The 57,671-nt window shown below is 58.6% G+C and carries 47 protein-coding genes (2 of these 47 running past the window's edge); 30 read left to right on the top strand and 17 right to left on the bottom strand.

Features of this window, described 5'->3' with window-relative positions:
- The 3 genes in view from ACZ5K9_RS15400 to ACZ5K9_RS15390 are tightly spaced (at most 13 nt apart) and all read right to left on the bottom strand, a layout consistent with a single transcriptional unit that may run on beyond the window.
- A protein-coding gene (locus ACZ5K9_RS15400; RefSeq protein WP_464272205.1) for an FAD-dependent oxidoreductase crosses the window boundary here: on the bottom strand, nt 1–747 show its 5' portion. It extends 564 nt beyond the left edge of the window; the window shows 747 of its 1,311 coding nt (coding positions 1–747); its start codon is at nt 745–747; the stop codon falls past the left edge of the window.
- A gap of 13 nt (nt 748–760) precedes the next feature.
- Nucleotides 761–1,219 carry a hydrogenase iron-sulfur subunit gene (locus tag ACZ5K9_RS15395; protein WP_464272204.1) on the bottom strand — a complete coding sequence of 153 codons (459 nt, stop codon included), beginning with the start codon at nt 1,217–1,219 and terminating at the stop codon, nt 761–763.
- 12 nt (nt 1,220–1,231) lie between these two features.
- Entirely contained in the window at nt 1,232–1,486 is a 255-nt protein-coding gene (locus tag ACZ5K9_RS15390) for a sulfurtransferase TusA family protein (protein ID WP_464272203.1), read from the bottom strand.
- 530 nt (nt 1,487–2,016) lie between these two features.
- Here ACZ5K9_RS15390 and ACZ5K9_RS15385 point away from each other — a divergent pair.
- The 8 genes from ACZ5K9_RS15385 to ACZ5K9_RS15350 all read left to right on the top strand — a co-directional run bounded on the left by ACZ5K9_RS15385 (nt 2,017) and on the right by ACZ5K9_RS15350 (nt 9,696).
- Nucleotides 2,017–2,376, top strand: a complete 360-nt coding sequence (locus ACZ5K9_RS15385; protein ID WP_464272202.1) for a DsrE family protein — start codon at nt 2,017–2,019, stop codon at nt 2,374–2,376.
- Between the two features lie 18 nt (nt 2,377–2,394).
- A complete protein-coding gene (locus tag ACZ5K9_RS15380) occupies nt 2,395–2,841 on the top strand; it encodes a universal stress protein (protein ID WP_464272201.1) in 447 nt (148 codons plus the stop codon).
- Nucleotides 2,838–3,764, top strand: coding sequence for a 4Fe-4S dicluster domain-containing protein (locus ACZ5K9_RS15375; RefSeq protein WP_464272200.1), 927 nt, complete (start codon nt 2,838–2,840; stop codon nt 3,762–3,764). The genes ACZ5K9_RS15380 and ACZ5K9_RS15375 overlap by 4 nt, the downstream gene beginning before the upstream one ends.
- Complete coding sequence (gene nrfD, locus ACZ5K9_RS15370; protein WP_464272199.1) at nt 3,761–4,999, top strand: NrfD/PsrC family molybdoenzyme membrane anchor subunit; 1,239 nt, start codon at nt 3,761–3,763, stop codon at nt 4,997–4,999. Before ACZ5K9_RS15375 ends, nrfD begins: the two co-directional genes overlap by 4 nt.
- Entirely contained in the window at nt 4,996–7,143 is a 2,148-nt protein-coding gene (locus ACZ5K9_RS15365) for a tetrathionate reductase family octaheme c-type cytochrome (protein ID WP_464272198.1), read from the top strand. The genes nrfD and ACZ5K9_RS15365 overlap by 4 nt, the downstream gene beginning before the upstream one ends.
- A gap of 232 nt (nt 7,144–7,375) precedes the next feature.
- Nucleotides 7,376–8,131, top strand: coding sequence for an MBL fold metallo-hydrolase (locus ACZ5K9_RS15360; RefSeq protein WP_464272197.1), 756 nt, complete (start codon nt 7,376–7,378; stop codon nt 8,129–8,131).
- Nucleotides 8,132–8,693: 562 nt separating this feature from the next.
- Complete coding sequence (locus tag ACZ5K9_RS15355; RefSeq protein WP_464272196.1) at nt 8,694–9,398, top strand: AzlC family ABC transporter permease; 705 nt, start codon at nt 8,694–8,696, stop codon at nt 9,396–9,398.
- Nucleotides 9,379–9,696 (top strand): AzlD family protein, encoded by a 318-nt coding sequence (locus tag ACZ5K9_RS15350; RefSeq protein WP_464272195.1) that lies wholly within the window; start codon nt 9,379–9,381, stop codon nt 9,694–9,696. The genes ACZ5K9_RS15355 and ACZ5K9_RS15350 overlap by 20 nt, the downstream gene beginning before the upstream one ends.
- A 121-nt stretch (nt 9,697–9,817) precedes the next feature.
- On the opposite strand, the gene ACZ5K9_RS15345 is transcribed toward ACZ5K9_RS15350, so the two are convergent.
- Entirely contained in the window at nt 9,818–10,453 is a 636-nt protein-coding gene (locus tag ACZ5K9_RS15345; protein ID WP_464272194.1) for a TetR/AcrR family transcriptional regulator, read from the bottom strand.
- A gap of 430 nt (nt 10,454–10,883) precedes the next feature.
- Here ACZ5K9_RS15345 and ACZ5K9_RS15340 point away from each other — a divergent pair, with 430 nt between their 5' ends.
- The 3 genes from ACZ5K9_RS15340 to ACZ5K9_RS15330 are packed head-to-tail and all read left to right on the top strand — an operon-like array spanning nt 10,884 to nt 16,524.
- Nucleotides 10,884–11,915 carry an efflux RND transporter periplasmic adaptor subunit gene (locus tag ACZ5K9_RS15340; protein ID WP_464272193.1) on the top strand — a complete coding sequence of 344 codons (1,032 nt, stop codon included), beginning with the start codon at nt 10,884–10,886 and terminating at the stop codon, nt 11,913–11,915.
- Nucleotides 11,916–11,920: 5 nt separating this feature from the next.
- The gene (locus ACZ5K9_RS15335; protein ID WP_464272192.1) at nt 11,921–15,049 is read left to right on the top strand and encodes an efflux RND transporter permease subunit; all 3,129 of its coding nucleotides are present in this window, start codon (nt 11,921–11,923) and stop codon (nt 15,047–15,049) included.
- On the top strand, nt 15,019–16,524 hold the full coding sequence (locus ACZ5K9_RS15330) for an efflux transporter outer membrane subunit (protein ID WP_464272191.1): 1,506 nt from the start codon (nt 15,019–15,021) through the stop codon (nt 16,522–16,524). Before ACZ5K9_RS15335 ends, ACZ5K9_RS15330 begins: the two co-directional genes overlap by 31 nt.
- Before the next feature lie 290 nt (nt 16,525–16,814).
- Here the strand turns inward: ACZ5K9_RS15330 and ACZ5K9_RS15325 are convergent, their stop codons facing one another.
- The 8 genes from ACZ5K9_RS15325 to ACZ5K9_RS15290 form a co-directional block, all read right to left on the bottom strand.
- Complete coding sequence (locus ACZ5K9_RS15325; protein ID WP_464272190.1) at nt 16,815–20,669, bottom strand: FAD-dependent oxidoreductase; 3,855 nt, start codon at nt 20,667–20,669, stop codon at nt 16,815–16,817.
- Nucleotides 20,670–20,819: 150 nt separating this feature from the next.
- The gene (locus tag ACZ5K9_RS15320) at nt 20,820–21,218 is read right to left on the bottom strand and encodes a response regulator (protein WP_464272189.1); all 399 of its coding nucleotides are present in this window, start codon (nt 21,216–21,218) and stop codon (nt 20,820–20,822) included.
- Nucleotides 21,219–23,315 carry a PAS domain-containing sensor histidine kinase gene (locus ACZ5K9_RS15315; RefSeq protein ID WP_464272188.1) on the bottom strand — a complete coding sequence of 699 codons (2,097 nt, stop codon included), beginning with the start codon at nt 23,313–23,315 and terminating at the stop codon, nt 21,219–21,221.
- 194 nt (nt 23,316–23,509) lie between these two features.
- Entirely contained in the window at nt 23,510–24,790 is a 1,281-nt protein-coding gene (locus ACZ5K9_RS15310; protein ID WP_464272187.1) for a TRAP transporter large permease, read from the bottom strand.
- 68 nt (nt 24,791–24,858) lie between these two features.
- Nucleotides 24,859–25,362 (bottom strand): TRAP transporter small permease, encoded by a 504-nt coding sequence (locus ACZ5K9_RS15305; RefSeq protein WP_464272186.1) that lies wholly within the window; start codon nt 25,360–25,362, stop codon nt 24,859–24,861.
- A gap of 15 nt (nt 25,363–25,377) precedes the next feature.
- Complete coding sequence (locus tag ACZ5K9_RS15300; protein ID WP_464272185.1) at nt 25,378–26,376, bottom strand: TRAP transporter substrate-binding protein; 999 nt, start codon at nt 26,374–26,376, stop codon at nt 25,378–25,380.
- A gap of 22 nt (nt 26,377–26,398) precedes the next feature.
- Nucleotides 26,399–27,247: a sugar phosphate isomerase/epimerase family protein gene (locus ACZ5K9_RS15295; RefSeq protein WP_464272184.1), complete on the bottom strand. Its 849-nt coding sequence runs from the start codon at nt 27,245–27,247 to the stop codon at nt 26,399–26,401.
- Nucleotides 27,248–27,471: 224 nt separating this feature from the next.
- Entirely contained in the window at nt 27,472–29,526 is a 2,055-nt protein-coding gene (locus ACZ5K9_RS15290; RefSeq protein WP_464272183.1) for an acetate--CoA ligase family protein, read from the bottom strand.
- 198 nt (nt 29,527–29,724) lie between these two features.
- On the opposite strand from ACZ5K9_RS15290, the gene ACZ5K9_RS15285 reads away from it, so the two are divergent.
- From ACZ5K9_RS15285 to ACZ5K9_RS15255, 7 genes are all read left to right on the top strand, one after another.
- Nucleotides 29,725–30,744, top strand: a complete 1,020-nt coding sequence (locus tag ACZ5K9_RS15285; RefSeq protein ID WP_464272182.1) for an ABC transporter ATP-binding protein — start codon at nt 29,725–29,727, stop codon at nt 30,742–30,744.
- The gene (locus ACZ5K9_RS15280) at nt 30,737–31,735 is read left to right on the top strand and encodes an ABC transporter ATP-binding protein (RefSeq protein WP_464272181.1); all 999 of its coding nucleotides are present in this window, start codon (nt 30,737–30,739) and stop codon (nt 31,733–31,735) included. The genes ACZ5K9_RS15285 and ACZ5K9_RS15280 overlap by 8 nt, the downstream gene beginning before the upstream one ends.
- A 45-nt stretch (nt 31,736–31,780) precedes the next feature.
- Entirely contained in the window at nt 31,781–33,277 is a 1,497-nt protein-coding gene (locus ACZ5K9_RS15275; protein ID WP_464272180.1) for an ABC transporter substrate-binding protein, read from the top strand.
- Nucleotides 33,278–33,357: 80 nt separating this feature from the next.
- On the top strand, nt 33,358–34,284 hold the full coding sequence (nikB, locus tag ACZ5K9_RS15270; protein ID WP_464272179.1) for a nickel ABC transporter permease: 927 nt from the start codon (nt 33,358–33,360) through the stop codon (nt 34,282–34,284).
- Nucleotides 34,285–34,286: 2 nt separating this feature from the next.
- Complete coding sequence (locus tag ACZ5K9_RS15265; protein ID WP_464272178.1) at nt 34,287–35,198, top strand: ABC transporter permease; 912 nt, start codon at nt 34,287–34,289, stop codon at nt 35,196–35,198.
- A 9-nt stretch (nt 35,199–35,207) separates the two neighbouring features.
- Nucleotides 35,208–36,401: a saccharopine dehydrogenase family protein gene (locus ACZ5K9_RS15260; protein WP_464272177.1), complete on the top strand. Its 1,194-nt coding sequence runs from the start codon at nt 35,208–35,210 to the stop codon at nt 36,399–36,401.
- Complete coding sequence (locus tag ACZ5K9_RS15255; RefSeq protein ID WP_464272176.1) at nt 36,394–37,737, top strand: MmgE/PrpD family protein; 1,344 nt, start codon at nt 36,394–36,396, stop codon at nt 37,735–37,737. Before ACZ5K9_RS15260 ends, ACZ5K9_RS15255 begins: the two co-directional genes overlap by 8 nt.
- 61 nt (nt 37,738–37,798) lie before the next feature.
- Here the strand turns inward: ACZ5K9_RS15255 and ACZ5K9_RS15250 are convergent, their stop codons facing one another.
- Nucleotides 37,799–39,124 carry a Rossmann-fold NAD(P)-binding domain-containing protein gene (locus tag ACZ5K9_RS15250; protein ID WP_464272175.1) on the bottom strand — a complete coding sequence of 442 codons (1,326 nt, stop codon included), beginning with the start codon at nt 39,122–39,124 and terminating at the stop codon, nt 37,799–37,801.
- 385 nt (nt 39,125–39,509) lie between these two features.
- Between ACZ5K9_RS15250 and ACZ5K9_RS15245 the strand changes: the two genes are divergently transcribed.
- Together ACZ5K9_RS15245 and fabD are read left to right on the top strand one after the other, a co-directional pair.
- Nucleotides 39,510–40,490: a hypothetical protein gene (locus tag ACZ5K9_RS15245; RefSeq protein ID WP_464272174.1), complete on the top strand. Its 981-nt coding sequence runs from the start codon at nt 39,510–39,512 to the stop codon at nt 40,488–40,490.
- A 120-nt stretch (nt 40,491–40,610) separates the two neighbouring features.
- Nucleotides 40,611–41,534: an ACP S-malonyltransferase gene (gene fabD / locus ACZ5K9_RS15240; RefSeq protein ID WP_464272173.1), complete on the top strand. Its 924-nt coding sequence runs from the start codon at nt 40,611–40,613 to the stop codon at nt 41,532–41,534.
- Here the strand turns inward: fabD and aroB are convergent.
- Nucleotides 41,531–43,708, bottom strand: a complete 2,178-nt coding sequence (gene aroB, locus ACZ5K9_RS15235) for a 3-dehydroquinate synthase (RefSeq protein ID WP_464272172.1) — start codon at nt 43,706–43,708, stop codon at nt 41,531–41,533. The genes fabD and aroB overlap by 4 nt on opposite strands.
- Nucleotides 43,709–43,804: 96 nt before the next feature.
- Nucleotides 43,805–44,878: a 3-deoxy-7-phosphoheptulonate synthase gene (gene aroF, locus ACZ5K9_RS15230; RefSeq protein ID WP_464272171.1), complete on the bottom strand. Its 1,074-nt coding sequence runs from the start codon at nt 44,876–44,878 to the stop codon at nt 43,805–43,807.
- 517 nt (nt 44,879–45,395) lie between these two features.
- On the opposite strand from aroF, the gene rplM reads away from it, so the two are divergent.
- From rplM to ACZ5K9_RS15205, 5 genes are all read left to right on the top strand, one after another.
- Nucleotides 45,396–45,836: a 50S ribosomal protein L13 gene (gene rplM, locus ACZ5K9_RS15225; RefSeq protein WP_464272170.1), complete on the top strand. Its 441-nt coding sequence runs from the start codon at nt 45,396–45,398 to the stop codon at nt 45,834–45,836.
- A gap of 15 nt (nt 45,837–45,851) precedes the next feature.
- Entirely contained in the window at nt 45,852–46,244 is a 393-nt protein-coding gene (gene rpsI, locus ACZ5K9_RS15220; RefSeq protein WP_464272169.1) for a 30S ribosomal protein S9, read from the top strand.
- A gap of 207 nt (nt 46,245–46,451) precedes the next feature.
- Complete coding sequence (gene argC, locus ACZ5K9_RS15215; protein ID WP_464272168.1) at nt 46,452–47,489, top strand: N-acetyl-gamma-glutamyl-phosphate reductase; 1,038 nt, start codon at nt 46,452–46,454, stop codon at nt 47,487–47,489.
- Nucleotides 47,477–48,349, top strand: a complete 873-nt coding sequence (gene truA / locus ACZ5K9_RS15210; RefSeq protein ID WP_464272167.1) for a tRNA pseudouridine(38-40) synthase TruA — start codon at nt 47,477–47,479, stop codon at nt 48,347–48,349. The genes argC and truA overlap by 13 nt, the downstream gene beginning before the upstream one ends.
- On the top strand, nt 48,346–49,542 hold the full coding sequence (locus ACZ5K9_RS15205; RefSeq protein ID WP_464272166.1) for a pyridoxal phosphate-dependent aminotransferase: 1,197 nt from the start codon (nt 48,346–48,348) through the stop codon (nt 49,540–49,542). The genes truA and ACZ5K9_RS15205 overlap by 4 nt, the downstream gene beginning before the upstream one ends.
- 117 nt (nt 49,543–49,659) lie before the next feature.
- On the opposite strand, the gene ACZ5K9_RS15200 is transcribed toward ACZ5K9_RS15205, so the two are convergent.
- On the bottom strand, nt 49,660–51,084 hold the full coding sequence (locus tag ACZ5K9_RS15200; RefSeq protein WP_464272165.1) for a CoA transferase: 1,425 nt from the start codon (nt 51,082–51,084) through the stop codon (nt 49,660–49,662).
- A 37-nt stretch (nt 51,085–51,121) separates the two neighbouring features.
- Nucleotides 51,122–52,456, bottom strand: coding sequence for a CoA transferase (locus tag ACZ5K9_RS15195; RefSeq protein ID WP_464272164.1), 1,335 nt, complete (start codon nt 52,454–52,456; stop codon nt 51,122–51,124).
- Nucleotides 52,457–52,910: 454 nt separating this feature from the next.
- On the opposite strand from ACZ5K9_RS15195, the gene ACZ5K9_RS15190 reads away from it, so the two are divergent.
- From ACZ5K9_RS15190 to ACZ5K9_RS15170, 5 genes are all read left to right on the top strand, one after another.
- Nucleotides 52,911–54,041, top strand: a complete 1,131-nt coding sequence (locus ACZ5K9_RS15190; protein ID WP_464272163.1) for an ABC transporter substrate-binding protein — start codon at nt 52,911–52,913, stop codon at nt 54,039–54,041.
- Between the two features lie 227 nt (nt 54,042–54,268).
- The gene (locus ACZ5K9_RS15185; protein WP_464272162.1) at nt 54,269–55,162 is read left to right on the top strand and encodes a branched-chain amino acid ABC transporter permease; all 894 of its coding nucleotides are present in this window, start codon (nt 54,269–54,271) and stop codon (nt 55,160–55,162) included.
- A 20-nt stretch (nt 55,163–55,182) separates the two neighbouring features.
- Nucleotides 55,183–56,226: a branched-chain amino acid ABC transporter permease gene (locus ACZ5K9_RS15180; RefSeq protein ID WP_464272161.1), complete on the top strand. Its 1,044-nt coding sequence runs from the start codon at nt 55,183–55,185 to the stop codon at nt 56,224–56,226.
- A 9-nt stretch (nt 56,227–56,235) separates the two neighbouring features.
- Entirely contained in the window at nt 56,236–57,009 is a 774-nt protein-coding gene (locus tag ACZ5K9_RS15175; protein WP_464272160.1) for an ABC transporter ATP-binding protein, read from the top strand.
- Nucleotides 57,002–57,671: the 5' portion of an ABC transporter ATP-binding protein gene (locus ACZ5K9_RS15170; protein WP_464272159.1), read on the top strand. It continues 35 nt past the right edge of the window; 670 of the gene's 705 nt are visible here — the first part of the coding sequence; it begins with the start codon at nt 57,002–57,004; its stop codon lies off the right edge, out of view. The genes ACZ5K9_RS15175 and ACZ5K9_RS15170 overlap by 8 nt, the downstream gene beginning before the upstream one ends.

Genomic DNA, 57,671 nt, shown 5'->3' with positions numbered 1-57,671 from the left:
GACGAAGGCGACGGAACCCGGTTCCATGCCGTCGGAAGGGCGAAGAACCCGATTGTATGGCCCATGGGGTGCCAGAAGCCGCTCCATCTGAAGTGCCGTGATCACGTTGGGAATCGTCCCTTTGCCGTACTGCGCCTTGTTTTCCAAAGGCGTCAGGGAAAACCCGGTAGCCACGATCACAGCCGAAGCCTCGATGACCATGGACCGAGGCTCCTGGTCATATCGCACGGCGTCTGTGGGACAAACTGTGGCGCACGTGCCGCACAACATACAGTTGTTTGGATCGAGAACGGCGATTTGCGGCACGGCGTTGGAAAAAGGCACGCAGATGGCTTTGCGCGCAGCAAAGCCACCTTGATCCGGGTCGGCGACGAAAACCGGGCAGTGGTATTCGCATTGCCGACAGCCAATGCAACGGGCTTCATCCACGTACCGAGGCTTCTTGAGGACCGTGGCACGGAGGGTCCCGTTTCCATCTCGCTCGAGAGCCTGCAGTTCACAAAAGGTAAACAGCGTGATTTTCTCATGGTGCGCCGCGGCAGCCATCTTGGGAGTGGTGATACAGCTGGCGCAATCCAGCGTGGGAAAAACTTTGGAAAGACGGATCATGACGCCGCCGATGGAGACATCCTTTTCCACTACGGCCACCGAGTACTGCTGATCCGCCAAATCCAAAGCGGCCTGAAGGCCCGCAATACCCCCTCCCACGACGAGCACGTCGAAACGTTGGGTCTCGCCCCGCGCCATGGTCTTCCTCCTGTTAGGCCGTCATCGCTTGGGCGGCTTCGTCAACGGTTCCCCGGGCTGCCGATTCTCGACCGGGCGGTCCCAGCTCCCGGACCACGGCGTTCATCTGGTTGACCTCATTGAGAAAGGCTCGGGTGCAGACGGTACAGATGGACGTGAGCCTCAGGCGCCGGATGTCCAAACCCCGTTCCTTCATCAACCGATAGACGCGGTCGATGCGTTCGGCTAAAGCCTCATAGGCTCCCTCGTACGGACACTCCACACCACAGCTCATGACGATGATCCCGGCGATGCCCTTTTCAAAACAATCCAGATAGAACTTTTCGGGGAACAACACCGGAGCCCTGACCTTCACCACATAGGTATTGGCAGGATAGGTCATGTGCGCCTGCCCCACCGCGTCAGCCCCGGGGTAGGCGCAGCTTTCCGTTGCCAAGATCAAGATTTTGCCCGTGGAAGAGGCTGGATCCATCACCTGTCCTCGTCACTTCTTTCGCATGACAAAGATGCGTTCATAGCCGTCTGCGGACAGATGCCCCAAATACTCGTGACCCACCTTTTTCGCCCACACGGGAATGTCATTCTTGGTCCCAGGGTCGTTGGAGAGGATTTCCAGGACATCTCCTACCTTGACCTTGCCGATGGCTTTTTTCGCTTCCAAAAGAGGGCCGGGGCAGGCACTGCCGCGGGCATCGACGACGGTCGCCGGCTGAAGGTTTTGCAGGTTCACCGCATCCATGGTAAATCTCCTTTCAAAAGGTTGGTGTGATGGCATTCGCTTCATGCCGTGCACCCCGACGGAGGGCAAAGGGTGTGCCAGGCACGTCCAGCCGACGCCGAGGTGTCGGAAATGGAGAAAAATCCGGCGCTTGACCGTCCCGTGCAGGAAAGGCGATCCCCAGAGGCCGGCTTGGGACAGAGGGTCCTGGATTGCCCGGCGCAAAGGGGAGCCATCGGCGTCGCCCACGCAGTTTTTCCACAGAGCACCGCTTCAACCGAGAGGTCTCATTATCGCGTTTCCCGGCCGTTTCACGTGTTAAAGATTTAGCAGCTGCTTCGTTCACTGTTTAACAGGCGTTAACAATTTGCTTAACAGGGCGAGGGCTGGGGTGGATTTTTTTGATTCCCACGAGGCGAGCGGACGGTCTGGGGGTGTCGGCAGGAAGATTGCTAAGAGAGTGAGTCTCGCCCGGAAGGGGCGAGGTCTCTGGAGCTGGTGGGCAACGGGTGCCGGAGAAGATTGGACCATTCGACACAAGGAGGGAAGAGATGAAGCTTTGTTTCGTGATTTCCATCGGATTTGAGCGCTCGGGGAGCGCCACACGGGCCATGCAGTTTGCGAGCCTGGCGGCGGAACAGGGTCATCAGGTGGAAGTGTTCCTCATCGACGATGCCATTCACTGGGCCCAGATGGGCATGGCGGAAGGCATTCGGTCGTCCACGGGGGAGCACATGAAAGATCTGTTGGACTCTCTCATCGCCCGGAAGACCCCGATCCACGTGTGTAAGGCGTGCGCAGACAAACGGCTCGTGTCTCCGGATGATCTCATTGAGGGGGCCGTCATTTCCCCCGCTCCGGTGCTGGTGAAAATGATGGCCGATCCTGAATTTAAGGTGCTCACCTTCTAAGGCGCAGGACCATCGAGGATGATTTTTCGAATTCTCGTCGCGTTCCGGTTTTCCCAGGGCGGTCTTGCGGCTCTGAAAATGGCGGCGTACCTCGCCAAAGTGCACCGCGCCCGCTTGCACGTTTTCCATGCTCTGGACTACCGGTTGATGCATCCCCAGACGCCCGATGAGGTCATCGAGGAGATGACGCGGGATGCAGAACAGCGCTTCGCGAGAGAATATCGAAGGATTCTCGAGGGTGTCCCACACTTCAGCTTCAATAGCTGGGAAGCAGACCCTGCGGTGGAACTCGTAAAGTTGGCCAAGGACACGGCGGCAGACCTTTTGGTCATCGGCTGCCACGAAGTCGGCAACCGGCCGGGGATCTCCCGTTTGGGCATGGTCGGCCTGACCATCGCCCAGACGGCCCCCTGCCCGGTGCTCGTTGTCCCCTGTCCCTGCGAGCGCAACAAGGAGGCGGCATGACCATGAATCGCCGGACGTTTCTAAAATGGGCCGTAACGGGGAGCGGCGCCGTGGCGGCCCCGCATTTCGCCCATGCGGGCACCGGGCGGAAGGTGCCTCAGGATCCTTACGGGGTTCTTGTAGATCTGACGCGATGCGTCGGGTGCCGCAAGTGCGAACAGGCCTGCAACTCGGTCAACCAGCTCCCGCCTCCCCCGACACCCTTTGACGATCCGCTGGTCTTCGATGTGAAACGCCGCCCGACACCGGAGGCGTTCACCGTGGTGAATCGGTACCATACCGGAAAGGTGGATGATCGAAATCGGCTGGTCCCCACCTATGTCAAAGTCCAGTGCATGCACTGCCAGGATCCGGCATGTGTTTCGGCATGCATCGTCGGGGCCCTCACGAAAAAAGACAACGGCGCCGTGCACTACGACGAATCCAAATGTATCGGCTGCCGCTATTGCATGGTGGCATGCCCGTTCCAAATCCCAAAATATGAATACTCCAATCCCCTGACCCCGCGTGTGCGCAAATGCACCTTTTGTTTCGAGCGCATTTCGCAGGCAGGCGGGACCCCGGGGTGCGCCGCCGTATGTCCCGTGGAAGCGCTCACCTTCGGGAAAAGAAACACTCTTTTGGAACTGGCCCAAAAAAGAATCGAAGAAAACCCTGCCCGCTACATCCCTTACATTTACGGGGCTTCCGAGGTGGGCGGGACGTCGTGGCTTTACATCAGCCAGGAACCTTTTGAAAAATTAGGTTTTCTCACGCTTCCCTCACGCCCCATCCCTCAGACTACCGAAGCCATCCAGCACGGCCTCTTTAAATACTTCTGGGCGCCTCTGACCCTATACGGGGTCCTGGGAGCCACCATGTACGGTGTCCACAGGAGGGCAAAGACCAAGAGCACCACCGACGTTAAGGGGGGTCAGCCATGAGTGCTCGTCATACGGCAGCCCCGCTGGCGGTTCCTTTGTGGACGCCCGGGGTCGGGGTAATGATCGCGCTGATGATTCCGGGCCTCATCTTCATTGTGGCTCGATTCATCGGGGGGCTGGCAGCGGTGACCAATCTCAGCCAATCCTCCCCATGGGGGATCTGGGTCGCCATCGATGTGGCTACGGGAGTCGCCCTGGCGGCCGGGGGATTCACGACGGCCGCTTTGGCCCATATTTTCGGCAGACGGGCCTACGAAACCGTCACACGCCCGGCTCTGCTGACGGCCTTGTTGGGATACACGTTCGTGCCCATCGCCCTCATGATTGACATCGGCCGTTCCTGGGCCATTTGGCATCCCATCATCTACTGGCAGGGCAATTCGGTCCTTTTCGAAGTGGCCATGTGCGTCATCATTTACACCACCGTCCTCTATATCGAATTCATCCCCATTGTCGCGGAACGCTTCCAAGACCGCGTGCATCTTCCCGGTCCTTTCGCGCTCCTGAACGCCTCCCTCGATAAACTTTTGCAATTCGCCGATCGGACACTGGATCGGGTGATGTGGGTCTTTCTCCTCGCCGGCATCGTCCTCTCCTGCATGCACCAATCGGGACTGGGTTCGCTCCTGCTCCTTGCTCCAACCAAGCTTCACGACCTCTGGGATACGCCTCTGCTCCCGCTGTTGTTCCTCCTTTCGGCCATCGCGGTGGGATTTCCCATGGTCATTTTTGAAAACACCCTCGCTGCCGCATCGCTTCCCATCGAGGACGAGACCCCGGTCTTGTCGGCTCTCAGCCGTTACACCACGGTTTTCCTCGGTCTCTACGGGGCCGTCAAAGTGGGAGACCTCATGTTCCGTGGGGCGCACCGCCTTCTCTTTCAGGCCGGTGCCGAGACCTTTTCCTTTCTCGTGGAAATGCTCGTGGGGGTCATTGTCCCCTTCATCCTCCTCATGAGCCCGCCCATCCGCCGATCACGAAAAGGTCTTTTTATCAGCTCCTGCATGATCATCGGGGGTGTCGTCTTGAACCGGCTCAACGTCTTTCTGGTCGGCTACCACGCTCCGTATGCCGAGACACGGTATTTCCCTTCCATTGGAGAATTGGCGGTCACAACGGCGCTCGTCGCGGCCATCATGTTTTTGTATCGCGTTCTGGTCACCCATCTGCCCGTGTTGACACCGCGCGCGAAGGCCGATCTTGCGCAACCTGACGAAGGGAGGGCCGTCCCATGAAACAATCGACACCGGCATCTTCCGAGAAAAGCCCAATGAAGCGTCGTTTCCTGCCATCCGTTAAGGGAGCGTGGGCGGTGGTCTGCGTCGCCGTTGCATTTTTGTTCTTTGGGAACTTCGGAACACTGCGGGGTGCCGAGGCCCCTAAGGGCCCTCCCCCACCGCCTCCCGCCGTCTTTGAAGACGGAACCCCGTGGCGGGCCGTGGATCTCGACGAAGCGTTGAAAAGGGCGCAGGAACCGGTTCCTTTGGTGAAAGATGTTCTTCGAGAGACACCGGTGGTGCGGAAGAAGCGACTCGGTGACGCCTTCCCCACTTTAAAAGATCTGAAAATCGAATACATGGTGCTGAAAAGCCCGATCCTTGAAGCCGAGGAGAATCACTTCGGCTATGTGCGGTTCATGCACAAGAAACACGCCGCGCTGATCGGAGATTGTACGGAATGCCATCACTATCGGCCGGCGGATCCTACGGCGAAAGAAACCGTGAAATGCGCCGCATGCCATCAGAAAGCCTTTAACCCGGAAATGCCCGAACGTGTCGGTTTGAAAGCGGCGTACCACCAGCAGTGCATGGGATGCCACCAGGAGCGGGAAAAGGGTCCCGTGGGCTGCACGGAATGCCACGCCAAGAACGTTCCGGACCACACGAATTTGGTGAAACTGCGGGCCAACCCGGAACCGTGGGAGGTCACCAGGGAATGCCTCCGATGCCATGAAAAGGCCGGAGAGGACATGCTCAGCAGCGCTCACTGGCTGTGGCGCGGGCCTTCTCCGTACACCGAGGGCCACGAGAAGAAGGTTTTGTTGGGCAAGGCCAGCCACACGGTGAACAACTTCTGCATCGCTTTGCCTTCCAACTGGCCCCGGTGCACCAGTTGTCATGCCGGCTATGGGTGGAAGGACGCAACTTTTGATTTTACCGATAAAAGTCGAATAGATTGCCTCGTGTGCCATGATGCCACGGGCACTTACGCGAAGATACCCACGGCCGCCGGAATGCCTTACAAAGAACTGGATTTGTCAAAAATCGCGCAAAACGTGGGCCGACCGAGCCGAAAAACCTGCGGCGACTGCCACTTTTCGGGAGGGGGCGGTGATGCGGTCAAGCATGGGGACCTGAACAGCATCCTTTACTATCCCAGTCGCAACTGCGATGTGCATATGGGGGGCATGGATTTTCAGTGTGTGGACTGCCACAAGACCCGCAACCACAAGATTTCCGGTCGAAGCACCTCGGTTCCCGTGGTAGAAGGCAGCCGCTCCTGCGAGGTTTGCCACACCGCCCAGCCCCATGCGGATCCCGACAATCTTTTGAGCCACCACTTGAACCGCCACACTGAACACGTGGCCTGCATTACCTGTCACAGCCCCATCTACGCCAAGTGCAAGCCCACCATTGTGTCCTGGGATTGGTCCAAAGCCGGAGACAAACAGCGTCAACCCAAGAAGGACAAGTACGGCATGCCGGACTATTCCTGGCAGAAGGGAGAGTTCGTTTGGAAAGAAAGCGCCAAACCCGAATATTACTGGTACAACGGCAAGGTGCGCCGCTATGTCCTCGGCGACCGCTTTGAACCCAACGGCCCCGTGTTGCTCACCCAACCCGTCGGGGATTTTCAGGACCCCAAGGCCAAAATCTACGCCTTCAAGGTCATGCGGGGACGTCAACCTGCCGATGCGGAAACGAACGTCATCGCCGTACCGCATCTTTTCGGGGAAGGCGGGTACTGGCAGACTTTGGATTGGCAGAAGTCGCTGGAAAACGGCATGAAGGCCGCCGGCTTGACCTACAGCGGCAAATACAAATGGGTGGACACGGTCATGTATTGGGGGCTGAATCACGAAATCACCCCGAAAGAGAGGGCGCTGTCATGCATTCAGTGTCATGAAAGCCTTCGGGAAGAACCCCACTGCGGCCGATGTCATCAGAACACCAAGTCGCTGGATTTTAAGGCGCTGGCTTCCCGGGGCATCGATTTTCAGCAGTTGTATTACGCAGGCCGGGATACCCTGGAGCTTTTGAACGTCACGGATTACATCGGCTTCAAGTCGCTGGGCTATCAGGGCGATCCCATTGTGTTCGGTGGGCGTTTTAAGAAACTCCCGTTGGGCAAAGGCCCTCCCTTGCCCAAGACCCCGTAAGGCACAGGCCCTGATGCCGTTGACAGAGGGCTGAACCCCGCGCGCCGGCGTGCGACATGGCCGGCACCTTCTCTGGGTCGATACGCCATACCTCGGCGGGTCAAGAGTCTTACACGCTTGACCCGCCGGAACTTTTTCCGTTAGACAATCACTCCAGAATCGCCGGAGGATGTTTTTCCCGGCTCTCAACGACCACGCCACGAACGTGGCTTGACATTCGGGAGGATCAGCGATGTGCCGGAACATGTTTTCGTTGGCGTTCTGGGGAGGGTCGGTCGGGATACTGGCTCTTGTCCTTACGGTGCTGGCGCCTTGGGATGTGGCCGCCGCAGCCCAAGCGGAAGACGTGCAGCCTCTGGTGGCCAACATTCACTGGCTGGGCCACGACAGCTTCCGAATCGACGGCAAGGAGCTCGTCATCTATATCGACCCCTATCGCCTGAAAGGAGGACCCCGCGCCGACGTGATCCTCATCACCCACGCCCATCACGATCATGCATCCCCGGCCGATGTGGAAAAAATCCGCAAAGCGGACACGGTCATCGTGACCACGGCTGAGGTGGCGACGAAATTTTCCGGCGAGATCAAGACCGTCAAACCCGGAGATGAACTCAGCGTGAAGGGAGTCGCGATTCGGGCGCTTCCCGCCTACAACCTCACCAAGTTTCGGAGTCCCGGCATCCCGTTTCATCCGAAGGAGGCCGGACATGTAGGGTTTGTCATGACCGTGGACGGGGTGCGGATTTACCATGCGGGAGACACGGATCATATCCCGGAAATGGCGGGGTTGGCGCCGGATGTGGCTCTTCTTCCAGTGAGCGGCACCTATGTCATGACCGTTGAAGAAGCCGTGGACGCCGCGGCAGCCATTCGTCCCCGAGTCGCTGTGCCCATGCATGTGGGTGAGGGGATCGGCACGTTGGACGATGCCAGGCGTTTCCAGGCCAAGGCCACCGTTCCGGTGATCGTTTTGCCTCTGGAAAAATAAGGCCTGGCTCCTCCACCTGTCGGGAAATTTCGGGGACGGGGAATGCACCCCAAGACATGCCGGATCTTGATCGCCGCTCCCACAATGAGCCCGTGCCCTTTCCCGGCGGCGCCGTTCGGGACGGTTGAAACGTCCCCTTGGGTCGCCCGTTCTTTGGGGCGCCTTCTTTCGTGACGGCGTCCTCAGCCATGTCCAAGATTGTCTTGCCTTGGTGAAAACACCTTGACCCCCAGAGCCTCCTCAGTGTTTTCATCCCGATCGCGCCGCACAATGGTCTTGCAGCCGCCATACGGCTGGTTTAAGGAACTTTGTCGAAGAGACAAGGACAAGGAAAAATCCGCAGTTTCCCCACAAGAAGGGGTGTGCCTTGCAACGAAGACGATCCGCGCGCGGTGACTCCATGGCAACCGGTCCTCTGTGCTCCGATTTATCATAATTCCGGAAACCGTTTTTCTGTCTGGGATGAAAAGGAATGGGCGGAAGAAAAGTTGTTGCGGAAAGTCCCGAAGGATTGAGTCCGGGCTCTTGGCATCCTTCGACCGTCGCAGCGGGAAAGACCTCCATGGAAGATCTCCGGCAAGGCTTCGCGGCCAATCTCCCGGCGGCGGCGAGCGTGGCGGCTTACGGCAGCGTTCTCGGAGTCATGGCAGTCCAAAAGGACATCAGCTGGTTCCAGCTGCTCTTCATGAATCTCAGCGTCTTTGCCGGATCCGCTCAGTTCGTCATGGTGGACATGTGGGTGCCGCCGCTTCCCATCGCCGAAATGACCCTGGCCGTCCTCGCCATCAATCTGCGCTATCTTTTGATCGGGGCCTCATTGGAACCTCTTTTCCGCGGGACCTCATTGTGGCACAAGGCGACTCGAATGCATTGGGTGGCAGATGAAAATTGGGCGGTGACCATGGCGGCTCGACGCCGATTCGGGGAAGTCTCGACGGCGTACCTCTTGGGTGGAGGATTGTGCATTGTGTCGGCGTGGTGTGCGGGAACTCTGTCCGGCCACAGCTTGGGGGCCGCACTCCACAATCCCACCGCCTATGCGTTGGATTTCGCATTTGTGGCCGTCTTTACCGCTCTGGCCACCTCTCTTTTCCGGGGCCGGGGCGACGCCCTCCCCTGGCTCATCGCGGCATGTGCCGCGATCCTTGTGGAAAAACTGCTTCCCGGAAAATGGTACGTTCTCGGAGGCGCCGTGACAGGCTCTTTCAGTGCCGTTCTGGCCCAAACGAAAAACGGAAAACACGTCGATGCCGGCCGAACTTCATGACTTCCGGCCTTACCTGGCCATCGGGGCTGCCGCCGTCGCCACCTACGCTTTGAGACTCGGTGGTTTGCTTCTTTCCAGCCGTCTGCCCCAGCGAGGGCAGGTTCGAACCTTTATGGACGCCCTCCCCGGAACCCTCTTGGTGTCTCTGGTGGCTCCGAGCATCCTTGCCTCGGGCCCGTCAGGTCTTTTGGGCGCCGCCTGTACGGCGGCCGTGGCCTACAAAACCAAAAATGTCTTTTTTGCCATGCTGGTGGGCATGGCCATTGTGGGTCTTAGTCGCCGTATAATGCCAGGCTGAAAGACCCGCTTGCGGTGTGAGTCCTTCACAGCCCTTTCGGGCTCGGGCAACGGAACTTGAAGCTTTTCAGCCCAGTGGTGGGAAAAAAGGAACCCACGCGGACGCCCGGGAGGCCAGGCTCTCAAGCGCTGGGAGAACCGATGACGGCATGAATTCCCCCAAGGGAAAACCGAATGATATGATCGGCCAACCGGTCCATGAGCTCAGCCGAAAGAGGCTGACCCAAAAGGTACTCCAAATCCTCCCGACGTACGGTAAAGACAGCCCGACATTGATTGATGATGCTCAATTCGCAGAAGAGAACCCGCTCGTCATGGGGGGGCAGCCCTGTGATCTCCGAAAGGAGCTTCAGGAGAAACATGCGTCGGGGCTCGATGAGCTCGTGCAGGGCGTCCTGAATGAGCCCGGTGGGGTTGGCCAATTCCTGGAAGTAGAGGCGGGTGAACTGGCCGTAACGACTTTTCTTTTCAAAAGACGTCAAGAGATATCGGATGAGCTGTGAAAAGCGTTCCTCGGGGGGCCGTCCTTCGGGGGCCGGCGGCCCCGTGGCCAAGTCCTTTTCAAACGCATACCTCCACGCCTCGACGTACAAAGAAGCCTTATCCCCAAAATGATAATTCACCGCGGCGATGTTGGCTCCCGCGCGGCGACAGATGTCCGCAAGGCGTGCCCCGTGATACCCCTTTTCGGCAAAGGTCTCGCAGGCGGCATCCAGAAGGCGCGTCCGCGTGGCCAACCCATCCCGTCGCTGTGCCATGATGTCTGTTCCTTTCACGTGGCTGCATGGAAAAGTCACGGAGCATGCCCGAAAGCGGCTCCCATTGCTCAGGGTCCTTCGAGCGGGAGCGCCCTCGCAGTGGGAGGGGCCGCCCCTTGGCCCATGCCATCAAAAGAACCGTTGACTTTTTTCGGACAAGCTTTTAAACGAGAAGTTCAAATCACCATTTGAAGTAGTTGTTTGGATTTGTCAATCCTTTCCTTGGGGGATGTTCATGAAAGCAAAGCCGCGATGCTTGAAGTTCCGCCGTCCCGTTTTCCAGATCCCATGCCGTGCGAAGGGGGGCACTGCACGGATGTACGCAGCCGAGACTTCGAAAACCCTCTGGATTTGGACCTTTGGGTTCCTCCTGTGGGCGGCCGCGACGCCGGCTCTCGCCGCACCTCCTGGGCCCACAGAGGGGGGACCCGTGGGAGTCGGGGTGGTTGTCGTGAGCCCAAAAGACGTGAATCCAGCGACGGAGTATGTGGGGCATGTGGAAGCCATCCAAGCCGTGGACATTCGAGCGCGCGTGGAAGGCTTTCTTCAAGAAGTGCGCTTCCGGGAAGGGGCTCGCGTGCGTTCCGGGGACGTGCTCTACGTCATCGAGCAGGACCTCTATAAAGCTCGCGTGGACGCCTCCAAGGCACAGGTGGCTCAGGCGGAGGCCGCCTTGGATCGGGCGGAACGGTATCTCAAAAGGCTCCAGGCTGCACGCGCCGAGAGTGTGCCCGCCACAGACATGGACAATGCTGTGGCAGCGCGCGCCGAAGCACTGGCACGCTTGCAGGCGGCCAAAGCTCAGTTAGCCATCGATCAGATCCACCTCGCCTACACGGTGGTGTCCGCGCCCATCACCGGCCGTATCGGTCGGACCGCCTTCACGGTCGGCAACCTCGTGGAACCCAGTTCAGGGGTCCTCGCTCGCATTGTGCAGGAAGATCCCATTCGCGTGGTCTACGGAGCCAGTGAGAACGACATGGCCATGGTGCAGACAGCTTTGCGCGAGGCGGCATCAGGGAAAAAGAACCGCATTCTCGCTCCTTCCTTGCGGCTTGCCGACGGCTCAGCGTACCCGCATCCTGGGCTTGTCCAGTTTGTGGATAACCAGGTGGACCCGTCCACGGGCACCATCGCGGTACGCGCCGTTTTCTCCAATCCCGACGGGGTGCTCATCCCCGGGCAGTATGTCACGGTGCTCGTCAAAGATCGCGATCCCCGGATTGTGCCGGTGGTGCCGCAATCGGCCGTTCTTGTGGACCAAAAAGGCCATTATGTCCTCACCGTGGACAACGCCAATCGAGTGGAGACTCGATATATCCGCGTGGGAGCCACATTGGGCACCGAATGGGCGGTGATGTCGGGACTGACCGAAGGGGATAAGGTCATCGTTCAGGGTCTTCAAAAGGTGCGCCCCGGCCAGGAGGTGCGGCCGGAAGTCCTCTCGGGGCACGGGAGGTAGCTGTCATGTTTTCCCGGATTTTTATTGAACGACCGCGCCTTGCGGCGGTGGTGTCCATTGTCATCACCATCGGCGGGCTGATCGCGCTGTTCAACATTCCGGTGGCCCAGTATCCCCAGATCACCCCCCCGGAAATTTTCGTCACCGCCACCTACCCTGGAGCCGGGGCCCAGGTGATTTCCCAAACGGTCGCCGCTCCCATCGAAAAGGAAGTGAACGGCGTGGAAGACATGCTTTACATGTCCTCCACCTGTTCCGACGACGGCACCTATCAGTTGGCCGTCACTTTCGCCGTCGGCACGAATCCCGACATCGACCAGGTCAACCTGCAGAACCGGGTGCAGTTGGCCACGCCGAAACTCCCTGCCGAAGTGGTGGCCCAAGGAATCACGGTCCGACGCCGATCATCGGACATCATGGCCGCGGTGAGCTTTTATTCTCCCAAAGGCACCCACAGCATGCTCAGCTTGAGCAACTACACGAGGAACATTGTCAAAGACGCTTTGGTGCGCCTGCCGGGGGTGAGCGACGTTTTCATTTTCGGGGAGAAAGAATACAGCATCCGCATCTGGATGAACCCCGATCGTTTGACGGCTTTAGGGCTGACCGCCGATGACGTGATCGCCGCCGTACGACGCCAGAATATCCAAGCTGCCGTAGGATCCATCGGGCGGGAGCCTATGGGGCCGGACCAGCAGGTGCAGTTTACGATCCGGGCGAAAGGCCGGTTGGATAACGCCGAGGAGTTTCGCAACATTGTGATCCGGGGAAACGAGCAAGGGGGACTGGTGCGTGTGGGGGATGTGGCCCGTGTGGAGCTGGCCGCAAAAGACTATTCCACCGAATCCATGCTCAACGGGAATCCCGACGCCACTCTGGCGGTCTATCGGGCCACGGGGGCCAATGCCCTGGAAACCATGCAAGCGGTCCGTGAGGAGCTCAAGCGCCTGTCCTCATCCATGCCTGAAGATATGGCGTATGAAATCATTCTGGACACCACCCGCTACGTCTCGGCCGCCATTCATGAAATTGAATGGACCTTGGTGCTGACATTTCTTTTGGTTCTTTTGGTCAACTATGTCTTTCTCCAGGATTGGCGGGCGACATTGGTCCCTACGGCGACCATTCCCGTCTCTATCATCGGGACCTTCGCGGTGCTGTTGGCGCTGGGCTACAATGCCAATACCATTTCCCTGTTCGCCCTCATCATGGCCATCGGGCTTGTGGTCGACGATGCCATCGTCGTTGTGGAAAATGTCTTCCGCCTTATGGCCGAGGAGAACCTGCCGCCCAAGGAGGCGGCCATCAAGAGCATGGAGCAGGTGACGGGTCCCATTATCGCCACCACTCTGGTGCTTTTGGCGATTTTCGTTCCAGTCGGCTTTATGCCCGGCATCACCGGACAGCTCTACAAGCAGTTTGCCGTGACCATTTGTACCTCGGTCTTGATTTCCACACTCTGCGCCTTGACCCTCAGCCCGGCCATGTGCGCTACCCTTCTGCGACCGCATCGGGAAGCTACCCGCGGGCCATTCGGTTGGTTCAACCGTTTTCTGGCGCGGGCCAGACGGGGCTACGTGGCGGGCTCGGCGCTGCTGATTCGCAAGGCCGTGCTCGGGGGGATTGTCCTGGTGGCGGTCATTTTCGGCAGCGGCATATTGTTTCAAAAGAGCCCGACGAGCTTTCTGCCCGAAGAGGACCAAGGATACTTTTTCGTGAACACCCAGCTCCCGGAAGGGGCGTCCTTGGGGCGAACTTATGAAATCATGAAGCGGATCACGGCAGAAATCCGCTCCGTCGAGGGCGTCAAAGACGTCATCGGTGTCAGCGGATTCAGCCTTTTGAGCGGCGGGGCGCCCAATGTCGGCTTCGGCATCGCCATCCTCAAACCGTGGGACGAAAGACCGGGGGCGCGCCTCCACGTGAACGCCATCGTCAAGGAGGTGCAAGGCCGTCTTGCAGCCATTGCGGAAGCCAACACCTTCGCGTTCACTCCGCCCGCCATTATCGGACTCGGAACCACCGGCGGGTTCGACTTTCGGCTTCTCGCCAAAGAAGGTCAAAGCCCGCAGGAACTCTTCGGGGTCGCCATGTCGCTGATGATGGCGGCCAATCAGAATCCCGTCCTTTCTCGGGTCTTCACGACCTACACCGCCAACACGCCGCAGATTTTTCTCAATGTGGACCGCACGCGGGCTGAATTCATGAAGGTGCCGGTGAGTCGCATTTTTTCAACGCTTCAGGCTCACCTGGGATCGGCCTACGTGAATGACTTCAATTTGAGCGACCGCACCTACCAGGTGAAAGTGCAGGCGGACGCGGCGTTTCGGGATGATCTCTCCGACATCCAAAGACTCTATGTGCGCAGCGACACGGGTGCCCTCGTTCCCCTGACCAGCTTGGCCACCTTGACCACTGTTCTCGGTCCGCAGCTGATCAAACGCTATAACCAGTTCCCCAGCGCGGACTTCAGCGGCCAGCCCGCCTTAGGGTATGCCTCGGGGCAGGCCATGGACGCCATGGAGCAGTTGGCCGCCAAGGTGTTGCCAAAGGGCTATGGGTTTGAATGGGCCTCGGTGTCTTTTCAGGAAAAACAAGCATCGGGCCAGGTGGTTTATCTTTTTTTCTTGGCGGTTCTCTTTGGCTATCTGTTCCTGGTCGGCCAATATGAGAGCTGGAATATTCCCTTGGCCATCATCTTTTATGTGCCTGTTGCGGCCCTTGGCGCCATGACGGGATTGGCGATCCTGGGCATGTCCCTGAGCATCTACGCCCAAATCGGCTTGGTGCTGCTTGTCGGGCTGGCTGCGAAAAACGCCATCTTGATCGTGGAATTCGCCCGGGACAGCCGAGTCCATGGACTCTCCATTTCCGAAGCCGCTTTGGCAGGGGCCGGCATTCGGTTTCGGCCGGTGCTCATGACGGCCTTCACCTTCATCCTCGGTGTCGCCCCCATGGTGATCGCCACGGGAGCCGGGGCTGGAAGCCGGCGAGCCATCGGAACCACGGTGTTTTCCGGCATGCTCGTCTGCACGGTTCTTGGGATTTTCATCATCCCTTACCTTTTTTACATCTTCCAATCGGCTCGTGAAAAAGGACGGGCATGGCGGGAACGGTACCGCAGCAGGAATTAAAAAACTTCACGGAGGATCGCAGCCCGATGGGGTGGTCTCGAGGAGCATTCACAACAAAAGTCCTAGGAGCAGTTTTCGGAATCTGGTTTTCGGTGCAGGCCTGCGCCCCCATAGGGCCGCGGTCCGCATCTCCGCAAGTGGCGGTTTCCAGCCGATGGCACGCCCAAGACCAAGGACCGTGGGAGAACAAGCCCCTGGATCCCGCCCTGCTTGCCGTCTGGTGGGAATCCCTCGGCGATCCCATTCTCTCCGATTTGGAAAACGAGGCCCTCGCCGCCAATATGGACCTCAGGGTCGCCGTGGCCCGCGTTCGAGAAGCCCGGGCTGTCGTCGGCGTGGAAAAGGCGGGGCTTTTCCCAACATTGGATGCCTCGGCAGAAACCTCTCGGCGGCGCACCAGCGCTCATGGGACCACAGGCCGGGCTAAGGAAACAGGATTCTATCAGCTCGGCTTTGACGCCGGCTGGGAGCTGGACCTTTTCGGCGGAACACGCCGGGCCGTGGAAGCGGCCATTGCCCAATGGGAGGCGGCGCAGGCGGCTCAAGACGCCATCCGGGTGAGCCTCATGGCCGAAACGGCCCTCGCCTACGTGGAGCTGCGCACCTATCAGGAGCGCCTGGCGCTGACGAAGCAAAACATCGCCGTGCAAGAAGAAACGTACACTTTGAATCTTTCCCGCTATACGGCCGGGTTGATCGATGAGCTGCCTGTCCAGCAGTCCTTGTACAATGTGGAACACACGAGGTCCGCCGTGGCCCCTTTGGAAGCGGGGCTGGAAGTCGCCAAGAACCGGCTGGCGGTGCTTACAGGAAAACCCCCCGGGGCCTGGGAAAACCTCCTGGCCGAACCCCGCCCTCTTCCTGCCGTGCCGGCGCGGATCGCAGTGGGTATCCCTGCCGAGACGCTTCGAAACCGACCCGACATCCGTCAGGCCGAACGGGAACTGGCGGCGGCGACGGCGCGCCTCGGACAGGCCGCGGCCGAGCTTTATCCCAAGTTTCGCCTCCTTGGAACCATTGGCTTAGAGTCGTTGAAAGCGGGTGATCTCCTCCAATGGGCCAGCCGTTTTTGGGCTCTCGGCCCTGGGGTGACTTGGCGGATCTTCGATGCGGGGCAGATCCGCAAGAACATAGAAATCCGAACGGCTCAGCAGGAACAGGCGTTTTTGAACTATCAGCGCGCCATATTAAAGGCATTGGAAGAAGTGGAAAGCGCTTTGGTGGCCTTCGCCAAGGAACAGAGACGTCTGGAGCAGTTGGAAAAAGCCGTGGCTGCCGCGCAAAAGGCGGAATTGACGGCCAAGGATCGGTATCAGGCCGGTCTTGTGGATTTCACGGATGTCTTGGACGCGCAGCGCACCCTTCAAACCTTTCAGGACGAACTGGCTCAAAGCCGCGGCGCGGTCACGGCAAATCTGATTCGACTCTACAAGGCTTTCGGTGGCGGATGGCAGGCGGGATATCCCCAGCAATGACGTCAGCCCGAAGACGGCACCCTGCCCCCGAAATGCCTCCACGGGGCACGAGCTTGTCGCCTCAAGGTGTTTTGTCGCCCTGAGTGTTCTTTGACACCTTGCCACAAGGGCCTCCGGGCCCCCATGCGGGGGAAGCCGACGCGGCGTTCCGCAGTCTCCCCAAAACTCAGGGGCTCATCGCGCCCATGGCCACGAATCGGCCTTGATCATTGGATGGACAAGGCCCGACTGCCCAGGGTCGGGCATGCCGGGCGATGTCCGAGGGTTGGAACCTGTTCCGCAGCCGCCTTTCAGGAAGACTCCGATGCGCCTAACACGTCGGCCAGCCGCTTTTTCTCCGCGGCGACGAGATCCCAGCGGGCAACGGCGCCGCCGAAAAAGAGCTGCGCCCATTCCTGGTAAACCGCGTCCAGAGTTTTCGGGAACGGCGCGCCGTCTGCGGCCATCAGCCGGCTGATCACATCCCAATCAGGCAGGCTTTCCCCGTGTTGGGCCAAGCCTTTGCCCAGAGCCAAAAAGCGGCCTTCTTGGTTCACGATGATCCCCTGCTGCTCCCCGAAGGCTGCCGTCGGCAGGACCACATGGGCCCACTGGGCGGCAGGACCGAGGATGTTTTCCTGCAACACGAGAAACTCCACGCGGCTTAAGGCTTCCAGGTCCTGTGCCGAGGTTTCTTCGAGGAGCACACTTTCCTGGAGGTACAAGGCCCGAATACGGCCGGACCTCACCGCTTCCATCACACCCCCTGCAGGCGCTTCGGGAATCTCGGCATTCTCCCACAACTGTCCAACGACCGTCCTGGTGTTCGGATCGTCCAAAGACAACCACCCCGGCAGGAGTCTGGGACTCATCCCCGCAAGACACGCCCCGATGGCATTGGCGTAAGGCGCAGCCAAGTAAAGTCCCGCACCGTCTTTTTTGACCATCCTTTTCATAATGGAGACCAGCGCCTTTGCGGCCCTCACGGTGCGGTCGATGTCGGATTCGCTCAAGCGTTCGAGAGCTGACAGATCCAAAACGACGGCCACCCCGCCGACCGCCCCCATGCCGTTGGCCAACCGTTCGAGGGCGTTTTTTTCGGAAGCCCCCAGAGTCACGGATCTGATGGCTTCAGGGGCGTCTGTCCCAAGAATGTGCTTGAGCTGGTCGACAGCCTTTTCTCCGGATTTTTCCGCGTATTGCAGCGCCACCCCCGCCAACAGATCGGGCCATTTTTCGACCTCGGCGGCGCAGGTCAGGGCCGCCAAACGCTCGAGGCCGGCCGGCATCCGGCCAATACCCCACAGAGGCACACGGCCGTTGTGCAGCGCTCGACGGATGGATGTCACCGTCACTGGATTCCTCTCTTCGACGCCATCGCCCACGAGAAGGATGGCATGGGCCTGGGCGAGCTGGGCCATGGGGGGCACCAAACCCGGTTTTCCGTCCGGCACCAGAGCGTGTTTCAGCGCCGCTTCGGCGCTCTTGCGTCCGAGAGCGTCCACAAAGGGGGTTCCCAGTCGCGTCCGCATCCATTTTTGGAGCAGGTAAAGCCCCTCGCAGGTGAGCCGAGGGGATCCCAAGGCGCCGACACTCTCCGGACCGTGTTTTTGGGCCGCGGCCCGCAAGCCCTGCAGGGTCAATTCGATGGCTTTGCCCCAGGACACCTCCCGCAATTCGCCGTTTTCGCGCACCAAGGGCCGGGACACCCTTCGACCTCGCCAGTGGTCATCGTAAGCTCGAAACCGGCCCTTGGAGCATGTGGACGCTCGGTTGGGAACCGTGTCCCGCCCGTCGGCGATCCACACCAACCTTTCGCCTTTCACCTTCAGGTCCAGTTCACAAGCGTATCCACAATGGATGCAGTGAGAGGGAACGGAGTTCCAGTCGAGGCGTTCCACAGCCCGGCCCTGGCGCCTTTCCATGAGGGCTCCCGTAGGACAGAGGTCGACGCACAGACCGCATGAGACGCAATTTTGGTTAAATCTCGGCCAGTCTTTGAAATCGATGGCATTGCTGCATTGAAAGGTTTGACAGGCCACGTAACAGCGCTCGCAACGGATGCACTTGTTGGGGTCGAGGGCAATGACGGGGTGCGTATCCACGGCGGCCACCCGTTGGAAATGGATCTTCTTGCTGGGTTGCTCACGCCAATCCACCTGGAACTCGTTCATGAGCTCCCGCAGGCGGCAGTCGAAGGCGGCGCTGCAGCCGCACACCAGGCACCGCTCGGCTTCCCTCTTGGCCTGAGCCTCGTCGAAGCCCAGCTCCACTTCCATGAAGTTGCGAAGCCGTCGGGACACCTCCACTTCCGGCATGCGCTCCCGCGGAAGGACCTTGTAGACCCCAAAGGGTTCCTTGTCGATGTGCTGGAGGTCTCCCTTGCTGATGTTGAAGTGAAGCGGTTCCGGTTCCACCTTGCCCGCTTGAAAGAAACGGTTCAGCGAGTACGCGGCCTTCCGGCCGTCGGCCAAAGCCGCCACGACGGTCATGGGGCCACGGAACAGGTCGCCGCCAACGAAGATCATTTCCGCCCCGGTGTGCATGCTGCGAGGATCACCGCCGATGGTGCTCCACCGGGTGATGGGGATTTTTTCCATGCTTGGGTCTTGGTCCGGCGTGAGGACCACCGGGTATTGACCGATGGCGCTGATGACTTGATCCACGTCCAAAAGCGTTTCTGAGCCCTCGACGGGCACCGGGCGCCGACGGCCGCTGGCATCGGGTTCCCCGAGTTCCATGCGGATGAATTCCAATTGGCGCACATGGCCGTTGTCCCCGACAACACGTGTCGGTGCGGCCAGGAGATGAATCTCCACGCCTTCCGCTTCCGCCGCTTCAATTTCTTCATGGCTTGCCGGCATCTCTTTTCGGGATCGGCGATACAAGATGGTCACCTTCTCCGCGCCGAGGCGCAAGGCGGACCGAGCGGCGTCGATGGCCACGTTGCCGCCCCCGATGACGACCACACGGCGGCCCACCTTGACCGGCCTGCCGGCGGCGATGTTTTCCAGAAAATCGACGCCGCTTTCCACCCCCTCGAGTTCTTCGCCGACAATACCCAGTTTGCGGCTCGCCCACGCGCCGATGGCAAGGAAGATGGCGCCGAAGCCTTCTTTTTTGAGATCATCCAGCGTGAAATCGCGGCCCCAGACCACCCCCGTGCGCACTTTCACTCCAAGACTCAGGATCCCCTCGATTTCCCAGTCCAGGATCTTTTTGGGCAGACGGTATTCCGGGATCCCGTAACGGAGCATCCCTCCCAGTTTTTCCCGGGCTTCAAAAATGGTCACGCCGTGCCCGAGGGCTCTCAGGTAGTATGCCGCGCTCAGCCCAGCCGGCCCGCCGCCGACGACGGCCACGTGATGACCCGTATCCGGGGGCACCTGGGGAAGGATCCGGATCCCGGATTTCATTTCAAAGTCGGCGACAAACCGCTTGCAATGGTTGATGTTGACGGGTTCATCCACAAGATGCCGACGGCAGGCACCCTCGCACGGGTGCGGACACACGCGGCCGATGGTGGCCGGCATGGGAATCTTTTCTTTGATGAGCCGCACCGCTTCCAAGTATTCGCCGTGACGGATGAGTGCAAGGTAGCCCTGGATGTCCACATTGGCGGGGCAGGTCACGGAACAAGGCGCCACGCAGTCCCCATAGTGGGTGTCCAGAAGCAGTTCTAAGAGCAGTTTTCGAGTTTGGGAGAGATCCTGGCCTGATGTGCGGATCACCATCCCCTCCCGGATCGGCGTGCTGCAGGCCGCTTTGAATTGCTTTTCCCCTTCCACAGCCACAACGCACAACCGGCAGTTTTCTAACGGACGCAGCAGATGCGTGTAGCACAGTGTCGGGATGTAGACCCCCTCCCTTTTGGCCACGTCCAAAATGGTGCTTCCTTCGGGTGCCTGGACCGTTCTTCCATCCAATGTGACCGTCACCGTCTTCGCCATAGGAGCCCTCCGCAGCACAATAAAATCGTTGGAAACAGCCCTCCGGTCCGGTAGGGGATGATTCACCGGAGGCTCTAGGAATTTCACACCAATGGCCAATTCCACCACATAGATCTTGACGTTGTTCTGGGGGCTTTCGTTGTTTCCTTCCAGCGCATGGCGCGGGGCGTGCCCCCACAGCTTGGTTTGTTGGACTGTTTCAGGCGCACCCCGCATGGGGCGGCCTCAAATCAGGGCCTGTCAACTTCGGCCGGGCCGTTTATCGGCCTGATGGAGGAATCATGAGCAATCACGGTCAACAAGGGCAGCAGGCGATTCCGCAGGAATGGAGCGTGGGACCAGGAGAACTCCGCCGCAGCATCGACGTCATGCCTCGCGTTTGAGGAGCAGCTCTATGTTATGGCGCAACGCCTGAGGATCCACCGGCTTTTCCATGAAGATGTCGGCGGCGATCCAATCCAGATCCTCTTCCACCGTGCGCGTGTAGCCTTTTTCCGACTCAGGCTGTGCGGAAACGATGATGATGGGGAGCTTGCGCAGGCTCTCGTTCTGCCGCAGCTTCACCGCAAAGCGCAGTCCCTCGTCCACCGTCGCCATCATGATGTCCAGCACCAAGAGATCGGGCCGTTCTTCTTCAATGAGGCGAAGGCCGTCCTGGGTGTTGCTCGCCGTCAAGACTTCATAACCGAAACGGCGGAGGATGGCCCCCGTGATCTCCAAGAAACTGGGATCGTCATCAATGATCACTATACGTTTCCCGCTCATTCATTCACCCTCCCCTTCCGTCAGCGACTCCGCTTGCGCCTCTAGACCCGGCGGCACTTCCAAAAGGAAAGTGACACCTTTTCCTTGAGCGCTCTCCACCCAAATGACGCCCCCGTGTCGCTCCACAACGGTCTTGGTGATAAAAAGCCCAAGGCCGGTACCCCGTGTGGCCGACCGGCGGGCGGACGGCAATCGTTGGAATTTTCGGAAAAGGCGCTTCTGCTCTTCCTCGGAAAGGCCCGGCCCGGAATTCCAGACCTTCATCCGCAAGCGCCCTTGCGCCGTTATGCGCGCCTTGACGAGAATTCGCCCCTGGGCTTCTCCGTACTTGACGGCGTTGCTCAGCAGATTGGTCAGGACCCCTCGAAACAGTTCCGGGTCCAAAACCCACGGCACATCCTCCGGTGGCAGCTCCACCTCCACACGCATCCCCCGCTCGTGGATGGTCGGCTCCAGCGCCCCCAGCACCGGGCGGATCAGATCGCGCTCCACAAGAACCTTTCTGGGCCGCACCGGCAACTCGTCCTTTTCGATCCGGGAAAGGTCGAGATAGTGGCGGATCATTTCCATGGACTGATCCAAGTTGTTGCAGATCGCCTCGACCATTCTCTTCTGGTCATCTCCCAGAGGGCCGAAGATTTCCTGCCGGAGAGCGTTCGCACTCATGTAGCCGTTGGCAATCGGGGACTTGAGTTCGTGAGTGACAAAACTCAGCATTTCCAAGTAATAGCGGTTGAGACGTTCCAGCTCGCGATTGGCCGCGTTCAGGTTTTCGTTGGTCTGAACCAACGCATCCATGTGGGCTTTCAATTCACTAAGGTCATGGAAGAACCCCACCACCGAATAGGACTCGCCCTCCTCGGGCAGCATGGTTGCCGAGAGGCGCACGGGCAGCAACCGCCCGTCTTTGGTCCGTACCGTGGTGTTATAGTCCACAAGGACCCCAGGGCCCCCGTAGTCATCGCTCAGCAAGGCCTTCTTGACCGCAGAGGCTTCTCCCGTAGGGTAGAAGTCGCGGACGTTCAGACGATAAATCGCCTCAGAGACCCCATAGCCGAGGAGCCTCTCCGCCCCTGTGTTATAGAGGATGACGCGGCCTGTCGCGTCGTTGGCGACAATGCCGTCGGGACAGGCCGCCAGGAGGCGTTCTTCAAACTCATAGCGTTTTTTCAGCTGCTCTTGATAGGAGCGGATTTCACTGGCCATGAAGTGGAAGCTGTAGAGCAGCCGGATGAGTTCATTTTCGCCGACTTCTTTGGGGACTCGGCACTCGGGGCATAAGGGATGCGCGGGCCGGTCCCTTTGCGTGCCCTGCTTCCGCCATGGGAAAAGACTTTCCGGTCCGGATCCGCCAAGATACGGGCACATCCCCGGGGCCGGAACTTCCCTCTCCCACATGCCGGCCGAGGGTTCGGGGCGACACAACGGCGGCACTTCGACGCTTTTGAGGACGTCGTGCATCCGCCCTCGGGCCACCAGCTGCGTCATTTCCAAGAGCCGCTGGACGGGCTGGGTGATCTTGGCCGTAAACCACCGACTGATGAAGTATCCGACAGCAAGGATCAGCGCTGTGATGAGCAGCAGGGTCTGGAGAAGCCGCTCCCGCAGGGATTTCATCATAGGAAACCGGAGGCCCGTGCGGACCGTGAGAGGCCCCTTGCCGTTCGGCCGAGTCGCCTGCAGGGCGATCTCATAGGCCGTATCCCCTAAGGTTCCCGAACGGTGCAGGACAAAGCCTTCCCCGCGGCGCCGCTCGACCCAACGATCGCCGAGACTCTCGAGAGACTGGCCCCCTGAGGCGAAGAATACCCGGCCGTCCGCGTCTTCCAGGCGTAACGAGCGAAAACCGGGATAGAAGGACAGTTTCTCCAGGAGTCGCGCGCCGAGCTCACCAGGCGTGGTTCGGGCAGGGACTTCCTCGATCCATTGCCGGAGGTTTCCGCCCAGCTCCTGCAGTTGATCCTCCACCTGTTCTTCCATCGTCGGCAGGATGGACATACGAATCCCAACCCAGGCCGCAAAAGCCACCGAAAAGATCATGGTGAGCGAAACAACGCTGATGGTCGTCTTGAACTTAAGCCGCTCGAGAAACTCCATGGGCACCCGTTCCGCAGAGGGTTCGCGTCCGCTTCGGCCTGTGGTGCACTGCAGGACGGATCAGTACGTTCACCTTATCACAAAGGTCCGTCCCTGTCACATCCCTTTTGCACCGTCGGGCTGTTGCCGAAACGCGCTGTCCATCCCTGGAATGGCCAGGGATAACGTCATCGCCGGAAACACTCCGATGAGTTTTAAGGATGTAAGACCGAGGGGACCCACAAGGTCAGAGGCGGCCAGAGAGAAATGAGAACGAGATCGAGGAGGAGGATGAGCAGAAACGGGCCGATGCGCGCGACCACCCTTTCCAGGCGGCATTGGGCGATGGTGCAGGACACCACCAAGCAGATGCCCAAAGGAGGCGTGAGCATCCCGATGGCCAAGTTGACGACGACGATGGCTCCCAATTGGGTCAGGTCGATCCCCAGCTGAGGGACCAAGGGCAGGATGACAGGCACGAGCAGAATGAGAGAAGCCGTGGTTTCCACGAAGGTTCCCGCGATGAGGAGCACGACGTTGACAAGCATGAGCAGGGCCGTCGGATGGGTCGTGAAGGACAGGAGCCCTCGGGCGAGACGGGCCGGAATGTCTTCAATGGCCATGAACCAACTGAAAATGGATGCCGTGGCGATGATGAAGAGGACCATACTGGCCGTAAGGGCGGAACGCATGAAGATGCCGGGAAGATCCGTCCAGTGTAGTTCCCTATGGATGCACAGGCCGACAAAAAGCGCGTAGAAAGTGGCCACCGCCGCCGATTCTGTTGCCGTGAAGACACCGGTGAGAATTCCCCCCAAAATGACCACGGGGGCTCCCATGGCCCACTTGGCGTCCCAAAAGGATTTGGCGAACCGAACCCACGAAAAGCCCGTCACCGTGCTGTAGCGGTTCTTCCAGGACAGTCCGGTAGAAACCGCAATGAGGCTCACACCCATGAGCACGCCCGGCAGGATGCCCGCGGCGAAAAGTTTGCCGATGGACGCGCCGGTAAGAAACCCGAAGATGATCATAGGGATGCTCGGCGGGATGACCACGCCGATGGAACCGCCGGCCGCTTGGACGGCGGCTGCGAATCCTTTGTCGTATCCGCGCCGGATCATGGAAGGAATGAGGATGGTGCCCACGGCGGCCGTATCTGCAGCGGCCGATCCCGAAATCCCCGCGAAAAACATGGCTGAAACGACGGCCACCGCCGCCAATCCCCCTGGAAGCCATCCCACAATGGATTCGGCAAGCTGCACCACACGCCTGGAAATCCCTCCGGCTTCCATGAGCGCTCCCGCACACATGAAAAGCGGCACGGCCATGAGCGGAAATGAGTCCACCCCGGCATACAACCTTTGGACCACCATCATGAGCGGCAGATCCCCATGGAGCGCCAAGGCGGCCAAAGATGCCATCCCGATGGCCAGGGCAATGGGCATGTTGGCCAGGAACAGAAGAATCAGCATGACGAAAAGCACCACAGGCAGCATGGTGGGTCTCCGCAGTTTGCGAAACCTAGGGACGACAAAGAAGACCACGAGACAAAATCCGAGTGATTTTATTCATCGTCCCGATGTGCAGGGGTCCGTTCCGGCGTTTTTCCGCTTCCCAGGGACAAGCTTGCCGCATGGACGAGGAATATGAGGCCGCTCAGAGGAATCACCGAGTAGGGTAAGCCCAAGGGCAGGCCCAGAGCCGCCGTTTTTTGGGAAGCGACAAAACGGATGAAACGGACACCCCACCCGATGAGCACAAGGAAAAAGAGCGACGACAATCCGAGGACACAGCGCTCCACAAGCCGTTGCTTCGCCAGGGCCAGACGGCCCACCACCAGGTCGATTCCCACATGGGCCTTTCTTCGGTAGGCCGCCGTGGCCCCGAGAAAGGTGATCCACACCAACAAGATCCGGCCCACTTCTTCCGACCAGAACAGGGAATGATTCAGTCCGTACCGGAAAAACACTTGAAGGCCGGTGACGACGGCCATGAGCATGGCCAAGAGGCCAATCACGAGTTCCACGGCGCGGTTCAGGCCATGGCTCAGTGCATGCACCCATCCCATGGAAAATCCTGGCTTTTACTTCCCGCGGATTGTCCCCACGGCGTCTAGGAAAAGCTGCAACATCCCTTGAACTTTGGGGTCTTTATAGATTTCGAGATCCTTGAGGACTGCCGCCTTGGCGCGAAAGGATTCCAGGTCCGGCGTTTCATTTACGATCATGCCCGCCTCTTTCGCTTTGGCCAGGAACTGCGCCTCATTGTCCCTGTTCCATTGCCTCTGGTAGGCGGCGGCATCTTTGATGGCCTGAAGGATCATTTCCTGATCTTTAGTCGAGAGGCTATTGTACCAGTCTAGGCTGGCCACATCGATGTGCGCCGAGTACACGTGTCCGGTGAGGCTGAGGTACTTTTGCACTTCAAACAGCTTGTAGTTCCAAATCACCCACAGTGGGTTTTCCTGGGCGTCAATGGTCCCCTGTTGCAGCTCAGTATAGATCGGCCACCCCATCGGCGTCGGGTTGGCTCCAAGCACCCGCCACAACTCTTTGTGCAGGATCGACTCCATGACGCGAATCTTCAGCCCTTTGACGTCGTCCACCCTGTGCACGGGGCGCACATTGTTGGTGAGGTGCCGGAAGCCGTTTTCAGAAAAGGCCAACCCTTTGAATCGGGCCCGTTCTAAAGCCTTAAGCAATGCCTGACCCGCCGGACCATCCAAGACTGCATCGGCTTCTTTGGCGTTGGCAAACAGGAAAGGGTAATCAATCACACGGGCTTCAGGCACAAAAACATCGAAAGGTCCGGAGGTGATCACTCCCATCTGGACGGAATTCATTTGAATTTGCTGGAGGATTTCCGTTTCGGTGCCAAGAGAGGCGCTGTGGAAAATCTTCACCTCGTAGTCGGATCGGGCCTCCACCAGTTCCTTAAATTTTTCCGCGCACACGTTCTGGGCCGACCCCGGCTTGGTGACCACCCCCAGCTTGATGACTCCACCCGCCCAGGTTACGGGACTCATCAAGAAAAAAAGAGCCGTGGCGAAAAGCGCGAAAACTCCTGCCCGTCCCTTGACCATGCTGCACCTCCTTTTCAAACGTTTAGGCGCGTTGATCCGTGATGTAGCCTTCCCGCTGCAGGTAGTCCCGGCTTCCCGCGACGACCTCATCGGGCGGCCGATCTCCACAATGCACCGAGATGATCACGTCTCCTTGGTACCCGGAATCTTCCAAACATCGCAAGAATGGCACCACCGGGAATTGCCCCTCACCCAGTTGGACATGACGATGGGCCTGCAGATCCTGCACGTCCGAGAGGCGGACAAAGGCCACGGCGTCTTTCAGCCGCATGAAAGTTTCGCAAGGATCTTCACCGACGACAAGAGCATGCACGGGATCAAAATCCACAGCCAGGGCCTCAGGTTCCGCCACCTCTTCGAGAAACTCCAGCGCTTGGGCTCCGGTCCGGATCAACTGGTCTGGATCCGGTTGGATGCAGAGTCGAACGCCCAGCTTCTTGGCCAGTGGTGCGACGCGATGCATATTCGCCACGAAAAGCCGCCAGGCTTCCTGCTGATTCATGGACTCGGGGATCGGTCCGCCGCCGTTTGTGGAAACCGACGGAATCCCGAGGGCAGCGGCCAGGCGCAGACAGTCCAAAGTGTATCGAATCCGCAGTTCCCGCTCTTTCCAGTCCTCTTCAAGCCAGCCGGGATGAGCGCCATCGCCCAGGGCGGTCACCCGGCACGCGTTGAGGTTGACCACCTTCATGTTTTTTTCCGTAAGGCATTGAAGGAATTCCGTCACCCGGGCGGCCCGAAAATCTTCCGGAAACAAATGAGGCCGATCGGCCAGGAGTTCCACGCGGCGGAAACCTCCTTTGGCCACTGCATCCACGGATTCCTTAAGGGTCTTCAGACGAAAGGAAAGTGTGCTGTATGCGAACTCCATAGTCCTCCTCGCTTGAAATCACTGTGCCCCGTCATGGTTTTTCCCCCGCGTGACGTCAGCTTCTCACGCACGTCTCAAAGGAACAGACTCTGCCGGCGAGGTCGCTTCAAACCGGCCGGGGAGCCACATCGCCGCCGCCCAAAAGAGAATGGTTCCCGAGGCACTCCACAAAAGGGTTTCGTGCGCTCACCAGCCCTTGAGACTCCGACACCCCAGGTGGAACGTCAGATTCGAGAAACCACGGCCCGCCAGTCCAAAACCTCACAGCCCACCTCGTAGACTCGAACGGGGTTCATATCCAGTTCCCGCACTTGGGGAAAGTCGTGAAGGAACCAAGACAACCGAACCAGCACATCCACCAGGGCGTCCTCGTCCAGAGGCTTCTGGCCCCGCACCCCCCGAAGCAGCGCGGCACCTCGGCACTTGTGCACCAGCTCGCGGGCTTGTTCATCGTCCACAGGAGCGATCCCCAAGGCCGTTTCCTTGAGAACCTCGACGTAAATGCCGCCGATCCCCACCACGACCACCGGACCGAAATGATTGTCCTGACGGCCTCCGACAATCCATTCCATGCCTGGATCGGCCATTTTTTGCACCAGCACCCGTGGACCGAAGGCGGCAAGTTCTCCATAGGCGGAACGCACCGCCTCCTCATCCGTCACATGGAGCCGCACAGCTCCGGCGTCGCTCTTATGGACCACCTCGTGCCCCGCGGTCTTGAGCACCACAGGAAAGCCCAGTCGGCGTGCCGCTTCCACGGCCGCGTGGGCACTGTCCACGACCGCCCACGGGACCATGGGAACACCGTAACAGGCCAATGCCGATGCCAAGAGGTCAGGATCAACCGGTCCTTCGCCGAAGGCAGAGAGAATTCGCCGAGCTCCCTCCTCATCCACACCGGGGGGTTTCTGCGTCGAAAACACGTGCCGGGGTTTTGGGGAGAAATCCCGATTCCAGGCGAGAGCCCGCACGGCGTCCCGAGGATCCGTAAAAATGGGATAACCTGCGCTCTTGCGGTTGTATTCCAGCTCCTTGTGCATGGTGAACACGCACACGGCAATAGGTTTTCCCACGGTGCGCATGACATTCCCTAATCGCCGCACCAGTTGACGCGATCCCTCCGCGTCGAAAATGCCCTGATAGTTGTGAATGAAGAGCAGCCCATGGATGTCGGAGCCCATCAAGGTTTGATGGGCAAGCTTTTCATAGAGCTCCAGATCGAACACATCGCCTAGATCCATGGGATTGTGAAACTGAATGACCCCGGCGCGGGCATGGCTCTCGGCCATTTTGACGAGATCTCCGGGAAACGGCGGGAGCTCGAAACCAAATTCATCCGCCGCATCCGCCGCCATGACGGCGTGTCCTCCAGAGCGGGAAATCACGGCGAGGCGGCGGCCTTCCATTTTGGGCAAAAGGAAACCCTTAATAGCCGTAAGGCCCTCGTTCTGGTCCGCCACACGCAAAATGCCGCACTGACGGAAGGCGGCGTTCGTCACCGCGTCGTCTGTGGTCAGAGATGCGGAATGGGAGCGGGCGATGACGGCTCCGGCCCCCCCACGATTCGATTTGTGAATCACGATGGGTTTCGTGCCCCGCCCCGCCACCTCCATGAGACGACGGCCCTGGGCGATGCCTTCCAGATAGCCAAAAATGACATCGGTCTGCGGGTCTCTGAGATAAAAGTCCAAGAGGTCGTTTTCGTTCACGTCCAGTTTGTTGCCGATGCTGGCAAACTTCGAAAAGCCGATGCCTTCTGCAGCACAGTTGTTGATCATGGTGGCGCCCACCCCGCCGCTTTGCGAAAAAATGGCCACCCGTCCCGGAGGGGCTTCGGCTTTCATGGGCATGAACGGCACCGCCAGCCCGTTGTAACGATTGATAATGCCGATACAATTGGGCCCGATCATGCGCATGTCGTATTGCGAGAGAGCTTCCCGGATCTCGTTTTCAAGTTCGGCTCGATCGTCCCCGAGTTCCCGAAAACCCGCAGATTCCACAATGATCCGACGAATGCCCACTTTCCCGCATTGCCGAACCACTTCGGGAACCGCCCGAGCGGGCACCAGCACAGCGGCCAGATCCACGGGTTCCGGCAATTCTTCCACACTCCGGTAAATCTTGTGGCCTGCAAAAACACCCCCTTTGGGACCGACCAAGTAAATCACGCCCTGATATTGAAACTCCATAAGATTAAACACCATGGCGCGACCAAGATTCGTCGGCGAGCTGGAAACACCGATCACTGCAACACTCCTCGCGTCGAAAAAGCGCTCCATATGACACCCTCCTCTCATGAGCTTGGCGCTGCAAAGTGATCTCTCGGAAGCCCCCTCCTCAAACTTTCCACACCTCGCTCGAAGTGTCCACACCATGCCACAACGAGGCACGAACTGGAAGCCCTGGGTCAATCACGCGTTGCAAGAATAGATTTTGCCATGTAAAAGAAAGGGCGAACGTGCGGACAAAGCCCCTTCATGAGTGAGGCACGTGAGCCAACAATGGGTCTGGACGCCCCTTTGCTGTCTATAGAAAACTTGACCACGGGTTTTCGAACCCATGCGGGAGCCGTCACCGCAGTGGACGGGGTTTCTCTTCGTTTGGAACCAAGGCGGGTCTTGGGCATTGTCGGAGAATCCGGGTGCGGGAAAACCGTTCTTTCTCTGTCCATCCTTCGACTGCTGCCCATGCCCCCGGCTTTCTTCAAAGCAGGCAAAATCTTTTTTGAGGGTCGGGATCTGCTGACTCTGTCCCCCGAAGAAATCCGCCGGATTCGAGGTGACCGCATCAGCATGATTTTTCAAGAACCCATGACGGCGCTCAACCCGGTCTTTACCGTAGGCGAGCAATTGGCGGAAGTCTATCGGGTTCACCGACGCTTCTCCCGCTCGGAATCTCGTCGGCGAGCTGTGGCCATGCTGGAGCGCGTCGGGGTCCCGGACCCCGAAGGCCGTGCGAGACAGTACCCCTTTCAACTTTCCGGTGGCATGCGTCAGCGTGTCATGATCGCTATGGCGTTGGCCTGCCGCCCGCAACTGCTCATTGCCGATGAGCCCACCACAGCTTTGGATGTCACGATCCAGGCCCAGATCCTTGACCTCATGGAACGTTTGAGGGAAGAGATCGGTATGGCGGTTCTGCTCATCACTCACGATTTGGGAGTTATCGCCCAGTCAGCGCACGATGTGGCCGTCATGTACATGGGGCGCATTGTGGAACAGGCGGAAACCACCGAGCTTTTTGATTACCCCGCACATCCTTACACTAAAGGCTTGATGCACGCCATCCCGCGCCCAGACACCTCCTCTGCGCAAGAACCCTTGTATGAAATCCCCGGGACAATTCCCAGCCCGACACAACTGCCCCAGGGGTGCACGTTTCATCCACGGTGCCCTTATGCAGCGTCCATCTGCCATGAGAAAACACCGCTGCTTGAATGCGTGCGCCCCAACCACTGGGCGGCATGCTGGAGAGCGAGTGAGGTGATGGATGCTTGAGGTGCGCAACCTGGTAAAGCATTTCCCCGTGCGCCGGGGATGGTGGCGGCACACAGGACCGGTTGTGCGCGCCGTGGACGACATCTCGTTTTCTCTCGCGCCTCACGAAACGCTGGGACTGGTGGGCGAATCCGGGTGCGGCAAATCCACGGCCGGCCGCACCATTTTACGACTCCTCGAACCCACATCCGGGCAGGTATTTTACAAAGGGCAGAACATCTTCGCCATGGACAGCTCGGCTCTGCGCCGTCTGCGCCGTGAGATCCAAATCATCTTTCAGGATCCTTTCGGCTCCTTAAACCCGCGGCTCTCCATTGGCCGTATTCTCCAAGAGCCGTTACGGACCCACGGGATCGGATCACGCGACGAACGACAACACCGCATGGTGGAGTCTCTCCGAAGCGTCGGACTCTTACCGGAACATGCCGCCCGATTTCCCCATGAGTTTTCCGGAGGTCAGCGCCAACGCATCATGATCGCGAGGGCTCTTATTCTGAACCCCCAGATTCTTGTCGCCGATGAACCCGTGTCTGCGCTCGATGTCTCTGTGCAAGCTCAAATCCTCAACCTCATCGTCCGGCTGCAGCAAGAGCTGGGGTTCGCCCTCATTTTTATCTCGCATGACCTCAGTGTGGTTCGGTATCTGTGCCATAGTGTGGCCGTCATGTATCTTGGAAAGATTGTGGAATGGGCTCCGGCGAAAGCCCTCTATGAAACGCCCTTGCACCCCTACACGCAAGCCCTTCTGTCGGCGGTCCCCCCTCCAAATCCGAAAGCCCGAAGCCGCCGCGTCGTGTTGTCGGGGGACGTTCCCAGCCCCATGTCTCCCCCACCGGGATGCCGGTTCCATCCGCGGTGCCCAAGGTGCATGGAAGTGTGCCGCTTCCTTGAGCCCGTTTTCGTTGAAGTGGAAAAAGGTCATTGGACGGCCTGCCATCTCTACGAGAGTGCAAGGCCGGAGGCTCGTTCTTTAGCCGCGCAGGCGCGGTGACAGGGCGAATTCTTTGCGGACGATAGCTTACGGAGGAGGATTGCGATGAAAAAAGCTGTGATGATCGCACTGGCCATGGGCATCACGTTGGCGTTGGGCTTGTCATCGGCACCCGCCAAAGCCCCGGACACTTTGGTGGTGATCCAGGAGGCCGAACCCGTTGGATTGGACCTTATGCAGAGTTCGATTCAAACGACCATGAGCGTTTGCTACAACATCCACGACACGCTCTTTCACCCTCAAGACGATGCGACCGTCAAACCCGCCCTGGCGGAAAAGTGGGAAAAGCTCTCAGACACCACCTGGAAAATTACATTGCGTAAAAATGTCACCTTCCACAACGGCGAACCGGTGACCGCTCAAGCCGTCAAGTTCTCTTTCGACCGGATTAAAAATCCCGACCTCAAGAGCCCCCACGCGGGCAAACTTTCCGCCTTCGTGGAACTCACCGTCCTCGATGACCACACCTTCACCATCCGCACGGAACAGCCTTACGCGCCGGGCCTCTATATCCTGGGTTATTACCTGCCCATTGTCCCACCCAAGTACATTCAGCAAGTGGGCGATACGGAATACAACGTCAATCCGGTAGGCTGCGGTCCATATAAGCTAGCCAAATGGGTTCGTGGGGATCAGGTGGTGCTGGAACGCTACGAAAAATACTACGGCCCCAAACCGGCCTATAAGACGGTAGTTTTCAAAGGCGTTCCCGAAGAGGCGTCTCGCATCGCGGCGATCCTCACGGGGGAAGCTGACGTGATCAGCGGGGTACCGGTTCACCAACGCAAGAAAATCGAAGACTCGGGCAAGGCTGTGTTGACGCCCCAGATGGGTGTGATGCACTACCTGGGCCTCGACACCTACAATCCACCCTTTAACGATGTGCGCGTGCGCCGCGCTGTCAATCACGCCATCAATCGCGAGATGATTAATAAGGCTTTATTTGCAGGCACCGCCATTCTGTGCGCCGGTGCTATCAGCCCGCGCACTTTTGGCGCGGACCCGACCCTGAAGCCGTATGCCTATGATCCGGAAAAAGCGAAGAGCCTACTTGCGGACGCCGGGTATCCCCAAGGCTTCCAGGCTCGGCTGGCGTACCCCACCTATATGTCCCAAATCCAGGAACAGGCGGAAGCCATTGCCTCGGATCTTGCTAAAGTGGGAATCCAGGTGACGTTGGAGCCTTTTGAACGAGCGGTCATGTGGGAACGCTACAAAGGGCGCCAACACCAAATGTTCATCTACTGGTGGGACGACGCCCCAGAACCCGACCGTTACGTGTACTCGCTTTTCCATTCTAAAAGCCGCGACTACTATTACAAAAACGCGGCACTGGACGAACTTCTGGACAAAGCCCGCACTATCATGGATCGGGACGCGCGGGCCAAAGCCTATCAAGAGATCGACCGATTGCTTTATGACGAGGCACCGTGGATCTTCCTGTATGTGGTCCCGGAAGTCTTTGCTGTGGCTAAGCACGTCGATTATGAGGGAAGGCGAGACGGTTTCCTGAATATGAGGGATGCAAAGCCGAAGAAGTGATTCTTTCCTCCCCCGGTCAGGTTGGCCTGACCGGGGTTTAACCAGTCGTTAAAAGACAACCCTTGGGGTTTGGATTCGACATGGGTCGTTATTTGTTCAAGCGGCTGTGGCATGCCGTTTACGTCCTGGTGGGAATTTCGGCCGTCAGCTTCTTTTTCATCCATTTATCCGGTGATCCCGTCATGCTGATGCTTCCCGCCGATGCAAGCCACCAACAGATCGAAGCTTTGCGCAAACAGCTCGGATTCGATGACCCTATCCCCATTCAATATCTGCGATTCCTCGCTCATGCTCTCCAAGGAGATTTCGGACAATCACTCTATTATCGGGTACCGGCCATGACCCTCATCCTGGAGCGGCTCCCAGCCAGCATGGAACTCGCCCTGGCGGCCATGGTCATTGCCTTGGGGGTATCTGTTCCTATTGGCATTCTTTCCGCCGTTAAACGAGGATCCTTTCTGGATATGGGCAGCATGCTCGGAGCGCTTCTCGGCCTTTCCATGCCCCATTTCTGGTTGGGGATCATGTTGATCCTGCTCTTTTCCGTCAAGCTCGGTTGGCTGCCGACCTCGGGTCGCGGCACCCTGCCACAGCTCATCATGCCGGCCTTGGCTTTAGGCATGGGGCTTATGGCCATGTTTGCCCGGCTGACCCGATCCGTGATGCTGGAAGTCCTCAGTCAGGACTATGTGCGGACCGCTCGAGCGAAGGGCCTGACAGAAACGCTGGTCATCGGCAAACACGCCCTGAAAAACGCCCTCATCCCCCTGGTGACGGTGGCCGGCATGCAATTCGGTTTCTTGATCGGCGGCACAGTCATCATTGAAACCGTCTTCGCCTGGCCCGGTGTTGGGCGGCTTGTGGTTCAGGCCATTTTTAATCGGGATTATCCCCTCGTGCAGGCGAGCGTGCTGGTCCTTGCCGTGGTTTTTGTAGTGGTCAACCTTGTCGTGGACATCCTTTATGTCTATTTGGATCCCCAAATTAGTTACCTCGAGGAAAAATAGCTGTGGTTTCTCAGTCGTCGATTCAGGATGTGGAGGAATCCCTGAAAGCCAGATTCAGCCTTTTCGCGGAAATTATTCGAGAACTCATGCGCCGCCCAAACGCCCTTGTTGGAGCCATGCTCCTCAGTGTCATCGTGATGACCAGCGCGTTCTTCCCAGTTTTTTATAAAACGGATCCCTTGGCCCAAGACCTCACGGCACGGTTTACCCCGCCTGCATGGGAAGACGGCGGTTCATGGCACCATCCTCTGGGAACGGATAATCTGGGCCGGGATGTTCTTTCTCGGATTCTCCATGGTAGCCGCATTTCTCTTCTTGTGGGATTGAGCGCGGTTCTCATCGCCGAACTGTTGGGGATCTTTTTGGGGCTAATCTCTGGCTATTATGGAGGGAAACTCGACACCCTCATCATGCGCGTGGCCGACGTCTTCATGGCTTATCCCTTTATGCTCTTGACCATCTCAATTATCGCGGTCCTGGGGCCATCTCTCTTTAATTTGATCCTTGTGCTCGGCCTCTCCGACTGGGTGACTTACGCCCGCACCATCCGCGGCACTGTCCTCTCCCTCAAAGAGAAAGCTTTTGTCGAAGCTGCGCGGGCCGTCGGCGTGTCCCACCCGGTGATTATCGTTCGTCACATTCTTCCGAACGTCATCTCGCCGCTCTTAGTGCTCGGAACCCTCCGCGTCGCCAACATCATCATCTGGGAAAGCGGTTTATCTTTCCTGGGCATGGGGGCGCCTCCACCAGCCCCCACCTGGGGACGGATGTTGGCCGAAGGGCGGGTGTACATCATGGACGCGTGGTGGCTGGTCACCTTTCCAGGGCTGGCCATCATGCTGACCATTCTCTCCATCAACCTGCTTGGCGACGGACTGCGGGATGCTCTGGATCCGCGCCTGCGCAACGTTTAGGAGAAGTCTATGAAGGTTTTGGTCCTAGGGACGGGCATGCAGGGGAAAGCCGTGTTGCATGACCTGAATCAAAGCGAGGGAATAACGCACGTCGTCGCCGCGGACTTGGATGCGGCAGCGGCTGAAGCTTATGTGCGCCAACACCAATTGGACAAGGTCTCGGTCACCGATTTGAACGCCGAAAACGTGGACGCCTTGGGCCGCCTCCTCCAACGTGAGCGCCCGCAGGCGCTCATCTGCATGTTGCCACCCCAATTCGGCCTGCAAGTGGCTCGGCGCGCCGTGGAAAGCGGGGTGCATTACGTCAGCTCCAGCTATACGGGGGAACTTGGACAGCTTGATGAGGCCGCCCGACAGGCGCAGGTGACCATTTTGCCGGAAATGGGCATGGACCCAGGCATCGATCTGATCCTGTGTCGCTTGGCCGTGGAAGCCTTGGACGAAGTCCACGGTCTGCACTCCTACGGCGCCGGGGTGCCCGAACCAGCCTGTGCCGATAGCAATCCGCTGCGATACAAAATCAGCTGGACCTTCGATGGGGTCTTAAAAGCCTATAAACGTCCGGCCAGGTTCCTCAAATGCGGACAAGAAATCTCTGTGCCGGAAGGACAGATCTTTCGCCCGGAGTACGGTCATCGTCTTAAAGTGGACGGGTTGGGCGTCCTGGAAGCCTACCCCAACGGAGACGCGCTGGCCTACATCGAGCGTTTCCGGTTGGGGCCGAAGGTGCGGGACATGGGACGGTTCGCCCTGCGCTGGCCTGGACATAACAGCCTTTGGAACGTCTGGGCGCAATTGGGTTTTCTTGAAGATAGCCCGGTGGAAGTGGACGGCTGCCTCGTGTCTCCACGTCGCTTCATGGTCCAGCAACTGACACCCCGCCTCCTTTACAACGATAAGGAAAGGGACGTGGCCGTGCTGTTGGCGCAAGCCTGGGGTAGGCGCGCAGGTCAACGTTGTCGGGTAACCTATTGGTTGGTGGATTACCGTGATCTGGAAACAGGACTATACGCCATGAACAGAACGGTGGGGTTCACCGCAAGCATTGGAGCCCAGCTCATTCTCAATGGCGTGATCACGGGCTACGGGGTCTTGTCACCCGCTCAAGACGTTCCGCCCGCTGTCATGGTCGCGGAATTAGAACGGCGAGGTATGCTGGTGCAAAGCCGGCTGGAACCATCCTGGGAAGATCCCGATGTCTAAGCGCTACGCGGTGGAAGAGCTGGCGGATTTCGTCTGCGGTTTCTCGCCCTCGAGCTTTCCAGAGACTACAATCGCCGCAGCGAAGCGATGCGTTCTGGATCTGCTGGGTGCGGCCGCCTCCGGGGTGGACAGCAATCCGGCGCGCGCGATGCGTCAAGTCATGGGCCGTCAGTTCCAAAGAGGAAAGGCTTCCGTATGGTATCTCTTGGATCAGGTGAATCCGCCTGCCGCCGCAGTCTCCAACAGCGCCGCCGCCTCGGCTTTGGATGTGGACGATGGCCATCGCGATGCAGGAGGTCATCCTGGATCCGCCGTGATTCCGGCAGCCATGGCCCTCGCGGAAGTGACCGGGACCTCCGGTCGGGACTTCCTTGGCGCCGTTGCCATAGGTTACGAGATCGGCGTGCGTATCGCAGCAGCCCGCGACTTTAACGCCTTGGATACCCTGTCCACCGGCCGATGGGCCGCCTATGGCGTGGCGGCGACCGTCGGTCGGCTCTTGGGTATGCCAGGATCCCAACTGGCCCATGCCCTGGCGATAGCCGGCGTTTTGTCGCCCGGGCTTTCCGCCGCCGGCTACAGCGCACTCATGGGCAATCACGTCAAAGAAGGCATCCCCTGGGCAACACTGACCGGGTTTCTCGCCGTGGACCTCGCATCCGAAGGTTTCACAGGCCCACTGGACATCCTGGATCATCCGGCCTATTTCGATGCGCAGAGAATCGTTTCCGGCTTAGGAGAGTCTTTTGCCATTGAAAAGACTTACTTCAAGGTCTTTTCATGTTGCCGCTGGATCCATAGTGCTCTCGAGGCATTGACAGCGCTGATGGAGGAACGAAATCTGGCCGCCCACGACATCAACCGAGTGGATGTTCACACCTTTTCCCGAGCTCTAAAATTGAACAATTATACCGCACCGCCCACTTTGGAATCGGCTCAATACAGCATCCCCTTTTGCCTGGCGGTGGCAGCGCTCCGAGGGAAACAGGCGCTGCTGCCTCTGGAGGCGGAAGCTCTCGCCGATTCTTCTGTGAGTGATTGGGCTCATCGGGTTGTCCTCCACCAAGACGATGTCATGGATTCCCTCTTCCCGGCCCGGACGGCCGCCCGGGTTCGAGTGGCGGCCAACGGTGAGGAACATGAGAAGACCGTTGTCGAAGCCTTGGGGGATCCGGCAAATCCCCTTTCCGATGAGCTGTTGGAAAACAAATTTCGCCATTTAAGCCGCGAGAAACTCTCCCCCAAGGCTCAGGCAGAGCTCATTGCGCTCGTCCACGTCCTGGAGGACCAACCGTCCCTCAGAGCGCTTGTCGGGCTCCTGAGCCCGGCGTCGTGAACCGCCATCGGCGCCAGCGATGGTCTTCTCGCGGGATGCCTCTGGTTCAACGAGGCCCGCATCAGGGTCCGAGAAATCTTTCCAGGTAGGCATAATTCTCCGTAAGCCGCCCCGATCGCACGATGAGTGCCGGCTGTAAGGGGCCTGGAAGTTTTCGGACCGCATCGGCCTCTTCAAGGTCGATTCCACACAGATGCGGGAGAAAGGGCATCAAGGCGGATCCGAAGGCCATTGAGGCCTCTTGGGGAAATTCGCACGGGAGATTGTCTACGGCCATGATGACGGGTCCTCGTCCTTGACTCAGATCGTCCAGCAAAGCGTCAGTATCTGTGTCGTAAACGTAGCACGGTTGGGACGGGCTGGTGGCCTTACGAGTCACGGCGATAGAGCCTTCAATGTCGCAGGTGATGTCCCCGATGACTTGGAGCTTCGGGTTCTGCGAGCGGTATAGCCGGCGGAGATTTTCCGCGCTCACCAGCACAGGGGATCGAGGATCCCAGTAAATGCCATTGATGAGTACCGTCAGGAAAGGGAGCCATGGAGCAAAGCTGGATTCGTATTTATCGGGATTATCCCAGTATTCCTGAAGGTTGAAGGGGCCGTTGTCGCGACGACGCACCGTGTGCTTTTCCTCGAAGACCACGACATGGACGACCTTTCCTGTGTCCGATGAAAGTCCGATGGAAAGCAATGCTTCGGGCTGGACAAACTTCACGGGAAAGCATTTTTCCAAAACATCCATGGCGCCGCGAGCCACATGACCGTAACCTAATACCCCAACGACAAAGGGCCTCAGTTGTGCTGGAAGACCCTTTTCGGCGATCTGACGACCGGCACCGGCCCGGATCGCCTCCAACGCCGCATCGACGGTGCCGTACTCATACGGCTGCTTGACTCCATGGAAAGGATTGTGCTCCGGGCTGAGCCCTTGAAAAGCCAAACGGCGCCCAAGCGCGTGAAGGGATTCGATCATGCCGGCGAGCCCTGCAAAATGGCCGAACAACACGAGTCGCCGCCCTTGGTCGTCCACGATCCGTTCATAATCCAGGAGATGAGCGCCGGCATCGAACAGGGCTCTGAGCATGGGCATATTATGGGCCTGCCCTTTGATGGTGTGCGAAAAGAAAACGTAGAGAACGTTTTTGCGGAAGAGCTCGGGCGGCATTTCCTTCACACCCAGCACGATGCGGCAGGGTGAAAGATCTTCCTGCACCACGGCCCCCGCCTCACGATAGGCGTCATCGCGGAAAACCCTGATACTTGAGGGTTGCACGTAGACCCGCATGTGATGCCTCTTGACCAATTCCGCCACATGCTCCGGTGATAAAGGGACGCGCCGTTCCCATTCATTCTTATCTTCCCGCCGTATGCCAATGGCATGCCCCATGAGATTCATCCTCCCGCTAATTTTTTGCGCCCTGGGATTTGTCTCCTCTTCTCGTCCCGCTCGGGCGAGAGGCCTGGTCACATTACAGAAAGAACGCTCTCCGCGACAAGAACTTTTCCTGTCATCGGTGGGTTTCGAGAGCGTCCCCAAAACCGGTAAATCCAGGGGAGTCAGAAGGGCAAAAAGCCGTGCACCGGCGCCGGTTAGGCGGTTTCATGCAGGGAGGATGCCCGTGTTTTTAGAAGTGCGATTTGGGGATTGGAATCAGGAGGCAAGACATGATCATCATCACAGGCCGTATTCTTGAAAAGCACAGATGCGGCAAGTTAAAAGAACTTAAATCACCTTTTGTCTAAATCTTGGACAGTTATTGGGAGGGAAAGCCATGTCAAGAACAATGCAAAGGGTGGTTTCGGCCTGCGCTCTTGTGCTCTGCGTGTGTTGGGGCGTGCAGGCTCAGGTGATGCCGCTTCCCTCGGCTCAGCAAGGATTTGAGTATCCTCCGACGGCTGATCCTGTTACGGCCGCCGATCCGGCCGTCGCCCGGCCCATCGGAGTCGGCCCTGTGGCCGAAGGAGGTGACACGGTTCGGCTGCGAATAGGGCTTCCCGCCTTCAGCGGGCCGGTGGACCTCTATGTGGGAATCATGGCCCCGGCCATCGATCCTTTCCATCTCTACATCGTGAACCCCAACGGCCAGCTCGTCGTCTTTGAAACCCAACTCATCGCCTGGAAAACCGCCGTGACGCAACCCGTGGACGAGTTTTTGTTCGGCGATATTCCGATTTCGGCCTTACCCCCGGGTCAATATCATTGCTACCTGTTGGCAAGCCCGGCAGGGAGTCTCTCCTCCTATTACCTATGGCACACGTTTTTCGTGGTTCGAAACAGCCTCGGCGGCTGTGGGGATTACAGCGGGAGCCGATCTTTTTCCATCACCTACAACCACCTTTATACAGTCGATTATGGATGTTACCATCAAGATCTTTGGTTCTCAGGGAGTGTTCCTTTTACAGTGCATGAAGACAACACCATCACCGGAAACGGAACAGTGACCTATGGCACCCATTACTTCACCACCTGCGAGGTTATGATATCTTGTAGCGGCTTAACAACCGTCGATGTGACCCTCGGTGGAAGACTCACTTTTAATGAATATTGCCAAGCGATGCTGGAGGTCCTCTTTACTGAAACAGTTCACCCCATGATCATCTCATGTGTCCCGTACGGCGGAGGATTTATCCCCGAAAGTTCGAATAAGTACACACTCACCTTCCCCGTCATCGATGGGGCGATTGTGTCCGGGCCGCCATATGGCCCCGGCGTGGGCGGTACTGCCAATTACATCCTCCATGTGGGACATTGAGCCCCGTGGTTTTTGTTTCGGGCTCCTCCCAAGAGGCATGGCGCGCTTGACAAGAAGGGGGCTTCTGGATAAAAGCGGCGCACGAAAGAAAAAATAATTTCCCAAGAAAGAGCCGGCGCCATGAAAAAGTGGGTTTTCTTGTTTCCTGGGCAAGGTTCGCAATATGTCGGCATGGGGAAGGATTTTTACGAAAACTACCCGGCCGTGAGGGAGTTGTTTGACCGCGCCGATGACATTCTGGGGATGGACATCAAGAGACTATGCTTCGAAGGACCGGAAGACGTCCTCACCCAGACGCAAAACGTGCAGCCGGCCATCACTGTGACGAACCTGGCCTGCCTCACTGTCCTGGCCCAGCACGAGATTTTTCCCGCCGCCGCCGCCGGCCACAGCCTCGGTGAGTACAGCGCCCTCTATGCAGCGGGGGTGCTATCTCTCAGCGATACGCTGAACCTGGTGCGGCACCGGGGACAGTACATGCACGAAGCCTCCTTGGAAACTCCAGGCGCGATGGCGGCCGTCATGGACATGCCGGAAGAGAAGTTGCAAGATATCTGCCGGCTCTATGACGTGGAAATCGCCAACATCAACTGCCCCGATCAGCTCATCATCACGGGGCCCGTTGAGGCCGTGGACAAGGCGTTGGAAGCCAGCGCCGCGGAAGGCGCCAAGAAATGCATCAAGCTCAATGTGAGCGGCCCCTGGCATAGTCGATGCATGGAATCAGCCCGCCGGAAATTCGAGCCCTACGTCAGGGCCGCCTCGTTTTCCGATCCGAAAATCCCCGTCGTCAATAACATCGATGCCCAGCCCTTGCGTGAGGCCGCCGAAGCTCCGGAGAAGCTCGTGCGACAACTGTGCGGGGCCGTCTTGTGGAAGCAATCTATTGAGTGGTTCCTCAATAACGGTTACGACCACTTCGTGGAAGTCGGCCCGAAAAAAGTCCTTCGCGGGCTGGTGCGGCGCATCGACCGGAACGTCACCATCCACAACGTGGAAGACTCCGCCACCCTCGCCGCGTTCCTCCGGGCCAACGGAGCCTAGTGATCTTTAGGATCCGCGATGCTTTTCAGGGCGTTCCGAACAAGACTTTCCGGAACGCCGGTCTTTCTTTCCACACGGCCCACATCCCGCGGCACGATCCAGACCAAACCACCCGCACCTTTCTTCTTATCGTGTTGAATATGGCGCAGCAGCGCGTCGAGATCCTTCGCCAGCGGCGTCGTGCGGGGCAAATGGTAGGCGTCCAGGATCCGGTCCAGGCGGTGCGCCAAGGCGGGATCTGTAATGCCTTGGAGGATGCCCATGTGGACCGCCGCTTTCATTCCAAGAGCGACGGCATGGCCGTGGGGAAGCGAGTACCCGCTAAGGGCCTCCAGTCCATGTCCTGTGGTGTGCCCCAAGTTTAGGAGCTGGCGCTGCCCAAAATCTCTTTCGTCGGCGGCGACGAAGCGCGCCTTGAGGCGGAGGCTTTGGTGGACGAGACGTTGGGTCATCTCTAGAGGCAGCGGGTACATCACGCCGTCAGGGCCTGAAGCTTCGGCGAAAGCCTCCAGATCGTCCATAAGCCCGGTGTCGTCGAGGAGGGCGTATTTGATGACTTCCGCCATGCCGTTTTGCCATTCCACGACGGGCAAAGTCTGAAGAAAAGCCGGGTCCACCAGGATGGCCTCCGGGTGATGGAATGTCCCGAGCAGGTTTTTCCCTTCAGGTAAATCCACGCCGGTTTTTCCGCCCAAACAACTATCCACCTGGGCCAGAAGCGTGGTCGGCACCTGAGCGACGGGAACCCCCCGCATGAATATCGAGGCGAGAAAGCCGATCACATCGCCTGTGACCCCGCCCCCCACGGCCACAAACACACTGCCGCGGTCCGCGCCGCGCTCCAAAGCGACCCGGGCCAGTGTTTCCACGGTCTCGAGACATTTCTTGTCTTCCCGGGCGTCCCATTCGATCCAGGCTGGACCAAAACTCCGGGCGCCGAGGGCTTCCCCCCACAAGGCGGCCACGCGTCGGTCCACAAAGAAAAGCGGGCGTCGGTTGGGAAAACGATCGTTCAGCCATGAAGCCAAGGATCGGGCGGCATGCGGGGCCAGAGTCACCTGAGCTAGCGCTGCGGGATCCTCTGTCTCGTTTTGGGTCACCGTCCCTTTCAAAGGAGCGCGGGGCTGCGGGGCGGTGTTCCCGCCGGGCGCGCTCGGGCGGCATAAGGACCAATTCGCCTCGGGGTCCAAAACGGGCAACGCCACGGTGCCGCTCGACTCGAGAGGTGATCGGATTTCGCCATTTCCAGAGGTCAATGCCCCATGGTGGGTGGGCGTGACCGATTGAACCTTGACGTGTGCATGGTTATTGGCATTGTGGTGCCACGTGAGAAGTCGGTTGGTTTCTTCCAAGGCCTGGAGACAAAAATCCCCAAAATGTGACCGGGTTTCTTCGAAAGCGCCCAAAAAGGTTTCCCAACGTTCGCGTTCCACGGCGTCGAGTGTTTCCGAGAAAACGCGGCGCAGCACCGCGAGCGCTTCGCCCTTGAAGGGATTTTGCATGGCGATGGCGGCATAGAGGGCCGGGTCCTGGGCAAAGAGCCGCCCGATCAGGTCCAGTTCCAGCCGATAGATCGGACTCGTAAAGCGAAGGCTTTCCACGGCATCGATGCCCATTTCCCGAAGGCAATGCCCCAACACCACGGTGGTCATATGGGGAAGGAGCTGGATGACGGTCATCATGCGGTCGTGCTCGTCGGCCGAGCAGACATGAACCTTGAGCCCGGCATCCCGGAGCACGCCCATGAGCCAGTCCCACGGTTCCCGAGCCACCCGACCCGGGCAGACGATCATGGTCTGACCGACAAAATCTCTCACGTAGGGGCCGTACATGGGATGGAGCCCCACGTACCAGGCCGCGGAGGCGGCCATGGCATGCAGCGGCGGCACCTTGAGAGAACAGATATCCACAACCAGTTGGCCCTCCCGGAATCGAAGCGCCAGACTCCGAAGAATATCCGAGGCCCTGTGGAGGGGCACACTGACGAGGACCATATCCGATCGGTCGATGACGTCCTCGTTGGTGAGCGGTGTCGCCACATCGGAAACGGCGACCGGAAGACCAAGATCCACAAAGAACCGGTGAAAAAGCCTTCCCATGGCCCCGCGGCCGCCGATGATTCCGATACGGGGTTGAACAGGCCAGCTTTTAAAGTCCGATGGGGTTTCCGTCATGGTGCCTCCAGTACATCGCACAGCGTTGGCAGCTCGAAGCGGCGCGTTCGCCCGCCTTCCACCCGGATGCGTCCCCTGAGGGGTGACCCATGGAGTTCACGACGTGCCACCCACGGCGTGGGCCACGTCCTGCCGCCCGGTTCTCGGGGTCCGCAGGATGGTGCGTCCCACCGCCTGAGCCACGGGCTCCAATCGGTCCAACAGTTCCTGCATGGCCTGAGGGGTAAGCGATTGAGAACCGTCACTCAAAGCCTCATGGGGCCGGACGTGGACTTCCAGCATGAGCCCGTCGGCACCGGCGGCCACGGCCGCAAGCGACATGGCCGGAATGAGATCCGTTCGGCCCAATGCGTGACTGGGATCGACGATGACAGGCAAGTGGGTCAGTTTCTTCAGCAGTGGGACGGCACTGAGATCGAGGGTGTTTCGGGTCTCCGTCTCAAAGGTCCGGATGCCGCGCTCGCACAGGATCACCTTTTCGTTCCCGTGACTCACAATGTATTCCGCCGACATGAGAAATTCCTTGATGGTCGCCGACATCCCCCGTTTGAGAATGACCGGCTTGTCCACTTGGCCGACTTCGGTCAAGAGCTTGAAATTCTGCATGTTGCGTGTCCCGATCTGCAGGACATCCGCGTACTTGTAAACGAGCAGGAGGTCCCGGGCATCCATGACTTCCGTGACCACGGGCATACCCGTGCGGCTCCGCACATCGCTCATGAACTTTAACGCCAATTCGCCAAGACCTTGAAAGCTGTAGGGAGACGTTCGGGGTTTGAAGGCCCCGCCGCGGAGCATCGGGATGCCCAAGTCGTGGAGGGCGTCTGCGATTTCATCCAGGACTTCACGGCCCTCCACGGCGCATGGTCCGGCGATGATCGGAATGGCCTTCCCCCCGAACTCCACATGTTCGCCGATACGGATCTTGGTGTCGTCTTCTTTGAATTCTCGGCTGACCAACTTGTAGGGCTGCAAGATAGGATGTGCCGCCTCGACACCGGGAAAGCTGGTAAAAGGAATCTCCTGGATGAGGTCCCTTTCCCCGATGATTCCCACAATGGTCCGCCGCTCACCTCGCGACAAATGGGTCCGCAATCCCATCTTTTCCACTCGGGCCACAAGTTGTCGGAGTTGCTCCTCGGTGTGTTCCGGTTTCATGACAACAATCATCGTCGGTCCTCCTTGTCGGACTTTGTGAGGAAAGGGGGCGAGCCCTTCCTCCTGTTGAAAATATCGGCACAAGCATGCCGACCCCATGAAACGAAAAAGGCCGTGAGCTGGTGCCCACGGCCTGGTCATGTCCATGAAAAAGGCCGTGGGCTTTGGGGTTAGCCCACGGCCTTGTTGCCGGCGTCCTGAGGTTTCGGACGGCTCAGCGCGGTGGTCGGCCAACCCCATCGGGGCCGTAATACCACCCATAATAAAAGTAAAAGCGCCGAGCCGTTCTGATCTGCTGCATTTTGTCGTCCGCGTCCCTTCTGGAGATTACGCCTCGCGTGCTATTACAGAGGCGATCCCTTTATAGCAGGTATTGTGTGGGTGTCAAGGGCATCGTTGTCTTTTTTTCCGGCAGGCGACCGGTCGTCGCAGTCCAACAGAACTTTTCCTTGACAACTCGCAGGGGATTGCCTATACGACTGTGCTTCGAGTCGGTCACGAGAGGCGGTTGAAATTTGGAGATATCCCCATGAAGACGACGAGTGCCAAGTTTGATGCTGACGGAAGAAAATGGATAGTGGTGGACGCCGACGGTCAAGTCCTCGGCAGACTTGCCAGTGAAATTGCGGTGAGGCTTCGGGGCAAACACCTGCCGACCTTTTCCCCGCACGTGGATACGGGCGATTTCGTGGTCGTGATCAATGCGGAAAAAGTGCGGCTGACCGGTCGGAAATGGGAACAAAAGAAGTACTATCGCCATTCCGGATATCCCGGGGGGCTGAAGGTCACCACGGCGAAGAAACTGAATCAGGAACATCCCGAACGGCTCATTGAATTCGCCGTGCGCGGCATGTTGCCCAAAAATCGCCTCGGCCGCAAGCTCTTGAAGAAACTGAAGGTCTACAGCGGTGCCGAGCATCCCCATGAAGCCCAGCAACCCACAGCCCTGAAACTGGGCAACCGCAGGTAGTCAAGGAGTCTTTACATGGCGGAACAAAGTTTCTATGCAACGGGAAAGCGTAAATCGGCGGTCGCCCGTGTGTGGCTGAAACCCGGAACCGGCCGCGTGGTGATCAACAACAAGCCCATTGATGAATACATTGTTCGGGAAACGAGCAAGATGCTCATTCATCAACCCCTCATGCTCACCGGCACCTTCGGCAAGCTGGACGTGTTCGTCAACGTGAACGGAGGGGGGTTGAGCGGTCAAGCCGGAGCCATCAAGCACGGTATTTCCAAGGCGCTCATCGAATTTAACCCTGAGTTCCGCCAGGTGCTCAAACGCGCCGGCTTCATCACTCGGGATTCCCGCGTTAAAGAACGCAAAAAATACGGCCAGCGAGGCGCACGGGCTCGGTTCCAATACTCCAAACGTTAGAAACGGGTTCGATCCACCACCGGAGGGGACGCCTGGGCCGGGTTCTTCCGATTCTTCTCTTCTGAACGGAAAACCTCCTCTTACGGCCCTGGACACACGGCGGATCCCATCCGCAATCGGATACCATCTCTCAGGGGCTCACGCCGACGGCGCGGGCCCCTGACGTTTGTTCGGGGGACACTCAACACGTCGCTGAGGGGGATCATCATGGTGCCAGTGTCCGTTGCCGGCGCGTCCGGGTACACGGGTTTTGAGCTCTTGCGGCTCTTGTGTGGACATCCTCGGGTTCGGATCACCACCATCACCTCCCGGGCGAACCAGGGCGAACGCTTGGCGGACGTCTATCCTGCTCTGCGCGGTCACGGGGATTTGTGCTTTGAGGACACCGATCCGGACAACCTGACCCGCGAAGCCCGTCTCGTCTTTACCGCCCTCCCCCACCATGCCGCCATGGAGATCATCCCATCCTTGCTGGATCGTGGGGTCAAGGTGGTGGATTTGAGCGCCGATTTTCGGTTTCGGGACCCTTCGGTGTATGAAGCCTGGTACCAGAAGCACAGTGCACCCCATCTCCTGGGCGAGGCCGTCTACGGCCTTCCGGAATTGTATCGGGATCGGATCGCCTCGGCGCGACTCGTGGGAAACCCGGGCTGCTACCCCACAAGCATCATTTTGGCTTGTGCCCCGTTGCTCAAAGAAAAACTTGTGGTGCCGGAGACGATCATCGCGGATTCCAAGTCAGGGGTGAGCGGCGCCGGCCGAGGGTTGTCCCTGACGACACATTACTGTGAGGTTAACGATGGGTTTCGGGCGTACAAGGTGGCCGAACACCGCCACACGCCGGAAGTGGAACAGGAACTGAGCCTGCTGGCGGGAAGGCCCGTGCGGATCAGTTTTACCCCGCATCTGGTGCCCATGAGCCGAGGCATTTTGAGCACCGTGTATGCCCAGATGGAACCGGGCGTCACCGACGACCGCGTTGCCGAAGCCTTCCGCTGTTTTTACGCGGGGTCGCGCTTTATCCGGCTGTGCCCGCCGGGACAATTTCCCACAACACTGCAAGTGCGAGGCAGCAACTACTGCGACTTGGCGTGGAAGACCGATCCCCGCACCGGTCGGGTGATCGTCATCTCCGTCATCGACAACCTTACCCGCGGTGCGTCGGGCCAGGCGGTATGCAACATGAACCTCATGCTCGGCTTTCCGGAAGATTGCGGGTTGGAAGCCGCACCATGGCAGCCCTGAACGACCCTTCCATCGACGATGCGGCTTCAGTGCGGATAGACGCCCGGCGATCCCCAGCACCTTTTGATCCTCAGGCGAAAAGAAACTTCAAGCTCATCTTGGAATACGATGGATCCCACTATCACGGCTGGCAGCGCCAAAAAGGGGTTCTCACCGTTCAGGAAGTCGTTGAATCCAAGCTCGGGATCATGTTGGGCCGCCCCGTGACCGTGCGGGCCTCCGGCCGGACGGATGCGGGTGTGCATGCCCTCGGGCAGGTGATCAACTTTTACGCCAAAACGCGTTTGAGCCCCGAGGACTTCCAGAGGGGGCTCAACGGGCTGCTGCCGCCGGACATTGTGGTCCGTCACGCCGAGGAAGTGCCGGATGCTTTCCATGCCTCGTATTCAGCCCTGAGCAAGGTTTACGAATACCGGATCCTCAATCGCCCCTTGCCGTCCGCCCTTGAGCGTCTCTACGCGTGGCATGTGCCGAAGCCTCTGGATCTGGATCGCATCCGCGACTGTCTTCCTGTTCTCATAGGCGAACATGACTTTCGGGCGTTCATGGCCGCGGGATCATCGGTGAACAACCCGGTGCGCACCATGATCCAGGCCGACGCATGGCGTCCCGATCCGGATCATCTTTACTTTCGTTTTCAGGCCACGGGATTCTTGCGACATATGGTTCGCAATCTCGTCGGCACGTTGGTGAATGCCGGCCGTGGCCTTATGGCCCCGAAGGATCTGGAGGCCATCCTTGCAAGCCGAGACCGTTCCCGCGCGGGGATCACGGCCCCGGCACACGGGCTCTACTTGGTGTGCGTCTTTTACGGGAGGGGTGAAGAAACGACTGTTCACCACAGAGGGGAAAAATCATGAAGCTTTCACAACGTGTCCTTCAAGTCAAACCGTCGGCGACGCTTGCCATCAACGCCAAAGCCAAGGCCTTGCGCAGCCAAGGGGTGAAAGTCATCAGTTTCGGTGTCGGCGAGCCGGATTTCGATACGCCCCATCATGTGAGCCAGATGGCTGTCCAAGCGGTGTTCCGGGGCCAGACGCGCTATACCCCTGTTCAAGGGATTGCCGAGCTGAAGGATGCCGTGATTCGGACAATCCACGCGGATTACGGTCTCCGCTACGACCCCGAGGAAGTCCTCGTATCCTGCGGGGGGAAACACTGCCTGTACAACTTGTTTCAGGCCGTCTTGGATCCTGGGGACGAAGTCATCATCCCCAGCCCCTATTGGGTTTCGTACCCTGATATGGTCCGGTTGGCCGGAGCCGAACCGGTGTTTGTGACGTGCGAAGAGAGCCGAGGATTTAAGATGAATCCCGAGGACTTGCGCCGAGCGATGACACCGCGCACCCGGATGCTTATCCTCAACAGCCCGTCGAACCCCACGGGAGCCCATTATCTGTCTCATGAACTTCGAGAACTGGCAGATGTGCTCCTGGATCACGACCACGTCCTGATCGTCTCTGACGACATCTACTACCGAATCCTCTTCGGCGGGTTAACCTGGGCAAATCTGCCGATGGTCGAACCTCGACTGAAGCAGAGAACCTTTATTGTCAACGGCGTGAGCAAAACCTACGCCATGACGGGCTGGCGCATCGGGTATCTCCTCGGTGATCGAGAGGTGATCAAAGCGGCGGGCAAGATTCAGAGCCAGTCCACGAGCAACCCGTCATCGGTGGCCCAGTGGGCTGCGGTTGCGGCCCTCGCAGGCGATCAGGAGACGTGCCGCCGCATGGTGCAGGTGTTTGAAGACAGAAAAGCCTACGTCATGGATCGCCTCGCTAAGATCCCCGGCGTCACGTGCCCGATGCCCGACGGGGCGTTCTATGTGTTTCCCAATGTGAGCGCCTATTACGGCAAATCCGCAGGGGGACGCACCGTGGAAGGGTCGCTCGCCATGGCCGACTACCTTATGGAAGAGGTCCACCTGGCCGTAGTCCCCGGGGAAGCCTTCGGCGAAGACCGTTGTATTCGGTTGTCTTTTGCCTTGTCTATGGAAGAACTGCGCGAAGGATTCGACCGGTTGGAAAGGGCGCTCCAGCGTCTGGAATAGTCGTGTGGCGGGTCTGCAACGGCCTCACCTTGGACCGGCAGGGACCCGCTTCGCAAGAGGAGAAGGCGGCGCGTTCGAGCAGGAAAGGGTTTCCCTTCGAACGCGCCCGGCCACCAATTATACGACACCTTTCACCTTGAGGTCCTGGAGCTTGCCCTTACCTAAGCCCAAGTACTTCTGATAGATAAACTCGTTATCCGCGCCCACGGGGCGACAGACCCATTTCACCCGACCCGGCGTGCGACTCATCGCCTTGAAGGACGAGTTCTGGATGAGCACTTCGCCGTAGTGAGGATCCGTGCGGCGGATAAAACTTTCTCGAACACGCCAATGTTCCCGGGTGAGCACATCCGTGGGCGTCTCCAAACGTCCTGTCACTACGGTGCCCTTCTTGTCGGGGCGCCGACTGTATTCGGTGAGCATCTGCAGGATCTCTTCCGAAGTGTAATTTTCCGTAAACTTTTCGATTTCGTGTTGAATTTTCGGCTGGTTCTCGGGGGTGAGCCGCTCCTTGATGGTCGGAAACATCTTCTGAAGATCCGGTCGGTTCATGATCTCGCACAAGGCCGCCCAATTGGGATCCGTGAAGCCGGACATAAAGGTGTAGCCATCCTTGCACTTCACGTACGTATAAGGAAACACGGCGTAGTCGTAATTCCCGGCCCGAGGCATTTCGTTTCCGGACATATGGTAGTACTGCATCACATAGTTTGAGATGGACAGAAGACCTTCAGGCGGTGAGCAGTCGACGAATTGGCCTTTTCCGGTTCGCCGCTTGACCAGCATGGCGGCTTGGATCCCGAAAGCCGCCCATGCGCCTCCCACATACCACCCCATCCAGTTGCCGTGCTTGAGCGGTCGCTTGTATTCGGGGGGCACTTCGGGGTCCAAGTCCGGCTCACCGGTAATGGACATGATCACGCCGCGCGCCTGAGCCACAATGTCATAATCCGGTTGGTTCGCGAACTTTTCCGAGTCTTCTCCGAAATGGCCGAAACTGTGCAAGCCACAGTAGATCAATCCGGGGTTCAGTTCTCGGAGCTGCTCGTAGCCGATGCCCAGCGAATCCATATAGCCGGGTTTAAAGGCCTCGATGACCACATCGGCCTTGGACGCCAAAGCGCGAAACATGGCTTGGCCTTCCGGGGATTCCAGGTTGAGGGTGATGTGAAATTTGTTTCGCGCCTCGGTTAAGTACGCCAATCCTGTGTCCTTGATCATGATGCCGTAAGGCGTCATTTTCCTGGCGAGATCTCCCGCCGGCGGCTCGATGCGGATCACCTCAGCCCCAAATTCCGCCAGGATCGAGGAGGCGTACAGCGCCCCGAAGTTGGCGTAGCTCACGTCCAAGACCACCATGTCATCCAAGGCTTCCGGTTTCCGAAAGGCGTCCCTGGGATTCGTTTCCGTATAAGCCCACTTGGCATAATCCTCATTGATCGCCAAGCCGACAATGGTCTTATCCTCCTTCAGCATTGCGGCTAGGGCGTCGTCGTCGAACATATCGTCGTAGGCCGAGGGTCCCAATTTCTTGTCCGTCATTCTCGTCCTCCTGAGGGCTATCGGTTGTCCCTGATCACTAGGCCAGTTTGAGTCCGCTCTTTCCGTCCCAATCGGGCGGCGGGCAATGGGACGGCACCGCCGGATTCCATTGGAATATGACTTTCTCCGCCTTGAGCTTTTCCACCTCTTCGTGAGGGAGCCCGAGGAGTTTGGTGAGCACGTACTCGTTGTCAAAGCCCAGAGGACGGCATCCCCAGAAAAGCCGACTGGGCGTTTCGCTCATCCGCGGCGGATAGACTTGCTGGACCATGGGACCATACAAGGCGTCATCGTATTCTTGCACAGCTCCCCTTTGCCGGAAATGGGGACGATGGTAAGCGTCCTTGGCCGTGATCACCCGGGATGCGGCAAAACCGTATTGGTTCCCCAGAGCTTCCACTTCTTCCACTTTCTTGGTGCGGGTCCATGCGTCGATGATTTTCAAAAGCTCGCGGGCGTTTTCGTCTTTCAGCCGTTCCAGAGGATCGGCGAAGCGTTGGCACAATTCCGGTCTGCCCATGGCTTGGCAGAGCCCTGTGAAAGAGGCCTCGTCGAAAGCGGCCAGAGCAATCCAGCCGTCGGCGCAATCGAAAAGATCGGACGGGCACACGGCCAGATCGCGGTTTCCGGACCGGGGTCGATCTTTTCCCGTGAGGTAGGTGTAGAGCCAGGTCCAATCCAGAAATCGAATGACGTTTTCCACCTGCATGTAATCGATGAATTGGCCTTCGCCGGTTCGTTCGCGGTAATTGAGAGCGGCCATGATGGCCACGGCGCACATGAGCGCGGTAATCCAGTCGGCGATCCACACCCCCGACTTGATGGGACCTCGCCCTTCAAAGCCTGTAATGGGCGAAAGGGCGCCCATGCTCTGGGCTACGGCGTCATAACTCGTGCGCCCGGTCCAGGGCCCCCAGCTGCCATAGCCGGATACGTGCAGTTGGATGATCCGCGGGTTGACCTCTCTAAGCTCCTTATAACTCAAGCCCCATTCGGCCATCCGACCGGGGGTCAAGTTGTCCGCCACCACATCGGCCTTTTTGACCAGTTCCAAAAAGAGTTCCTTGGCCTTGGGATGCCCCAAATGCATGCCAACCCAATACTTGTTGTGATTTTCTATTTCCAACCCAGGGGACATGTTTTTCCAAAAAAACGCATAGGGGGTCACAAACCGCATCTGATCCCCTTTTTGCCCCTCAAACTTGATGACCTCGGCGCCGAATTCGGCCAAGTAGTCGCAACACGCCGGGCCCAAGACCACGTAACAGACCTCCAAGACCCGCACGCCCTCCAAGGGCATTCGCTTTCCGAACAGATTCTCCACATTGAACAATTCCTTCATGCGCTGCTGGTAGGATTTGCCTTGGTCCATTCAATTCCCTCCTCTCGGTTGGCGGACCACTCTTTGGACCCAAACACTTTGGGCCGGCCTTGGGTGAAACGGGGTGGGACGTGAGCCTCACGGACCGGTCGGGGCAGGGCCGTCGCGCAGGATTGGGGTAGAGGCGAGGAGCCTAGGACGAGAAAGCCGCATGAACCACGGAAAGAGCGTGAGATAAAGAAGGTGCACAGGAAGTGTAGCCGCCGCGTGCGCCCGAGCGGTTTTTGTGAACCGAGTTTGCTTTTAGCAAAACGCCTTCCCCAGGGTCAAGGAAGATTTCCCGGCAGGCCCAGGTGCAAAAGGGGGGTTTTGGGGTTGACAGATGCCAATGAGTCCAGTAGAGAGCAGAGAGGCATTATTCAGTGAATAATCTTGACATGTTGGGAGATGTTTGGCTGCGGGTATCGGGTGCTCTTTGAGGATAACGAAGAACAAGGAGGGCATTATGGGATGGAGAAGATGGTTGGCGTGTGTGGCAGGGTTCTGCTGTCTGGCTGTCGCTTTCGCAGGACCCGCAGCGGCTGAGGACACCATCAAGATTGGGGCCTATCTCCCCATGACCGGTGCGGTGGCCGCTTACGGCCAAATGGAATGGGACGGTATCCAGATCGCCAATGAAATCAAGCCCACGGTTCTTGGCAAGAAAATTGAGCTCGTGCTTGTGGACACCAAGAGCGACAAAATTGAAGCCGCCAATGCCGTGAGCCGCCTTGTGGAAAAAGAGAAAGTCGTGGGAATCCTCGGGGAAGCGATCAGCGGCAACAGTATGGCCGGGAATCCCATTTCTGAGGCCGCCAAGATTGTGTCGGTCAGCCCGACGGCGACAAACCCCTTGGTAACTCAGGGCAAGCAATACGCCTTCCGCGCGTGTTTTATCGACCCGTTCCAGGGTGAGGTGGCCGCCCGATTTGCCGTCAACGAACTCAAGGCCAAAACGGCGGCTGTCATCATCGACATTGCCCAGGATTACTGCGTGGGTCTGGCCAACTTCTTCGTCAAGGAGTTCGTGAAGCTGGGCGGCAAGGTCGTGTCCACCACCTACATTCAAACGGGAGATCAGGACTTTTCTGCGCAGCTGTCCTCCGTGCAAGCGGCCAAGCCTGATATCATCTACGCCCCGAATTACTACACGGAAGATGCCCTTATGGCCAAACAGGCCAGAGATCTGGGCATCAACGTGCCCATCCTTACGGGTGACGGGGCCCAGGCCGAGGAGTTGATCAAGATCGGCGGCAAAGCGGTGGAAGAAATGTATTTCACCGGCCATTTCCATAAGCAAGCCGCGACGACCGAACTGGCCAAGGAATTCATCAAGCGATTCGAAGCCAAAAAGGGCAAGGAAGCGGATGCTTTCGGCGCTCTGGCCGCCGACGCTTACTTCCTGCTGATTGAAGCCATCGAGAAAGCGGGCAGCACGGACGGCCCCAAAGTCCGGGAAGCCATGGTGAACATTAAAAACTTTCCGGGAGTCTCCGGTTTGATCACCATGCAGGAAAACGGCAATCCCATCAAGAGCATGGTCATCAACAAGGTCAAAGACGGCAAGTTTGCCTACGTGACCACGGTCAACCCGTAGGCCGCTCAGCCGGGTCGGTTTTCCATACTTCATGTTCTTGGAAGACCGGCCCTCCGAGCCCGTGCCTTGACGCTCACGTAGGGGACGTCAGGAGGGTTGGACTGGCAGAACGCATTCACGCACAGATTCAGAAAGCGTTTCCTATGAACTCACAAGGAGCAGGGTGGGCGCCGTACACCCTGCTTCTTTTTGCGTAATACGGACAGCTAAGGGCAAAGGACGGCCTCGTGACGCTCACCATTTTTATGCAACAGGTCATCAACGGGATATCCCTGGGGAGCCTGTACGCTTTGGTGGCCATCGGCTACACCATGGTCTATGGGATCCTTCGGTTGATCAACTTCGCCCATGGCGACCTCCTCATGGTGGCTGCTTATGCCGCCATTTATGCGGTCACCCTGTTGAGCCTTCCGTGGCAGATCAGCTTTCCATTGGTCATGGTGCTGACGGGCCTCTTTGGAATCCTGTTGGACCGAGTGGCTTACAAACCTTTGAGAGACGCCCCTCGCATTTCTTTGCTCATTTCGGCCATCGGCGCCTCTTTTCTGTTGGAAAATCTGGCCATCGTACTGATCGGGGGGGTGCCGAAGGGGTTTCCTCGGCCGGAGGTCTTCGCTAAGGTCATCGATCTGTGGGGACTGCGCATCCAGGTGCTGACCATCTATACCCCTATTCTCACCCTGGCGCTTCTGATGGGCCTCCTGTACATCGTCCACCAGACCAAGGTCGGCAAGGCCATGCGCGCGGCCTCCAAGGATTTTGAAACGACCCGTCTCATGGGCATCAACTTAGACCGGATCATCGCGGTGACTTTTTTTCTGGGATCGAGCTTGGCCGCCGCCGGCGGGATCATGTGGGCCATGAAGTATCCCCAAGTGAATCCGTTCATGGGAGTCATCCCCGGCTTGAAAGCGTTTATTGCCGCGGTGCTCGGTGGCATCGGCAACGTTATCGGCGCCGTGGTCGGAGGATTTGTCCTCGGGCTCGGCGAGATCCTCATTGTGGCTTTGTTTCCCCAGATGGCTCAGTATCGTGACGCTTTTGCCTTTGCCGTCCTCATCCTGGTGCTGCTCTTCCGCCCCACGGGCATTATGGGAGAGCCCATCACGGACAAGACGTGAGCCGACCCGAGGATTCCAGTATGGACGCATCTAAACGAAACACCTTATGCAATATTGCGCTCCTGGCCGTTTTGGGCATTACCCTCTACTTGTTCCAAGAGCACGGCACGGAGTACCAGATCCGCATTCTCAACAACATGGCCATCTTCATCACTCTGGCCGTCAGTTACAACTTGGTCAACGGCATTTGCGGAATCCTGCATCTTGGGCCCAACGCTTTCATCACCATCGGGGCTTACACCTCCGCCCTGCTCACCATGACACCTGCAGAAAAGCAGATGAGTTTTATCATCGAGCCGCTGATCTGGCCGCTCAGCGTGATCCAGGTGCCGTTTTCGCTCTCCTTGATCATTGCTGGAATCACGGCCACGGCGTTCGCCTTCCTGATCAGTTTTCCCGTGTTTCGTGTCCGGGGCGATTACCTGGCCATTGTGACGTTGGGTTTCGGGGAAGTGGTGCGGGTGTTGTGCAACGCGTTGCAGGGGCTGACCAACGGCCCTCTGGGCCTGAAAGGCCTCACGCCGTACACGACCTTGTGGTGGTCTTGGGGGGTGGCCGTCTTTACAGTCGTGGTCATTACCAAGCTTGTGAACAGCAGCTACGGGAGGGCCATGAAAGCCATTCGGGAGGATGAAACCGCCGCCAAGGCCATGGGCGTGGATCCTTTTAAACACCTGCTCCTGGCCTTTCTGATCAGCGCCTTTTTTTCCGGCGTCGCCGGCGGACTGCTGGCGCATCTCATCACCACCATCTCGCCGACCCTCTTTACTTTCTTTCTCACTTTCAATCTCTTGATCATCATCGTCGTCGGCGGTTTGGGCAGCACCAGCGGCGCCGTGATCGCGGCAGCCCTGTTTGCTTGGGGTGGAGAAGCGCTGCGCGTCGTGGAAAGCCCGATGAACTTCGGTCTGTTCACTATTCCCGGCATACCCGGCATGCGCATGGTGTTGTTCAGCGTCATTCTCATGGTCGTCATTTTGTTTGCCCGGCGGGGGATTATGGGGCGGAGCGAGCTGTCCTGGAATCGAGTGTTCGCCGCGCTCCGTCTTCAGACTAAGGCATAGGTGTTGGGCATGAACGATTTCTTTCAACTGGATCATTTGGTCATGCAGTTCGGTGGACTGACCGCGGTGAAGGACTTTTCCATCGTCATCGAACCCGGGGAGCTGGTCGGCCTGATCGGTCCCAATGGAGCCGGCAAGACCACGGTCTTCAACATGATCACCGGTTTCCTCACCCCAACCTCCGGGACGGTGCGATGGAACGGTCGGGATATCACGGGACTGCCGCCGCACCAGGTGACCGCCCTCGGCATCGCCCGAACTTTCCAAAACATTCGACTTTTTGTGGACATGACCGTTTTGGAAAACGTCATGGTGTCCTTCCATCACACGATCCGCTCCAAGTTCTGGAAAGCCATGGTAGGGCTGCCGTCACACAAGAGGGAAGAAGCCAGGATTGAAAAAGAAGCCCGCGGTTTTTTGGAAGAACTCCACCTGGCGCATCTCACGGATGAAAAGGCCGGAGCCCTGCCCTACGGCCAGCAGCGCCGATTGGAAATCGCCCGGGCCTTGGCGGCCCGCCCGAAGCTGCTCCTGTTGGATGAACCCGCTGCCGGCATGAATCCCCAAGAGACCATGGAGCTGGCCCAGCTGGTGCGGGAAATTCGGGAACGGCATCATCTGACCATTTTTCTCATCGAGCACGACATGAAATTTGTGATGGGACTGTGCGAGCGGATTAAGGTGTTGGACTATGGAATCACCATTGCCGAGGGCAGTCCCGCGGAAATCCAGCGTCACCCGGACGTCATCAAGGCTTACCTGGGAGAGCCCAAGCATGCTTGAAGTCAAAGATTTGCATGTCTATTACGGTGGTATCCACGCCCTTAAAGGCGTCCATCTTAAGGTGCCCCAAGGCCGAATCGTGACACTCATCGGAGCGAACGGAGCCGGCAAGACCACGACTTTGCGAGCGATTTCGGGCCTCGTCCGCCCCAAACGGGGGAGCATTTCCTTTCTCGATCAAGAGCTGTCACGCTTGCCCACGTACAAGATCATTCGACTGGGTATCGGTGTCGCCCCTGAAGGGCGGAGGGTGTTTCCGAACCTCAGCGTGCTGGAAAATCTGGAGTTGGGCGCTTACAACCGCCCGTCCGGAGATTTTCGTAGGGATCTGGAGTGGATTTACTCCCTTTTCCCCCGCCTCAAGGAACGCTCGAAGCAACTGGCTGGAACCCTGAGCGGCGGCGAACAACAGATGCTCGCCTTGGGCCGAGCGCTCATGAGCCGCCCAAGCCTGGTGCTTTTGGACGAACCCTCCCTCGGCCTCGCCCCACTTGTCGTGGAGGAAGTCTTTCAGACCATTCAAACCATCAATGCCCAAGGGGCAACCATTTTGCTGGTGGAACAGAACGCCATGGCCGCCCTTCATGTGGCCCATTACGCCTACGTGCTGGAGACCGGGCGCATCACTCTGGAAGGGACCGGTAAAGACCTTCTCCGGGATG

It is taken from the genome of Desulfosoma profundi, from assembly GCF_055387865.1.
Note: the sequence above shows the minus strand (reverse complement) of the source record. Positions and strands in the feature narration are given on the sequence as shown.

Excerpts from the sequence above, each read along its gene's own strand:
- ACZ5K9_RS15395 (WP_464272204.1), bottom strand. The coding sequence starts at position 1,219 with ATGGATCCAGCCTCTTCCACGGGCAAAATCTTGATCTTGGCAACGGAA.
- ACZ5K9_RS15390 (WP_464272203.1), bottom strand. The coding sequence starts at position 1,486 with ATGGATGCGGTGAACCTGCAAAACCTTCAGCCGGCGACCGTCGTCGAT.
- ACZ5K9_RS15385 (WP_464272202.1), top strand. The coding sequence starts at position 2,017 with ATGAAGCTTTGTTTCGTGATTTCCATCGGATTTGAGCGCTCGGGGAGC.
- ACZ5K9_RS15380 (WP_464272201.1), top strand. The coding sequence starts at position 2,395 with ATGATTTTTCGAATTCTCGTCGCGTTCCGGTTTTCCCAGGGCGGTCTT.
- ACZ5K9_RS15375 (WP_464272200.1), top strand. The coding sequence starts at position 2,838 with ATGACCATGAATCGCCGGACGTTTCTAAAATGGGCCGTAACGGGGAGC.
- nrfD (WP_464272199.1), top strand. The coding sequence starts at position 3,761 with ATGAGTGCTCGTCATACGGCAGCCCCGCTGGCGGTTCCTTTGTGGACG.
- ACZ5K9_RS15365 (WP_464272198.1), top strand. The coding sequence starts at position 4,996 with ATGAAACAATCGACACCGGCATCTTCCGAGAAAAGCCCAATGAAGCGT.
- ACZ5K9_RS15360 (WP_464272197.1), top strand. The coding sequence starts at position 7,376 with ATGTGCCGGAACATGTTTTCGTTGGCGTTCTGGGGAGGGTCGGTCGGG.
- ACZ5K9_RS15355 (WP_464272196.1), top strand. The coding sequence starts at position 8,694 with ATGGAAGATCTCCGGCAAGGCTTCGCGGCCAATCTCCCGGCGGCGGCG.
- ACZ5K9_RS15350 (WP_464272195.1), top strand. The coding sequence starts at position 9,379 with ATGCCGGCCGAACTTCATGACTTCCGGCCTTACCTGGCCATCGGGGCT.
- ACZ5K9_RS15345 (WP_464272194.1), bottom strand. The coding sequence starts at position 10,453 with ATGGCACAGCGACGGGATGGGTTGGCCACGCGGACGCGCCTTCTGGAT.
- ACZ5K9_RS15335 (WP_464272192.1), top strand. The coding sequence starts at position 11,921 with ATGTTTTCCCGGATTTTTATTGAACGACCGCGCCTTGCGGCGGTGGTG.
- ACZ5K9_RS15330 (WP_464272191.1), top strand. The coding sequence starts at position 15,019 with ATGGCGGGAACGGTACCGCAGCAGGAATTAAAAAACTTCACGGAGGAT.
- ACZ5K9_RS15325 (WP_464272190.1), bottom strand. The coding sequence starts at position 20,669 with ATGCGGGGTGCGCCTGAAACAGTCCAACAAACCAAGCTGTGGGGGCAC.
- ACZ5K9_RS15320 (WP_464272189.1), bottom strand. The coding sequence starts at position 21,218 with ATGAGCGGGAAACGTATAGTGATCATTGATGACGATCCCAGTTTCTTG.
- ACZ5K9_RS15315 (WP_464272188.1), bottom strand. The coding sequence starts at position 23,315 with ATGGAGTTTCTCGAGCGGCTTAAGTTCAAGACGACCATCAGCGTTGTT.
- ACZ5K9_RS15310 (WP_464272187.1), bottom strand. The coding sequence starts at position 24,790 with ATGCTGCCTGTGGTGCTTTTCGTCATGCTGATTCTTCTGTTCCTGGCC.
- ACZ5K9_RS15305 (WP_464272186.1), bottom strand. The coding sequence starts at position 25,362 with ATGGGATGGGTGCATGCACTGAGCCATGGCCTGAACCGCGCCGTGGAA.
- ACZ5K9_RS15300 (WP_464272185.1), bottom strand. The coding sequence starts at position 26,376 with ATGGTCAAGGGACGGGCAGGAGTTTTCGCGCTTTTCGCCACGGCTCTT.
- ACZ5K9_RS15295 (WP_464272184.1), bottom strand. The coding sequence starts at position 27,247 with ATGGAGTTCGCATACAGCACACTTTCCTTTCGTCTGAAGACCCTTAAG.
- ACZ5K9_RS15290 (WP_464272183.1), bottom strand. The coding sequence starts at position 29,526 with ATGGAGCGCTTTTTCGACGCGAGGAGTGTTGCAGTGATCGGTGTTTCC.
- ACZ5K9_RS15285 (WP_464272182.1), top strand. The coding sequence starts at position 29,725 with ATGAGTGAGGCACGTGAGCCAACAATGGGTCTGGACGCCCCTTTGCTG.
- ACZ5K9_RS15280 (WP_464272181.1), top strand. The coding sequence starts at position 30,737 with ATGCTTGAGGTGCGCAACCTGGTAAAGCATTTCCCCGTGCGCCGGGGA.
- ACZ5K9_RS15275 (WP_464272180.1), top strand. The coding sequence starts at position 31,781 with ATGAAAAAAGCTGTGATGATCGCACTGGCCATGGGCATCACGTTGGCG.
- nikB (WP_464272179.1), top strand. The coding sequence starts at position 33,358 with ATGGGTCGTTATTTGTTCAAGCGGCTGTGGCATGCCGTTTACGTCCTG.
- ACZ5K9_RS15260 (WP_464272177.1), top strand. The coding sequence starts at position 35,208 with ATGAAGGTTTTGGTCCTAGGGACGGGCATGCAGGGGAAAGCCGTGTTG.
- ACZ5K9_RS15255 (WP_464272176.1), top strand. The coding sequence starts at position 36,394 with ATGTCTAAGCGCTACGCGGTGGAAGAGCTGGCGGATTTCGTCTGCGGT.
- ACZ5K9_RS15250 (WP_464272175.1), bottom strand. The coding sequence starts at position 39,124 with ATGGGGCATGCCATTGGCATACGGCGGGAAGATAAGAATGAATGGGAA.
- ACZ5K9_RS15245 (WP_464272174.1), top strand. The coding sequence starts at position 39,510 with ATGTCAAGAACAATGCAAAGGGTGGTTTCGGCCTGCGCTCTTGTGCTC.
- fabD (WP_464272173.1), top strand. The coding sequence starts at position 40,611 with ATGAAAAAGTGGGTTTTCTTGTTTCCTGGGCAAGGTTCGCAATATGTC.
- aroB (WP_464272172.1), bottom strand. The coding sequence starts at position 43,708 with ATGACGGAAACCCCATCGGACTTTAAAAGCTGGCCTGTTCAACCCCGT.
- aroF (WP_464272171.1), bottom strand. The coding sequence starts at position 44,878 with ATGATTGTTGTCATGAAACCGGAACACACCGAGGAGCAACTCCGACAA.
- rplM (WP_464272170.1), top strand. The coding sequence starts at position 45,396 with ATGAAGACGACGAGTGCCAAGTTTGATGCTGACGGAAGAAAATGGATA.
- rpsI (WP_464272169.1), top strand. The coding sequence starts at position 45,852 with ATGGCGGAACAAAGTTTCTATGCAACGGGAAAGCGTAAATCGGCGGTC.
- argC (WP_464272168.1), top strand. The coding sequence starts at position 46,452 with ATGGTGCCAGTGTCCGTTGCCGGCGCGTCCGGGTACACGGGTTTTGAG.
- truA (WP_464272167.1), top strand. The coding sequence starts at position 47,477 with ATGGCAGCCCTGAACGACCCTTCCATCGACGATGCGGCTTCAGTGCGG.
- ACZ5K9_RS15205 (WP_464272166.1), top strand. The coding sequence starts at position 48,346 with ATGAAGCTTTCACAACGTGTCCTTCAAGTCAAACCGTCGGCGACGCTT.
- ACZ5K9_RS15200 (WP_464272165.1), bottom strand. The coding sequence starts at position 51,084 with ATGACGGACAAGAAATTGGGACCCTCGGCCTACGACGATATGTTCGAC.
- ACZ5K9_RS15195 (WP_464272164.1), bottom strand. The coding sequence starts at position 52,456 with ATGGACCAAGGCAAATCCTACCAGCAGCGCATGAAGGAATTGTTCAAT.
- ACZ5K9_RS15190 (WP_464272163.1), top strand. The coding sequence starts at position 52,911 with ATGGGATGGAGAAGATGGTTGGCGTGTGTGGCAGGGTTCTGCTGTCTG.
- ACZ5K9_RS15180 (WP_464272161.1), top strand. The coding sequence starts at position 55,183 with ATGGACGCATCTAAACGAAACACCTTATGCAATATTGCGCTCCTGGCC.
- ACZ5K9_RS15175 (WP_464272160.1), top strand. The coding sequence starts at position 56,236 with ATGAACGATTTCTTTCAACTGGATCATTTGGTCATGCAGTTCGGTGGA.